Genomic DNA, 57,671 nt, shown 5'->3' with positions numbered 1-57,671 from the left:
GAAAATTTCGAACTATCAAGATCGAGTGCAAAAAAAATCGGTTTCTACTGTCGATTAATTGAGAACCCCTTGCATGATGATATTCAAGTTTCATTTTTAAACGGCAACTTTATTTTATAAATGATAAATATTATTATTCTTGTTTTAGGTCGCGCTCGGTGATGTCAGTAATAAGTGTTATTTTATTCAAAGAAATTAAGAGGTTAATATGTCCTTGTTAGGTGGATTCAGTCGTTCTATCGGTATGTTTTTTGGGCTAATGTATGCGTTACCCGTGTTAGCAGGCGATATCACGGTGGCGACAAAATACGGTAATGTGACTGTGAGTGATAAAGTCGAGCGCATTGTTACGGTTCATGAAGGAGCGCTAGATACTGCATTTGCTTTAGGTTTTGAACCAGTTGGTGCTATCTCAACTCGAGGTGGTGATGGCGTGGCCAATTACATTCAAGAAACCGCGAAAAACGTCAACATAGTCGGAACGGCTCGGGAAACCAATCTTGAGGCTGTGATTGCTCAGCGTCCAGATATTATCTTAGCCTCATACCGTTTACCGGCTGAGCAATACGCTTTATTGTCAAAAATCGCACCGACCATAGTACCGCAAGGTGAGGGTCTTCGCCCTGATGGTTGGGTCAGTGAAATGCGTGTTTACGCAAAAGCATTGAATCGTGAACAGAAAGCAGAACAAATTATCCAAGCGGTTACGGAACGGGCGGTACAGATTAAAACTCAACTGCAGGCTAAATTACCAGCTGATCAACGTGGTGCGGCTTTGATCCGTTGGATGCCACAAGGTGCTTTAGTACTAACGACGCAATTTTTCACAAGTGGACTATTGTCTCAAGTTGGTTTTGAGGTCACGGATTCTGGCTTGATTAAACCTGGTCGTCCACACTCTAGTCCATTAAGTTTGGAAAATTTGTCCAAAATCGATAACGATTGGGTCTTCATGGCAACATTGGATGAGGAAGGTCAAAAAGCGTTAGAGGCTGCCAAACAATCGCCTGCTTTTGCACGTCTTGATGTGGCAAAGCGTGATCATGTGTTTCCGGTAGATGGCCAATTATGGACCAGTGCATCTGGTCCAATTGCGGCAAACGCAATTTTGGATGATATTCAGAGACTATTGAATACCAAGGTTCAATAACCCAAATGCAATTGTGGTTTCAAACGCCGCCTGCTCAGCGGTCTATTTTGAGTGTTTTAATACCAGTTGCTTTGCTGCTGGTATTTTGCTGTGTGGCCAGTCTCTTTTTGGGTGCGGGTGATGTAGGGCCAAGTGAAGTAATCGCTCTATTAATGGGATCTGGATCCGACGACGCTCGTTTTGTTGTGTTCGAGCTTCGTTTACCGCGTACTTTAATTGGTATCTTCGCTGGCTTAAGTTTGGGTTTAGCTGGCGCGCTTATGCAGTCAGTCGCTCGTAACCCACTGGCTGAGCCCGGTTTGCTTGGTGTCAGTTCAGGCAGTGCCTTTGCCGTAGCGATTGCGTTGGCTTTCGGTGCCAGTACCGCGACCTTGTCGGTTGGTCTCGCTCAATTAGGGGCTCTGATTGGTTGTTTTTGTGTGATTGGTGTGGCGCAAATGCAAGGCCAGCGAAATGATCCTATACGTTTGGTGTTAGCGGGTGCGGCACTGTCCAGTTTGTTGATAGCCATGACCTCTTTGTTGTTGCTGTACAATGAGCGCGCGGCCGATGAAATCCGCTTTTGGGTGACTGGCAGCATTGCGGGCCGCAATGGGGACCAACTGCTGTCATTGTTACCCTCATTTGCCATTGCGATTGCTTGCGTTGTTTATGTGGCCAGACCTTTAGCTTCTTTGGCTCTTGGCGAGCGAGTCGCCATAGGGTTAGGTTATAAGCCTGGTCGTATTCGTTTGATTGTGGTGTTAGCCGTGGCACTGCTGGTTGGCGCAGCGACCGCCATTGCTGGCCCTGTGATGTTCGTTGGTCTGGTGGTACCTTTTGCTGCTCGAGCGTTAGTCGGCCCAGACATTCGCCGAACTCTATGGTTGTGTTTGCCGATTGGGCCATTGGTGATTTTAAGCGCGGATGTGTTCTCAAGATTGGTGGCCCAGCCTGCCGAAATGCCACTAGGTGTATTAACGGCTATGGTAGGGGCACCTGTTTTATTGGCCATTGTTAGAGCACATAGATTACCAACATTATGATGAACAGTCTTCCAACTACTTCTGCTGAGTCGACACCGACTCAAGTGCCGCAAGGCTATGTGAGCCTTACGTTAGGGCAATTTTCTTGTTTGCTTGATCGTCGTGCGATTCGTCGTAATTTATTATTATTAGGCTTAGTGATATTTGCCAGTATCGCTTCGTTGGGTATAGGTACGGTCGTTTTGTCACCATGGCAGGTCATTCAAGCCTTGTTTGGTTATGGTGATGCCTTAAGTCAGTTTGTTGTCCAAGATTTACGTTTGCAGCGTTTGCTGGCGGGGATTTATACGGGGGCCGCGTTTAGTCTGGCAGGTTGCTTGATGCAAACTTTAGCTCGTAATCGCTTAGCCACACCAGGCATTATTGGCATTGATAACGCAGCGATGGCATTTGCTGTATCGTCTGTAGTCAGCACGGCCATTTCCATTGCGCCATCGGCTATGGCTTTAGCGGGGGCCGCAACTGCAACCGCGCTCGCTTTTGGTTTGGCGGGCAGCAGTGGTACTCGAGGCTATCGTTTTATCGTGGCGGGCATAGGTATTGGTGCCATTGCAGGTGCAATTACTCAGTTAATGTTGAGTCAAGTAGACATTGATACAGCCAATGCTGCGTATCCTTGGACGGTTGGTAGTTTAAGTGCACGTCCTGAGTTGATGGTGAATATCCTTGGTGGTGGTTTGTTATTTGGCTTAATTGCCTGCTTGTTACTGACTCATCTATTTTCTTTGTTGCCATTTTCAGACGCTGTTATTACCGGGTTGGGCTCCAGTACTAAATGGTTACGCTTTTCGTCTTTAAGTTTGTCTATTATTTTAACAGGTCTGGCGGTCGCAGTGGCGGGCCCTGTGGGTTTAGTCGCCTTGATAGGACCGGAAATGGCGCGTGTGTTTGCACGTTATCGAGGGATTCCACTTATTGGTTCAGCGTTAGCGGGCGCTTTTATTATGGTGGTAGCCGATCTTATCGGGCGTACTATGTTATCACCGATTGAATTGCCAGTTGGCATTGTGACTTCCGTTGTTGGTGGTCCGTATTTGATTTGGATTTTGATGCGTCAGCGTTCTAAGTCGACAATATAAATTATCAGACCTGTTTTTAGGGTCATTTAAGAAGGATAAGTGTTTCGTGAGTCAGTTTGATACCGTTTCTTTAGGTGCTGAAGCGTTAACCTTAAAGCATGGTAAAACCGCTATTATTGAAGGGTTAGACATACGTCTTCCTAGTAGTAAAGTCACTGCGATTGTTGGTCCTAATGGCTGTGGTAAATCGACTTTATTGAATGGTTTATCTCGTATTCATACGCCGAGTGGTGGAGCCGTTTTATTGAATGGCGAAAATATTCATAAGTTGCCTTCGAAAGAAGTCGCGCGGCGTTTGGCGTTACTGCCTCAAGATACCATTGCACCAGATGGTATTACGGTGAGTGAATTAATCCGTTTTGGTCGGCACCCGCACCAGAGTGCCCTTAAACAATGGGCCATGAGTGATCAAGAGGCCATTGATTATGCCCTTAAAGCGGCGGATTTGAGCGATCTTCAAGAACGTTTATTAGATACCCTTTCAGGTGGCCAAAGACAGCGGGCTTGGATTGCCATGTCTATTGCCCAAGAAACCCCTTTACTGCTTTTAGATGAACCCACTTCGGCTTTGGACTTGGGCCATCAAATTGAAGTGTTTGAGCTGATTCGGGAATTGTCTGAAGAGGGCAAAACCATCGCCATGGTGGTTCACGATTTACCCAGTGCCTGCCGTTATGCCGATCATATTGTGGCGATGAAAAACGGCAAGATCATTACTCAGGGTAGCCCGAAAGATGTGATGACGAAAGAGCTCGTCATGGAGCTGTATGGGGTGGAATGTGATTTGATACCAGACCCTATGACTGGCAGTCCAATTTTAATCAACATTAAACGCGTCAAATCCTAAAATAATGCGACCAATTGGTCGCATTATTTAAATGTTTAAAGTGCTGTTCAGATCAGTCTGGCTGCATCTCCGCAATGACTTGCCCCAGTGTCTTAATGGCCGCTTCCCGTTTTTCAACATTCTTTTCACTGTAATTTAAGCGAAAGCAATTACGGTATTTTCCGGTGGCCGAAAATAAGGGGCCAGGGGCAAAACCGACGCCTTTTTGCCGGCATTTTTCTACCAGCTTCATGCTGTCGATGTCTTTTGCTAATTCTACCCATAAGATAAAACTGCCTACAGGAAAACTGACACGAGTGTCTTTGGGAAGATAGGCTTTAATGGCTTTTAGCAACATATCCCTTTGCTTTTCATAATTTAATCGCATGTTTCGGATGTGTTTTGCATAGCCGCCAAGACGAATGAATTTGGCCACGGCTAATTGTGGCGTGACTGGACACATGGAACTAGACACATATTTTATGTGCGTTACCTTGTCGCGGTAGCGGCCAGGGGCAATCCAACCGACGCGCATACCGGGCGCAATGGATTTGGAAAATGAAGAGCACAATAAGACACGTCCATCGGTATCGAAGGATTTGATGGTTTTAGGGCGTGGAAACTGGAAGGAAATATCACCGTAAATGTCGTCTTCTATGATGGTAATGTCATAACTTTGCGCCAGTCGGTAAAGTTGTTCCTTTTTATCCTCCGGCATGGTGTACCCCATAGGATTATTACAGGTTGGTGTAACGAAAATGGCTTTGATTGGCCATTGATCCAGTGCCAATTCTAGCGCTTCTAAACTGATGCCTGTTTCTGGATGAGTGGGGATTTCCATGGCTTTTAGGTTAGCGGCTTTGATCGCTTGCATAGAGCCATAAAAACTGGGTGATTCGATGGCTATAATATCGCCAGGCTCGGTGACGGCTCGCAAACACACAGATAAAGCTTCCTGACAGCCAGAGGTGATGACTAGGTCATCAGGGTGAAGTTGACAGCCAGATGCTACGGCCAAACGAGACAGTTGCGTTCTGAGTTCTTTCGTACCCCGAACGTCAGAATAGCTTAAACCAACCTCAGGATTCTGTTTGCTCAAATCTTTTAGTAGTGGCTTGAGTGTGGTGGCTTTCATGTCAGGCATCGCATGCTGTAATTGGACGCCATCAGTGCGACTGCGAATCATCAGCATGTTGAGAACTTCTTCCCACTGAGATACTTCTAAAGGGCGTTGTGGTGGGCGAGAAATACTGGGTAGATTGTCCTTGTTTTGAACACTAACAAAGTACCCTGATTTTGGTTTCGCTTCTACTAAGAGCTCTTGCTCTAGTTGGCGATAGGCTTCTTGAACAGTGGAAATACTAACGCCATGTTCTTTCGCTAGTTGTCTAACAGAAGGAAGTTTGTCTCCAGGTTTATAGAAACCAAGCTCGATGTGCTCGCGTAGACGAATGGCGAGGTTTTCATACAGAGTCATTTATTTCTCCTAATCTGTTTAACTGTATTGCGTTGTCACTATTGTAAAGTGCATGAATACAGAAAATAACCATACAGATAGGTGAAAAATACACCATACAGAGCATTACCTGTCATCCTGTATGGTTAAATAAAGGTTTTTTTGAATCTGTATTGAGACTTAGCCCTGCATTAAAGTATAGGAACATACACAAAGGGGTATTATTAGGATACACCGTCAGCGCAAGGAGATAGGTCATGTTAGCAATTGGTTTATTCGCTCATTTACAAGTCTGTGTTTTACGTTTTCAAACTCGTAAAGCATTAAAAACAATGACAGTAGAGCAATGTATGGATATTGGCGTGAACCCTGAAGAGCAGCATTTGGAGGCGAAAAAAGCCAGCATTAAAGGCTTTTTGCAGGACGTGTTTCAATATAAAAAGGGTTAGCAGATGGATACATCGTTTTTTGTGGCATTGGCCATGTTTGCTTTTATTTCCTCGGTAACGCCAGGGCCAAATAACATCATGTTATTGGCATCTGGTGCGCAATTTGGTTTTCGTCGTACCATTCCGCATATGCTGGGGATTGTCCTTGGTATGTCCAGTTTGTTATTTGTTACCTTACTAGGGTTAGGGGCGGTGTTTAGTTTGTATCCGCCTTTATATTCTGTTTTGCAGTGGCTGGGCTGTGTCTATCTGCTGTGGTTGGCTTGGAAAATTGCCAGTGCGCCTGTTGGTCATCTTGAAAGTGATGAACTGGCGGCCAAGCCGATGAGTTGGTGGCAAGCGGCTTTATTTCAATATGTGAATCCAAAAGCTTGGATGATGTCCTTAGGTTGTGTTAGTACCTTTGCTATTGCTGGTGATCATTATTTGGCATCTGGCATGTCGATTTTACTGGCGTTTGCTTGTCTTGGTTTTATTGCTATCTCCATATGGGCTTGGGCGGGTATGAAAATACGTATTTGGTTGACGGAGCCGAAGCGCCAGCGTGGCTTTAATTACATGATGGGGCTGGCAACCGCGTTGACATTGTTTATGATTATTGGCTAAGGAGATAAGGTGACGGATTCGAAGCAAATAGCGGTGGCTAATAAGACAGACACAAATTGGAGCCTCTATATTATTAAGACTCGTCTGAATACCTTATATACAGGTATAAGTACCGATGTACACAGACGCTTTAAAGAGCATTCTGGCGACAGCAAAAAAGCAGCACGCTATCTGAGAGGAAAAGGGCCATTAGAGTTAGTTTGGCAGCATCCGGTAGGTTCAAAACGGGAAGCCTTGATGATTGAAAGTCGTATTAAAAAGCTCAACCGTCGTCAAAAACAAGGCTTAATAGACGGTCAAATGGACCTGATTTCCTTGTTGAATTGAGTTTGCTTTTTAAGCTTGTTTTTCTTTCTTATCCCTCGTAGCATGGCGCGATACCAACGGATTTGTACAGGAGATTAAGCGCGGATGATTAGTCATATTGACCACATAGTATTAACCGTTGCAGACATTGAGAATGCCGTCGCTTTTTATGAAAAAGTATTGCAGATGGAAGCCATTACTTTTGGCGAAGGTCGACGTGCGGTGCGTTTTGGTGAACAGAAAATCAACTTCCAAAAATTGGGTCAAGAACTGCGAAATCACGCCATGGAAGGAGCCGGTGATTTATGTCTGATTACGCATTGGCCACTCGAAAAGCTGGTGGCTCATCTCGAAGCTTGTGAGATCAACATCATCGAAGGCCCTGTCGCAAAGAGTGGTGCTATTGGGCCGATTCAATCGGTGTACTTTAATGACCCCGATAATAATCTGATTGAGGTGAGTGTGTTAGAATCTTCCTCAGACCCTCGCATTGAAGAGCAGTGAGTTTAAGTACCCTGTTTCCTATCTCGCGAGCGTCTTACTCTTGAAACTGTTTCCTTACCTGTGCGTAAACGGCCTGATAAGATGCTTGTTCAAAATTACCAAAGCCTGGCAATTGACGGGCTTTTATTTTAGTGAAAATAGGCTGATTCAGGCCAGTTAAAAAGCGTGTGATCAAGGTTGCCGTGACACGTATGTCGGGCGCTTTTTGTTGTACAGCCTGACCAAAGGGCTTTATGTATTCATCCACGCTATCCAAAGATGGTGTCAGCGACGAGTGCAGCGGTGGAAAATGCAACACACTGTGTCGACATACTGAGCAATGTCCACAATGCTCAGGCGCTTGTTGATCGCCAAAGTAACGGGCCAAATTGTGATTCAGGCATCGGTCTAATTCGAAGAATCGAATCATGGTCGCAATACGTTCTATTTCTGATGTCTCTTTCTGCTGAACGTATTCATCCAACTGCTCTAGTAAAAGTGTATCTTGCAGTCTTTCAGGGTATACCTGATAAACCTCAGTCAGACTTTTACTGTCTAGAGTAAGTGCCTGTTGCTGCTCGGCAAATTCCAGCATTTCTAATACTTGTTGACGGTTTAAATTGGCGTTGTTTTGCAGCCATTCAAAGTCAGGAACACCCCAGATTTTTTTGAAATGAATGCCTTCTAGTAGCATGGGGAAGCTGGTTTGCCAATGGGGAGGTAACTGCCGCATAAACTGCTGAGGATCCATTTCCCACTTTACTTTAATGTCTGCGTAGTAGCTGTATTTAGGGGCAATGACTTGCTTGAGTTCAAGCTGAACCAAGAGTGTTTTTAAGGCCAACGAGCGAATGTTCGTGTGATTGGCCAAATGATAAAGCTGCGTTTCCCATTCTTGTCGTTCTGTTTCTTGCACTATGGTGTCAAGCAAGCAGGCAATATTATGACGTTCAGGAGTGTCGCCATAAACAAAGTTTTCTAAGGTATGTAGACCTTCTAGATTCGCCAACAAAATACATTTGCTAGGCTTTTGGTCGCGGCCAGCACGGCCAATTTCTTGACTGTAATTCTCGATGGATTTTGGCAAGTCATAATGCACCACTAGACGTATGTCTGCTTTGTCTATGCCCATACCAAAGGCAATGGTGGCGACAATGATGCGTGTCTGACCAGACATGAAGAACTCTTGTATCTGTGCTCTGTCCTCACTGTTTAGTCCTGCATGGTAGGCTTGAGCTTGATAACCTTGCTGAATCAGAGATTGTGCAACGTCTTCAGCGGTCTTTTGTAAGGTGACATAGACAATGCTTGCCCCTTGCGTGTGCCTTAGAATTTGATCAAGCTGATCGTTTTTTTGTCTGGCCGGAATGGGTTGTAATTCGATGTCCAAATTGGGTCGATAAAAACCGGTTTGGACAATGTGTTGCGGTTGGATTTGGAATTTTTGTGCCATGTCTTTTTGCACTCGACGAGTGGCGGTGGCGGTGAGCAATAATACCAGTGGAATTTTTAGTTCCTGTTGATAAAACGGCAGTTTCAGATAATCCGGTCGAAAGTTATGACCCCATTCCGAAATACAATGTGCTTCGTCCACAACGAGTAGTGAAATGGCAACTTGCTGGATAAAACGGCGGAAATTTTCATTCTTGAAACGTTCCACTGAAATCATCAGAATTTTGATTTGGCCTGTTTTTACCCCTGCCATGACCGCTTGGCTTTCTTCGCGACTTTGTGTGGAATCTAAACTGGCGGCCACAATGCCTTTGGCTTTTAAAAAAGCCAATTGGTCATGCATTAGCGCGATCAGAGGAGAAATCACCAGCGTGAGGTGGGGTAACTGAGTTGCTGTGTATTGATAGCACAACGACTTACCTGAACCTGTTGGGAACACGGCAAGCGAAGAGTGCCCCGTTAACAGTTGTTCAACCACTGGGGCTTGTCCTTGACGAAAGGACTCAAAACCAAACAATGACTTAAGGTTTGCATTAAGAGACGTCATCAGAGAATTTGTCCCCATTCGTTTTGGCATTCTTTTAATTCATTCAAGTGATTCAGCCAATATTCTTCACTGGCAAACCAGGGGAATGCTTTAACAAACGCTGGATCTGTTTGTCGCTGAAGCAGCCAAGCCGCGTAACAAATCACACGAGTGCATTTGAAAACATCAATCAAGGCCAGTTCTCTAGAGTCAAATGCTTGGTAGCTTTCATAGCCTTCTAACAGCTCACTTAGCTGTTGTTTGGCAAGGTTCACTTGAGTCAGATGCAACCATAAGTCTTGAACGGCCAGCCCATTTTGGCAGTCGTCAAAATCCAGTAGGTGGAATTGTTCGTTACTGAGGATGAGGTTGCTGCGATGACTGTCGCCATGAATAGGGCGTAATTGAGCTGGCCAATAGCGTTGGATTTGTGTCTCACACAAGTCATATAAGCTTGCAACCTGTTGTTGGTAAGACGCTTTTAATACTTTGGGCAGCGCGGTACTGTCAAGAATACGAGCAGCGGCAGTGCGAATGTGCTCAAGGGGAGATACCTCGATGCGATGCTTAAAGGGGTCTTTACCAAGACTCTGATGCAATTGGCCAATCAGCTCACCAATTTGAAACAACTGATCTAGATTTTCGGCTTCTGGGTGTTGGCCCACAAGTCTTGGTGACAGACAAAATACCAACCCCTGATGAGTAAACACACTTTGACCTTCAATCACATGAGGGGCGACGACAGGCAGCCCTTTATTGGCCAATTTGATTAATGTATCGTGTTCTTCTTGAATTTGAGACAGCGTCCAACGGTTTGGGCGATAGAACTTTACAATAAGAGGTGACGCTTCTTCAATGCCTACTTGATAGACACGGTTTTCATAGCTGTTCAGAGGGTAAATTCTGGCATCTGTCCAAAAGCCGAGTGACTCCACTGCATCGAGGATGACATCGGGCATAAGATTCGAAAAGTCTTGGTTAGACGACATAAAATGGACACACTCTTATTGGCTAATGGATATCGCCCAGACAGTAAAAGGAAATGGGGTTTATAGCAAGCCAAGACGCTTTTTCAGCGTGTGTTTTTGAGCATCCGTGAGAGGCGAAGCTTGCCCTGACTTAATTAATCGGTTCCATTGCTTCCAAGACTTAATGGCTTCCCCAGTGTGTTCACGGGTGAGATATTGCTGTATTTCAATGCGAAATGAATTGGAGATAGCCGCCGGGTTGGCTTTACCAAAGGAACGTAAACGAATTAAAGAGCGTTTAAACTTATCTGCTAGTTTCGCGTTGTCACCGCCGGCATTCATCATATTGGTGAGACACTTGAGGTACTCATAGTAGTATTCGACTTTCTCATTGATGGTGTCACGAGTGAGACGAATAATCCGAGAATAGGCGTGTTCAGCTGTTTCCCAATCGGCGACTTTGGCGCTTAAATCCGCCAAGCGCAAACAACGGTCGTTCGATCTTGGTGAGACTTCAAGGGCTCGTTTCATGGCAAACTGTGCATCTTCAAGGTTACCTTGATCTTCTTGTGCATCCGCCAGCAAATCATAGGCTGATAGAAAGTGACGGCTTAGTTCAATGGTCTGCTCTAACTTCTTTATCGCTGCTCCCACGGCACCCAGTTGCATTTCGCATTGTGCGATACCGTAATGGGCCCAAGCGAGCGTTTTATGATTCTTAATGATCAACATGTAGTGACTTTTCGCATCTTTATAGCGGCCACGGGCATACAAAGATTCCCCAATGATTTTTAGACATTGGCTGGCGAAATGAGGGTATTCCGCCATGATGCTTTTTGCCTGCGCTTCCATCTTTTCGTATTCATTGAGTTTACGAGCAGTGTTGATGCCTTCGAAGATCTTCTTTTGCTTTTGAACTTTTTCAAGACGACGGAAAAAAGCGGCGGGCGGGAAGGGTTTTACTAGATAGCTGTCGGGTTGGTATTCCAACACACTGACTACACTTTCATAGGCCGTATCTGCGGTTACCATAATAAAAATAGTGGAATGATCTTGCGCGTAGTTTTTGCGCGACGTTTCTAGGATCTGTTGGCCGTCGATGCTGCCACCAAGGTTATAGTCAGAGAGAATAACATCGTAATGTTTTTCTAGGATTCGCTTGATGGCCATTTGGCCAGAGTATTCCACATCAATTTTGCTGTAACCTAATGACGTCATTAATGACTTTAGCATAATGCGCATTTCACCAATGTCTTCTATAATCAGAACACGTTTTTGCGAAATGTCCACGATTTCTTGGTGTATGCTGTTGCTACTGTCAACGTTGAATGCGGTTACATCTGTCAAACTACTACCTAATACCTAAAATCCATTAGAGTCTTGTTATATCACGTTCATGATAAAAATCCTAAGACTGCAATGTAATAGATCGTATGCTAAGGATGTTATTGAATGAAGGTTATGGACTTAGACTTTAGTCGTATCTGATCCGATTTACATTGACCCAGATTAATCCGAGCCTAGGATAAAAAAATAATTATAATAAAGGATGATACTATGTTGTACTTTCAAATGAGCTGCGTACTAGGGCTCTTTATCCTATTTGCCATGGGTTATTTCTCTGGTGATATTGCCTTACCTTATAGCCTCATCGGTGCTTTGTTAGCCGGGTTGACCTTGTGGCGTACTTATCTTGAGAAACGACTTAATCTACCGGATAAAGTAGGGGATGCGTCAGCCATTTATTCCTCATCCTCTTATTCTGAAATCGGTCAAAATGTTACCCAAGCCACTTCTCGTATGGCCATCGGTGCTGCTGAAGTGTCTCACTTTGTCGATTCATTAAGTAAAGATATCCACCATACACATCAAGACAGTGAGCAAATTACTCAAGCGGTAGAGACCTTATCTAGTACAGGTTTGAGCTTGTCTAATAACTTGGGGCAGCTTGCCAAAACCATGTCGGATACCGCGCAATCAAGCAGCACAGCGCAGACCGCTTTGTCACAAAGTGCTGATCAGATTAATGAACTGACAGAAAAGGTACAAAGTGCTAATGATCAACTGGCCAAATTGACCAAAAGTGCTGACGACATTGACCGTATCACTGAGGTGATTAAAGGGGTATCAGAGCAAACGAACTTGTTGGCATTGAATGCTGCAATTGAAGCCGCAAGGGCTGGTGAACAAGGACGTGGTTTTGCGGTGGTGGCGGATGAAGTACGAGCGTTGGCGGGAAAAAGTGCGGACGCGTCAGAGCAAATATCTGCCTTGCTGATTGAAGTTAGGCACAACAGTTCGGGTACAAATCAAGAAATGCATGCGTTAAAGAGTCTATCTGAGTCTTTGTCGGCAACCTTATTGGGAGAAACCGATCGCTTTATTGCGTTAACGGAGGAAGTGCAAAATGCCTCTCTCGTGTTATCCGAAGTGGAAAGCAGTGGCGAAGAATTGGGAACCGTCAGTTCACAAATAAGTGGCTCAATTGCTCGTATTGGTCAATCTTTGCAAGATATCTCTCAGCGCAGTGATCGCTTATCTGAAGAAGCGGCCAGCTTGAGTAATGGCGCTGAAATCGTTTTCCGCGAGTTAGACAAAGTGGATTCAGACTTGTTCTTTTCGAAACTATTGCAAACAGCACAACAGGCAGCCCAGCAAATTGGTCTGGCCTTGGAAGCCGCTATTGATCAAAACCAACTCACAATAAAACAGGTTTTCTCGCAAGACTATCAAGTCATTCAAGGCACGAATCCGACAAAATACAGTACCGCTTACGATCATTACAGCGACCAAACTTTTCCGGCTATTCAGGAGGAAGTTTTAGAGCGACATGAAGAAGTCATGTTTGCGGGGGCCGTCGATCTCAATGGTTATTTTCCAACTCACAATAGAAAATTCAGTCAACCGTTAACCGGGGATTATGATAAGGATTTAGTGAGTAACCGTACCAAACGCATTTTTGATGACCCAACCGGGCGTCGCTGTGGTGCTCACACGGAGAGCTTCTTATTACAAACCTATAAACGTGATACAGGGGAAATACTTCACGATTTATCCGTGCCTATTTATGTGAAAGGACAGCACTGGGGTGGCTTTCGTATGGGCTTTAAATCCTCAAGGGCATAGATTTTTAGAGCCTAACTAAAGCCACACTGGCACCTGAGCAAGTAACATGTTTGTCTGTCAATTGAACATTTGGTGATTGAAAGAGCACTTCGGCCTTCACCTCCTGATCTTGGTCTGACAGGGAAGGAAAAGGCAGGTTAATTGGCGTTGCTTGGTTGTAAAAGATCAGCCATAAGCGACTGCTGAGGTTGGCCGTGGTTAACAGTAAGGCGATAAAATGTCGATCCGGGGTGTGCCAATCTTCGTGGCTCATAGTGTCACTGTTTTCATTTAGCCAAGTCACTTGGTCGGCTGGTAAATGCTGGAATAAAGCATCATCTTCAAGGTGTACCTCGGCCAAAATAGGGTAGGCTTTGCGTAATGCCATGAGTTGGCTGATGGTGTCTTTTAATATTTGGCTCTGTGATGCTTTAGACCAATTGAGCCAAGTGATGTCATTGTCTTGGCAGTAGGCATTGTTATTACCTTGTTGACTGTGAGACAGCTCATCGCCGCCTAGTAGGTGAGGGGTGCCTTGGCTTAATAATAAGGTGGCAAGAAAGCAAATTTTCTGGTTGAGTCGCAAGGCCAGTATTTCGGGGTCTTGGGTGTCGCCTTCAATACCGAAATTTTGACTGATGTTATCGCCATGACCATCTCGATTGTCTTCCATATTGGCAAGGTTGTGGCGTGCCTCGTAAGACACCAAATCCTCTAACGTAAAACCGTCATGATAGGTAATATAATTGACGGAATTCAACGCGCTCTTATGGCCTTTATGGAAACAATCTCTTGACCCTAAAAGCCGTGTGGCGAATTCGGCTATCATGCCTGAATCACCATGCCAAAACCGCTTCACTGAGTCGCGGTATTTATCATTGCATTCTAAAAATCCCTTCGGGAATTGCCCGACTTGGTAACCGTTTGGGCCGATGTCCCAAGGCTCCATGACAAGACAGGTTTGGCTTAAGATTGGATCTTGTAAGATGGCTTGCAGTAAAGGCGCATTGGCGCTGAAGTCATGGTCAGTTCGACCTAGATCCACGCCTAAGTCAAAGCGAAAACCATCTACGCCCATGACATCCACCCAATAACGCATGCTGTCACAAATGAGGCGGATACTGGCTGGGTTAAAGGTATCGAAGCAGTTTCCGCAGCCTGTGTAGTTTAAGTATTGTCCCGCGTGATGACGGTAATAGCGTCCGTTGTCTAACCCTCTAAAACTGACACAAGATTGATCCAATTCGCTTTCAGCCGTGTGGTTATAGACCACGTCCAAAATAACTTCGAATCCCGCCTCCCTGAGTCCATCAATCATGGCTTGAAATTCGACTACCGCATCGTTTTGAGCATAGGACGGTTCTGGGGTAAAAAAGTTGATTGGGTTGTATCCCCAATAATTATTTAGCCCCAGCTGGTGCAGATGCCTTTCGGTCATAAAGGTAAAGCAAGGCATCAACTGAATGGTGGTGATATTGAGAGACTGTAAATGGGCAATCGCGGGGCGAGAAATGACGCCTAAGTATTTTCCCTTGTGTTGTTCGTCAATGTCCAGCTGTTGGGTAAAGCCTTTTACGTGCAGTTCATATAGGCTGCGCTCATGGCTCGCCACATTGACTCTAGCAGGTCGTGTGGTTTGAACCTTGGGTTCTATGGCCAGACATTTAGGCACGCAATGAGCAGAGTCTTGTGCTTGGATCACACCTTGTTCAGTAATAGCAACTTGATCTGGGTGCCAAACTAATTTATCGGTTAGGGCTTTTGCGTAAGGGTCAATGAGCAGCTTGGCTGGGTTAAACACGAGTTGTTTTTCCGGCTCAAATGGACCTTCGGCTCGAATGCCGTATCTTTGTCCCGCCTTTAACCCCAACACGAGCATTTGCCAAATGCCTCTGTGCTTGGCAATGAAGGGAATGCATTCCAATTCTTGGTCATGTTCATCAAATAGGCATAGGTACAATTGACTTGCGTCTTCTGATACCACGGCGAAATTGATCCCATCGGGATGGATAGAAGGGCCCAACGGAAAGGTTTGGCCTTGGGTCACCTGATATGCGCTCACCTTGAATTCTCCTTGTTAAATCGCCGAATCAATCCTGCTGCCAAGTTAAAATTAGTCCACACAAAGGGGGAACCTGTAGCTCGACGCTATTCGCCCGGCCGTGATGCGATATAGGCTCGGTTGAATAGGTTGATTGCTGGGTAAACTGGCTGCCTTGGTAAACGGCATCATCCGTATTCATTATCACTCGATATTTTCCTGCTTCGGGCACACCAATTCGATAGTAATAATGAGGCGTAGGTGTGAAATTAATAATCACCAAAAGGTGCTCAGAGGTGTCTTTAGCGCGTCGTACAAAGGCCAGAATACTGTTCTGGTTGTCATCATGACTGATCCATTCAAAGCCCTCTGCAGAATGATCGCAATGCAAACTGACTTGTTGCTGATAAAGTTGGTTTAGGTCTTTAGTCAGATCCTGTTGAGCCTTGTGATAGGCAATGTCGAGTAAATGCCAGTCGAGTGATCGTTCGTGACTCCATTCTTGTCCCTGCGCGAATTCATTTCCCATGAAGTTTAGTTTTTTACCTGGATGACAATACATGTAAGCCGAAAAGGCGCGCAAGTTTGCAAATTTCTGCCACGCATCGCCAGGCATCTTGTCGATCATCGAGTACTTACCGTGTACGACTTCATCATGGGAAATGGGCAAAACGAATTGCTCATCAAACGCGTACACCATGCTGAAGCTCAATGCGCCTTGATGATATTGTCGATAAATCGGGTCACGTTGCATGTAATCTAGCGTGTCATTCATCCACCCCATGTTCCACTTAAAACCAAAGCCTAAGCCATTCATAAAGGTTGGTTTAGAAACGCCAGGAAAAGCGGTCGATTCCTCAGCCACGGTAAAACATCTGGGGTGATTAAGGTAAATGGTTTCATTAAGTTTTCGCAGAAATGCGATGGCTTCATAGTTGTGATTGCCGCCGTCTTGGTTTGCAATCCATTCGCCTTCTTCGCGAGCGTAATCAAGGTATAACATAGAGGCGACAGCATCGACGCGTAAACCATCAATATGAAACTCTTCTAACCAATAAACCGCGTTACTGATTAAATAATTGACCACATGATCTTTGCCGAAATCATAGATTAAAGAGTTCCATTCTGGATGCCAGCCCTTTTTTGGGTCTGGGTACTCGTATTGTTTGCTGCCATCAAAATTCGCCAAACCATGACTGTCAGCCGGAAAATGCGCAGGCACCCAATCCATAATTACACCAATGCCTGCGTGGTGAAAGGCATCAACCAAAGCCTTAAAGTCTTCAGGGTGACCAAAGCGTGATGTCACGGCATATAGCCCAACGGGTTGATACCCCCAAGAGCCATCAAAAGGGTATTCGGTGATGGGCAATAACTCTACGTGGGTGTAGCCCATGCTTTTAACATAAGGCACCAGCTGATCTTTGAGTTCTAAATAGCTGAGCGGCTGATTGTCTGGTTTGCGACGCCATGAACCGATATGTACCTCATAAATGCTCATGGGCCGCTCGTAGAGATCCTCAACGGAGCGTTGACGCCAGTCTGAGTCGGTCCAAACATGGTGACGGTCAAAGCATGTGATGCTGGCAAATGATGGGAATTGTTCAATCTGTTGTGCGTAAGGGTCCGTACGATGAGGTAATAATTCACCGTCATGGGCGCGAATTTCAAATTTATAACGTGCGCCATGGTTGACGTCTGGTATAAACAAGCGCCATATGCCATCGCCGTTACTCGACATTGGGTGAACTCGTCCATCCCAACTATTAAAATCTCCCACCACAGACACAGAGCGAGCGGCCGGAGCGTAGACAGCAAAACGAGCCCCTTGGATGCTTAGTTCATCATGAATGTACGCACTACGCTGAATGGCTCCTTGGCTCTTAAAAAGATTCGCTGTGTGGTGTTCAGGGTCTTTGAAACTGCTGTCAGCAAACTGATATGGATCGACGATAGTATGGTGATTACCATCTTGGTATTGGATTTTTAGTCGATAATGTGTGTGACCAATGTCCTCAGGCCAAGGGGCGGTAAAGAGCCCACTGAGTTCAGAGGGCGTCATTTGCATCAGAGTTTTATCTTGATCAATGGCTAAAACTAGAACGGACTCCGCTTCAGGTTGCCACACATACAAGGTTTGCTGTTGAGTCACTGGATCTTGGTGACGTCCTAAACACCCAAAAGGGTCGGCACATTGCGTTTTCGCTAAATCTTGAAACAAGTCGTGCTTGACTAAATCCATTCAATTCTCCAGCCAGAGTCAATTTATTCACTCGATGAATGTTGGTACTGATGACTATGAAGCTTGCTGACCGCCCAGCGCAAGAACTGATTGGCTTTGCTTGGTGTGATCTGGGCAAAGTCATCCACGGCCGCTGCAATTTGATCTTCTTCAGGATGTTCTGCCTGATACTGTTTAGCATAGTCCATAGCGGCTTGAGACACTAATACAGGAAGGTTGACCTCCTGCTCAAATTGACATTTTTTGTGTTGCTGACAGAACTGAATGAAGGCGTATAAGCCCTCAAAAATTAAACTCTTATACCAACTAGGGTGAATGTCAGAGGTGAGATCTTCGACGAGTAGGGCAAAGGTGTCTTCCCCAGGTGTCATGGAGTTTAAAGCGCGTTTGCAGTCGAGTCGTGTATTGCTTTGTAAGTCACCAAAGACAATAGTATTGACGTGACTTAGACTTTCCCAAAATTGCAGCAAAAGACTATCCGGTAGTTTGGTAATCATGCCTTGCTCTGAGCGCCACTCGAACCAGTCAATGTCTTTTAGGGCCCCTTGGGCATCTGTGGTGTGGTGGTATCGCAAGCTGGTGGCAACGTGGGCGAATTCGTCGTGTTTTTGTTTTAACACATGCTCAAGGGCAAAGTAGAGTGCGCTTGGAGATACTTTAGCCAAAGTATCATAGATAGGAGCGGAGTCTTCTGGGTCAAAGTAGCGAGCACACAGCATTACAAGGTTATGAATGCGAATGGTGCGGATCCCCGAAAAGAAGTCTGGCTGAGTGCGGATTAAGGTACCGGCGATGGCAATTAATTCATGACACAGAACTAGACTGATGGCACTGCTGGACGTCTTTCTCATCGCTTCAAGAATGGCGTCTTGATGTAAGGGGGAGCTGATTTCAATCTCGCTGTCTGGGGTTTCGCCAACAACTAAGAAACGTTGTCTTACTGTAATATCTGCGATGTAGGTCGCTAGATCCGTGGTTGGTGTAATCAACAGAGCATAGAGTTGCCGAGCGGCACGCCAGTTCTCAGAGATAAGGGTTTGCAAATAGACTTTATGCAGTACTTTGTATGCAGTCGTGGCTGGCGTTGAATTGGGTAAGGTATTCATCAAGGCTTTACGTTCCCCGAGCAAGGTCAGGCAATGTACGGCTTGATTAAGAGAAGGGGGTTCAGACAACTGCGCTAATAGGTTGTCGGTCGTGGCATGCTCTTGGTCAAGGGAGAAGTATTGATCATCGTCCGCCAGTGGCCAGCTGCGTTCATGATGGCTTAATTGAATGCCCAACTGCAGTGAGTCACTCGGCTTCATGGTAATGACGCGACGATTGCCTGATTTGAATGCGTTTTTAGCGGATTGTGGGATGACGCGATAAGCATCATTTTCACGCTTTTGTAAAAGACGAATGAATTCAAACAGTTCATGACTGTTGCTCATTTCACTGATGGCTTCGTCAATTAAAATAGTAAACACCGCGTTGGCTTGGTAATACCAATGATTTGCTAAGCTGGTAAGCTCATTTCGAATGTGCGCTTGGAACAAATCAGGGTCAATCTTACGGTAATCTTTGTCTTCGTTTTGTATCCAAGAGAGACACAAATAATGCTCGTTATTGATGCTAAACGCCTGTGACGTTGCCAAACTATTGAGGGCGCGATTTGGACGACCGGTTAAGCCGAGGGAAGTGGATTCACCCAAGTGTTGATAGGTTGTCACCAGCTGTTCCGCGGTAATGGCTTTGAGAGGGGCAATTTCTTCAAGGGTTTGGCACAAGCAGCCCGCGTCCATCAGCTTTTGTTTGACTTTATCGTTTTGCGCCAAAATCACCATAGACGTGGTGATTTTATGTTTTCTATGTTGGATTTTGTGCAATCCTAGCGGGTCTAGGTCGTCAGTTTTAATCAGCTCTTCATCAAGCATTTTACCGACAAGGTATAAGCTCTGCGCCCACACCAGCGGTAAATTGTCATTCGGCAAACGACGTTGCGAACCGGGCTTTTCTTTTTCCGCTAAGATGTTCTCTTGCGGGACATAGTAGAGCTCAGGTAAGAGTTTTTGGCCGTCTTTTTCAACCATTAGGGTTTCGAGTTTGTGGCGATAATAATTGGCACTTTCCCAATCACGTGCAAACAGACGATCGATGTATAAGTAAGTAAAAAACAGCGGCCACTCTGACTCAATGTGTTCAAAGTTAATGAGCTCATCGTATTCATAATGAATCCGGTTTTTGTCTTCCAAAACGGACTGGTGGCCGTCCAGAAGAAAGCGTTTACAACCGTATTCCCCGCCTAATTTATTGAGGATTTCTTGCCGAGTTCGTCGGGTAAGTTTTTCATCGTTTACGGCAAAAGCAGGAAAGCCAATGATGCTTAAAATAGCGCTATCCACTTCTTTCGAGCGAGACTCTTTCGGTAATAATGATTGCAAAACCGAACCCGCCCGTGCGACCGCATCGGCAAAGGAGTGAACCACGGCCCATTCAGGACCGTCATCACCAAACAGATTTAAACCATCCATGGCTTCCATGGCGGCTTTGGCCATGCCAACGGAACTGGCATTGATTTCAGCCTTGCCATTATTCACCTTATTACCACGTTCCCAGATGCCGTAATCTGGCGTGCGATAGGTGCGTGAAATGTAATAGATTAGGTTTTGAATAAAATTGAATTCATCACGAGAAAAAATGATTTTACTGCCGGCTTTGGTCATTTGCGCCATCATCAGCAAATAAAAGCTGGTGGCATCGATTTGCAAATGCCCCCAAGCATCATCTGCGACAGCTTCTAAACCGGTTTTCGTGTCGTATTTGGCGTGTAAGGCGTCTTTGGGGGCAAGACTGTGTTTGAAGGCTTCCACTTTGTGGGATTGTCGCATCATAGCAAACAGCAAGCCTCGCATCATCTTGATGCAAGCAAACTCTAGCTCATGAGCCCGCTTATCGGTATCAGAGGCACGTTTATAAGCCAAATATAAGGCCCAAACGGCTTGGATACTATAGACATTATCACGAACCCAAGCATCGGTATAATTCCCGTGGTTATTAATGCTGGTGCTGGCAGGAAAGAGCCCAGTGACAGGGTGCTGGCGCGATAAAATCACCGCTTGAATGTGTTGATAAAGAGAGTCGAGCGTATTTTGCGTATCGGACGGCATTTCTATTTCTACCCTTTAATAGCGTAATGAAAATAGGAACTCTTCGTACAACCTTTGGATCACTATACCCAAATAAAATGAAACTCACCAATAAGTTAAAGTCGTAAACCGGCCTGTTTGCAAATTATTTGTTTATTAAAGAGGAGGATTGGGCGTTTGCTCAGGCTGAAACGCCCAATCATGCTGTTAGATACTGAATTGATGGACCAGCTGGCGCAGCTGTGTCGCACAGTCTTGTAATTGATCAACCGAAGTTCGAATGTCGGTTGAGTTGTTGTTGTTTTCCTGACAAATCACCGCAATGTCGCCCAAGGCTTGGTGAACCGTTTGAGAGGATTCGTGTTGGCGGTCCGCTGCCTGACTGATGTGGCTGTTTAATTGCGAAATGGAAATCACCCCATCAGCAATTTCTGAAAAGGCTTGCCCAGCTTCCGCGGTTTGGTTCGCACCTTGGTTGGCCGTACTTTGTGCCGACTCCATCACGCCCACCGCCGTATCGGTTTGTTGTGTTAAACGATTAATCAAACCACCGATTTCGGTGGCGGCCAATTGGGATCTTTGGGCTAGATGTCGAACCTCGTCTGCGACTACCGCAAACCCACGTCCTTGTTCACCCGCACGTGCTGCTTCAATGGCTGCATTTAACGCCAATAAATTGGTTTGTTCGGCCACTTCGGAAATGATGCCCAGCCGCTCGTGAATGTGTGTGACTTCTTCTCGTAAGGTTTGTATTTGTTGAGCAGCCTGACCAACTTCATGGGAGAGACGTTGAATGTCTTGATTGGCTTTATCCATCACACCCAAGCCTTGTTTTGAGTGTTGACCAAGCTCTTGTGTTTTATTTTTTGCCTGTTCAGCAATGCCTAATGCTTCTTCTACTGACGTCATGACACTTTGCATTAATTCGGTGGCTTGATCTGTGTTCGAAAGTTGGCGCGCCACCCCTTCAACGGTTTTTTGTGTGGACTTATTGGTTTGCCCAACAATGCCGTCTAGGGTTTCGCTGGAGTGCGTGACATTGCGTACGATGCTTTGAAAATCATTCATCATGCTGTTGAATGCTTTTGCCATCGCGCCCATTTCATCTTTGCCGCTAAATTCCACTCGCTGGGTAAGATCGCCTGAGTGCTGAACGGTTGTCATGGTATGGCACAAACTGGTAACACGGGTGGTGACCATATGAATAATAAACAAGGCTGTCCCGCCAACGACTAAGGTTAAAATCCCCACTAGAATGGCGTAGTCCACTAGAGCCACCAAAAAAAAGTTCGTGACAGCATCCATGGACGTCGTAGTGATAATCGTTAGTTGCCATGGTTTAAAATCCAAGGCGCTGGCAATCATACTGTGTTCATTCCCCGTTGAATCTTGATAATGAAATTCAATGTTTTGATGCGCCGTGTTTGATTTTGGTGACGCTTTTAATGCTGCAGTTAAAGACGCTGGGGGCTGCTGATGAGCATAAGATGCTGGAGCGTTGATTAATTCGCGCCCATTGTTTTCCAATACCCAAACACTTTGCTCTTCACCATAACGAAACTCGGATAAAAGGGTTAAGGCGTCTTGCTTTGCCTGTTGAGGGGATATTTGATTGTTTTCTTGTTGTTGATAAAGAGATAATAAAGACGTGTTTACAATGTCGAGAATGTCAGCTGTGCGTTCTTTACGTGCATCCACGTGGCTATAAAAAAGCGACGAAAGCGACACCAAAATTAACGCCGTTGTCCCCAGTGACATTAAACCGATGATGGCCCAGAGTTTATAGCGAATTTTGATATCATTTATGCGATTGAGCATGGTTTGCCTCCGTGCTTCGGCTCTCTTGATTTTGTTATATAGAATTCATTCAGCTAGTAGGATTAATTATTTTTATGATTATTGCTAGCCGATTTTCATGAGCTAGATCATGGTTTTGGTGAATGACCCCGAAAGTCTGTTAGAAGGTAAGAAGTAACTTGGAATATGTCACCATTTTGGTCGTATCATTTTTGTCGGCCACTGTATTACCTTTGGGTTCTGAGGCCTTGTTGCTGTTTTACGCGGCGCAAGAAACCATTAGCCTTATTCTGCTTTGGACCTGGGCAACCATGGGGAATAGTTTAGGGGCCGTAACCACTTGGATACTTGGTGCTTACCTTACTCGTTTTGAAGGGCGCCGATGGTTCCCCGTTGACTCAAAAAAGCACATAAAAGCAGAATATTACTTTAATCGCTATGGTGTATGGAGTTTGCTCTTTACTTGGCTACCCATTATAGGCGATGGTATAGCTTTGGCCGCAGGTGTTTTTAGAACCTCGCTTTGGTATTTTATCCCCTTAGTGGTGCTTGGTAAGGCTAGCCGCTATGCTTTGATTTTGTGGGGACAACACCTAATATATGCTGGCTAAAGGTATTTTTTGTCTTGCAGATTGTTGGCGGCGATAATGCTCAATTGTAAGCCTTATAATTCGTCTAGATGGAGAGAATGGCAATGGGAATAACGAAAAAGCTAATCGTAGTCCAAATGGGATTAGTATTGGCGGCTTGTTCATCAACTGGTGAAAAGAACACCTTCATGACCTATGAAGATTTACAAACGAAAGTCCGAACGCATGAAGCGCAGTGGCAAACCGCTCAAGTTAAGCTAGATAAGATTGATGCTCTGGAGGCCGAAGTGGCGGCCTTGAAGCAAGAAAAGTTAGCCCTAGAAGCCGCCAACGAAATGCCAGATGTTTCGGAATCCACTATGATCGATGTGGATGATAGTATGGCGGCAACCAACGTTGCTCCTTTAGTCGAAACTTCTCCAGAGACAATGGCATCCATGGAGGCTGATTCAACGTCAATGTCGTCAAAAACCATGCCAGCAGCGCCAATGGCTGCGACGATACAAGATGACACGAACATGGCTCAAGCCGCCCCTTTGGCGTCAACAGAGATGTCTCAGCCGTCAACACAAGCGACTAATACCACCATGTTGAATGATGGTTACGGTGTGCAGTTAGCGGCTTATTCAAATCGCAATGAAGCGGTACGTGGTTGGCAGGTGTTAATGAAAAACGATCCGACCGTTTATGATGGGTTAGTGCCTAAGATTAATCAAAAAGACGTCAAAGGTCGCACTATGTATCAGCTAAAAGTAGGGCCGTTTCTACAAAAATCCTTCAGTGTTGATTTTTGTATGATGCTGAAAGAGAAAGGTAAGGACTGCATGGTTACGCAATACAATGGCGAGGCGTTTTAATCGCTTCAGTCTCCCGATATTTGGGACAAAGGAAACTAAAAAGGCCGCTTCTTGAACAAGCGGCCTTTTTATGCGTTTTTTATCGTACTAAAGTAAATAATGGGGCTTTAGCGTGCTAATGGGAAAGGGAAGTCATAGATTTTTCCCTGACCATTGGCAATCTTGATTTCCGTCATTAACTGATCATTTTCACGCTTGATAAAACCTTGCTGAACGAAGTTATTTAGCAGCATCTGCACTTGCTGTTTGACCTGAGGTGAATCGACAGTTGTGCGCATCTGTTGTGCTAAGTAGCGTTCGCCTAAATGGGTGACCAAAGCATCATCGGCTTGTATATTACTATTTACAATCAGATTCCATAACCAGAAGTTTTGATCCAATAGTTGATCGAGACTAACCGATCCATTTATGTCTTTTAGGCGGCTGTTCAATGTCGCATGGAATGAACCTTCTGCTAAGCGACCACTGAATTCAGTCATGTTCAACTCAGGTTGGTGCGACAGCAATTCGTCTATGTTGTCCGTTATGAAAGTGAACAAAGCGATGGTAAGTTCGTCTGGGGAAACGTTGCCATCGGCTAATACCGCATCAGAAAAGGTTTTGTAATCCAAGAAAAACTGGTTACTTAAATTGGTCATTTCAACCACCAATGCCAATTCATCTGCGCTGAATTCATCTGAGCGAACGTTATCTACGGCATAACGAGAGACGATTTCACCTAATTGGGAGTCTGTGTCCAGTAGAGACGTTACTAGGAGTGAGGCACCGTTTACTTCAAGTTCTGTTGGGGTGTTTTGTGAGCCTAAAGAAAACTGATCAAAGCCAATACTAATGTCGCCATTGTAGAAACCACCTGAGGCTAAGACATCAGCACCATTTTGAATGTTTAATGCCAGTTGGGTATTAGCGAGCTGCATTTTGTCATCGTATTTGTCTAAATTAAGTTGTTCAATTTGACCTTGGTACGCAATACTATTTGACGTGAATGTGCCTTCGCCCTTGTAACCACTGAAGGTGAATTCTCCCTCGTTAATGTCGAAGGCTGGAATTTGGTCGACAGATTCAATGTTCCCCATCAAATCCATGATCACAGAAGCATCGAAAAAGGCTTGACCCTCTGGCCAGTTGAGCCTATCACGCAATGAATCACCTGCATAATATGCGTGGACATCAAACAAACCAACAACACCAGTATCCGACAAGAGGAGTGGGCCGAAGTGGGCATCCAGAACCAGATCGGCTTCTAGCTTTTGACCATATAAATTCGGGTCGATCATGCTTAAATCATAGCTTAGGTGTAACACGCTTTTAGATATGAACCAGCCTTCTTCCAGTGTGTCTAGACGGGCTCCATAGCCGGGCGCTGAGTTTAGGTTGGTCACCAGTTGTGACAGTTGTTCTTGGTATTTTGGTGCAATAAATTTGGGTGCGATGAGACAAGCTGCAAGCAAAACAAATACGAGCACAGCGAGGATTTTTTTCACTGAAAATTCCTTTTTATGGGGTTAAATGATGAGCGCAAATCATACCGTTTTGTCGATTTAAAAGAAAACTTAAATCATGTTAAGAAGTTGCCACCAGAGTAAGTTTAAAGGCAATAACAAAACGCAGGTAAACAAAAAACTCAATAGGCACACTTTGGAAACCGCTTTAATGGACAATTTGCCAAGGGCGATGGCGGTAATGAGTGGCGGTGCTTGATAGGGTAATAATACATTAGAGAAAGCCAACACTTGGCTCATTAGGACGGCTTGAGTAGACAGCCCGGTGATGTTGGCCAAATGCTCTGCCATTGGGGTCATGATAGCAGGTACACCTGTTAAGTTAGTGACCACGGCTACACAGGTGGAGATCAAGGTGAGTAAACTAAGATTAATGAAAGATGAATCCGCCGAGAAGGGCACCGCGCTGGTCAAAGTGCTGACCAAAATATCCCCTAAACCAGAGTAAGCTGTGATGGCACTTAACCCTATGACACCACCTGCGAAAAACAGTGTACCGTATTGGATGTCTTTATCGATGCATTGTTTACTGGTCAAGCCGGATTTGGGCCAGAGGCAAATAATGGCGGCGATTAAACCAATCCAACCTGGTGAAATATGGTGTAAAGTATCAGTGAACCAAAATGCAAAACAAACGCATAGCACCCAAAGTAGGCGCTTTTCGATTTTGCTCATGACGGTTTCTTCTATCTTACTGGTCAAGTTCTTCTCTGGATCCTGATCAGGGAATAACCAAAGAATGATGCCGACAATCATCACCAGTTTTCCCAAACCTAGCACGGGAAAGTGGAGGGTTAAATATTGCCAATAAGATACAGGGGCATCATAAAGCGCTTCTAACATACCGGCCAACAGCATGTTGGGCGCATTGGCTGGGAGAATGGCAAAGGCAGGAGAAAAGGTGCCAAAGGCTGCCGCTAACAGCATACCGGTGCGGCCATTTGAATTTTCTTGATAGCCAAAATGATCGGCTAAGGTGGCTACAATAGGAATGATTAATACCACTCGACCTACGCCGGAAGGAATCAGGAATGCCAGTGCCATAGCGAACAAAGCAATCTTGATAATGGTGCCTTGATAGCTGTTACCCAGAATACGGGTAAGTAAGAAAGTGGCGCGCTGGTTTAGGCCTGAGTGTTTAATGGCGGCACCAAAGACCATGCCACTGAATAATAACCAAAAAGTGGACGAATGGAAGCCCGCAAATACCACCTGGTTAGGGGCTAATTCCGTGGCGGTGGCGAAGGCAAATAACCCTAGTGCAGGTAAATAGGCAGGCACAATCGAAGTAGCCCAAAGCGCAATACAAGCAAATAGCAATCCTGCGGTGAGGCTTTGTGCTGACGTTAAATACAACTGACTAACGAAGGTTAAACAAACCGCACTAATAATGATCAAATATAAAGGCCAAGATTGACTGGCTGGCGACGCTTTGTTTGATCCTGAAACACTAGAAGTCATCTTATCCGACATAAATAAAGCCTTTTATTATCCGTTGTCTAATTATTCGCAGCGCGCAATGTTATTTTGCTCTTTCAGCTTGAGATAGGTTGCCAGTGGCGAAGTCATCTCGGCATTTAAGTCTCTAATACGGCTCTCATTGGAGGGGTGAGTTGATAAAAATTCTGGATTTTTACTGTCACCCAGTTTGCTCATGTTCTGCCAGAGCTTGACACTTTCTCTTGGATCAAACCCTGCCTTGGCCATTAAGTCCAAGCCAATTTCGTCGGCTTCCGTTTCATGAGTACGACTGAAGGGCAAAATAATACCAATTTGTGCGCCGATGCCTAGGCCTTGAAAAATGGCCTGCTTGGTTTTGCTGTCTTCACCACTTAACTCATAGGTCACTTTTAGCGCTTGGCTTGTCGCGAGTTGCGTTGAACCCCTTTCATTACCATGGCGTGCTAATACATGACCCACTTCGTGGCCCATTACCGCGGCGAGTTGAGAGGCGTTGTCGGCGATCTTTAATAAACCGGTATAGACGCCAATTTTGTAACCGGGAAGGGCAAAAGCATTGACTTGATCGTCTTCAAAGACTCTAACTTCCCAAGCTTGATTACGATACTTGTCTGGTAGCACATTGATAATGCGATCCGCGACACATTCAACTTGCTTAATATTGGCCTCATTTTCGGTCTGCGGTAGTTCAGCCTTCATTTCCTGAAAAGAGGCCACACCCATTTCATCCAGTTGTGAATCGGGTAATAAAATAAGTTGCTTTCTGCCTGTAGGCGATGTGCTGCAAGCCATTAAGCTGATCGAAATGAGGGCGATTAGACACAAATAGAAGCGTCTTAGCATTCTAAATACTCCCAAATACACTGTGATTTAAAGCTGACAAACGGCGTGGGCAAACTCATCGACTTTTTGCCAATCGGTAAATTCTTGATTGGTGGTTGGGTCGGTTGGCCCTTTGGTTACCCACATAATGAAGCGAATCATATTGCGATCAAGGAAACCATATTGCTGATAATGTAACTTACCGGCAAAAACCCCTTGTAAGCTAGGCTGCCAAGCCAATTGATCAAGTAGCTTAATGATGTATGGATTGGTATGAGGTTCACATTTTTCAGCCTTGCGAGCGACCAAGTTAACGGTAAAAAAAGCACTGGGTTTGCTTTCAATAACGGCTTTGTTATCAGCGATGAATTGCACCAAACTCGCTTGATGCTTACCGTAGCGGATGCTCGCGCCAATCACCAGTTTGTCACATTGAGACAGTTGTTCTGCATTGACCTGATCAAGAGGCAGTAGTTGAACCTGTTGTCCTGCTTGTTCCATAACTGTTTGCATGGTTTGGCTGATTTTCAGAGTGTGGCCGTCTGTTGTGGAGTAAAAAAATAAAATATTCGCCATAAATAGTCAGAAATCTGCCTCATCGAAAGGTAATTGTGCATTTGGGGTCTTGTTATAAACATTCCCACCAGTGCTGTCAAAGAGAGTCTTGCTTGTCTTCCGTCTTGATTTTTTCCATGGCGGCTTGTAACTGCGGGTTTTTTTCTTCCAGATATGCTCGCAAGCGTTTAATAAAAGCCTGGTTTTCATGGAAGGGCACACCAATTTTATGGGCATCCGCCACTTCCACCATGGACACTCTATCGTGTTGCACGAATACATCAATCATTTGCTCCGCGCTATCACGACGCATGCCAAGAGCTTCAAACGCTGAACGTCCCATACGTAAGCTACTGTCATAGGTTTCGCGAATAATATCACGACAACCATAGGACCAGAGATCGTATACATGGTTATTATCAAAAGCACGGGCAATGATGTGAATGTGCGGATAATGATGGTTGACGTGTTTCACAAGCTGAGTCACTTGTTCAGGATTATCAATGGCAATAATAAACACACTGGCCTCTTCAATCCCCGCGGCTTCCAATAAATCTGGACGAGTGGCATCACCAAAATAGTTTTTTACCCCAAATTTCTCCAATGCTTCCAAGCGTTTGGTACTGAAGTCAATCACCGTAGAATGGAAGCCCGCCAAGCGGAGGAGGTTGTCTAGGGTTGTACCGACACGCCCTGAACCGGCGATCAAAATGTTATTGTCGTCTGGCATCTCATCAAATGGTTTATCACTTTGGTCCGCTGCATAGTGTGGTGCAATGATTTTATCGTAGAGAATAAACAACAATGGTGTCAGCAGCATGGAAATGGCCACCACCAATAACAGTATATCGGCAATAGCGTCCGTAATCACACCGTTACTGACGGTGAAAGACAAGAGCACAAAGCCAAATTCACCTGCTTGGGCCAAGCCCAGTGCAAACAACCAACGATTAGAACCGCGAATATTAAATGCCCAACCGAGTAACCAAAGTACGCTCGCTTTAAGCAAAATTAAGCTGAACGTTAGACTAAGAATCAGTAACCATTTATCCGATAACAAGCCGAAATTGATACCAGCACCAACAGTCATAAAGAACAAGCCCAATAACAAGCCTTTAAAAGGGGCTATGTCACTTTCCAATTCATGGCGATAAGGTGAATTGGCCAGTACAACACCGGCTAGAAAGGTGCCCAATGCGGGAGACAAGCCGACTAAAGACATCAACAGTGTGGTACCCACGACAAACATCAAAGCCGTTGCTGTAAACAGCTCACGTAGCTGCGCGACAGCGATAAAACGAAAAATAGGGGTAACCAAGTAACTGCCCCCAATGATGATGGTAGCAATGGCAGCGATGATCACTAGCGGTATTTGCCATGAGGTTAAGCCTTCTAATAGGGCAGCGCCATGGCTTGCTGTTTCTGCTTCGCCTGCATTGGTCAGCTGTTGCAGTTCTGGCAAGGCTAGCAAGGGAATGAGCGCCAACATAGGGATGACCAGAATGTCTTGCGCCAACAGCACCACAAAAGAGGATTGACCACCATCGGACTTCATCAAGCCTTTTTCGGTCAGTGATTGAATGACAATGGCAGTAGACGATAAGGCCAATACCAACCCAATGGCTAAACTGGTTTGCCAAGGCTGATCCAACAGCATAGCCACCACCATGATAAAAACAGCACAGAACGCAACTTGCCCCCCACCTAAGCCAAACAGGCGAGCCTTCATCGACCACAACTTTTTTGGATGCAATTCCAAGCCGACCAAAAACAGCATCAGCACCACACCCAATTCAGCAAAGTGTTGCAGCGACACTATGTCCACATGAAACCAGGATAATAGCGGGCTGATCAAAATGCCTGCCAGCAAATAGCCCAGTACAGAGCCAAGACCTAAGCGTGCTGCAATGGGAACGGAAACCACACCGGCAACAAGAAAAATAAAAGTCAGTAACAAAGCGTCAGTCATGAGGGATCCTAATTTTTGAGCATCAAAGTCTGTTCGCCATCGTAACGGCCAGTAACACAGGACTTTGCCATATTTTTTGCGTCTTTACATTTATTCGACGGAAATTGTTACCGAGCCAATCAGTAAAAATAACCGATGGAAAGCAGTAAAAAAGACACTGAAAATCACATATAAAATAAAATTATCTATTAAAAACAATATCTTATAAGTTTTGTTGAAAGTTGGCACAGGCTTCGCAATATACAGATAACAGCGAATCGGTAAGACATCGATTGCGATGACAAGAGTTCGAATACATACAGCCGATTTGGCCTGAACGATCATTCTTGGACTAGAAACTAAAATGGAGAAGATTATGAGTATCAAACGTACACTTTTAAACACAGTATTGGTTTTGGTAACAGCGGGTACATTGGCCGCATGTGGTCAGGATGAAGAAAAGAACGCAGTAGAAGACTCTCTATCACAAGCAGGTGATGCAGTAGAGCAAACTATTGACGATGCAGGTGATGCGCTAAACAGTGCGGGTGAAAGCGTACAAGGTACTATGGACGAAGCCGGTGACAGTCTAGATAGCACTATGACGGATGCGGGCAACGCCGTGGAAGATACGTGTGAACAAGTTAAAGAGAAAATGGACAGCAAAGACACGGATTGCTAAGAGCATATGGAAAAAGGGCTCGTTTGAGCCCTTTTTTGTTTTGACTTGATCTCGTCAACCGCTTTGTTAAAGACTGCTTTGTTCAATAAGAGCGAAAACAGACACGATTAAGCGTTAGGTTTGAGGTAGCGAATCCGTACCGTATTTGTCTAGCTTGTTGTAGAGGGTTTTGACACTGATGCCAAGTTGCTGTGCCGTGTCGTTACGATTGCCCTGATTTTCGGCTAGGGTGTTTAAAATGGCCATTTTCTCAATGTCTTCCAGCGGTATACCCGCAGGAATCTGTTGTTGAGCGTCGTTAGTGTCAGTCAAGCCATCGGTCACTATGTGCTCGGCTAATATGGTTTGCTCCGCCAAGATAAAGGCTCGTTCAATGGTGTGTTTTAACTCACGTACGTTACCGGGCCAGTTGTATTCAGCGATTTTATTGATCGCTTGATCTGACAGGGTTTTATTTGTCTGATCTTGAGTGTTGCGATAGGCCAAAAAGTGTTGGGCAAGACCAACGGCATCACCTTGACGATTGCGTAGGGGAGGAACCTGAATGGGAAAGTGGGCAAGACGGAAGTATAAATCTTCGCGGAACTTTTCTTCCTCAATCGCGTCTTTGGGTGTTCGGTTCGTCGCAGCGACCACGCGAACATTGGCTTGTTTAAAGCTTTGCGAACCAACAGGACGATATTCGCCAGATTCCAAGACTCGCAATAGTTTGGCTTGATGCTCGTAGGGCATTTCGGTGACTTCGTCAAGAAAGAGCGTGCCGCCTTCAGCTTGTTCAAATACACCAATATGGTCTTTGTGCGCGCCAGTAAAAGCGCCTTTGACATGACCAAAGAGCTCACTGTCGATCAATTCGGGACTTAAAGCAGCGCAGTTTACAGCGATAAAAGGTGCGTCTGATCGTTGGCTAAATAAATGTAAGGTGTTGGCCACCAGCTCTTTACCCGTGCCGCTCTCACCAATCAAAAAGGTATTGGCATCACTGGCGGCGACTTTACGTAAAGTGCGATACAGCTGATGCATACAGGGTGATGAGCCAACCAGTAAACCGAATTGATCGAGATAACTGCTCTGTGGCGAAGGTGTTTGTGGTGCTGGATCTAATGACCAAAACAACTCGCTCAGATTGGCTTCGAGTTGCGAGAAGTTAAACGGAGCTCGGTAGTGAACACCAGCGCCTTGCCGCATTAACTGATCCATGATCATAGACGGTTCTCCTTGGCTAAGGAAAATACATTGCACCTTATCCAAGACAGGGTGTTGGCTCAATGCTTTAAGTTGCTCCTGCTGATCCGCATTGGCTTCAATGATCGCAAGATCACATTGGCTTTCGATCAGTTGAGCTAACCAGCTGTGTCCTTGTTGACTGATATTCAGTTCAAATTGCTGCAGGCTAGACAAAGCAAGTAACTCACTGGCCAGCTCTGGTTGTTGAATTTGTAAGAATAACTTCGGCGCTGTTTTCATGATTTCCTTTCGTGAGTTTTATGAACTTAGCCAAATGAGATCACAAGGCAAGGGTCTAAGCCTAGGTCATAGGTCATTACTTTGCGCTAACTCTCAGTTTATTCAAACTTGTTTGCACAAAGTTCACCCTTTATTGAAAACGATTTAACCAAAAAATCAAAATCCTGGCATCGGCATTGCGCTCAACAAAGAAAGACAGATTAAAGTCATTTAAATAACACGGGAGGAAAACATGTTGAGATTCTACCGACGTGGCAAACTCGCCATAGACATTCGCATTTTACAGGATATGGTGTCCATTTGTTATGACGGCATGGTGGCCAATTTGGACTTTGGCCGTAAGGCAACCAATACCCTAGATAAACAAGTCTTCCGTTGCTTAGGAAACGTTTTCCAGCAGTTTTGTGAAACCATCTGGGACATGCTTGAAAAGCATAAATCGCCGAATACCGCACACCACCAAGCGGCCAGTGCACTAAGTGGCTCTGTGGGGGATGCCTATTGGCAAAGCCAAAAAATGGCGCTTTCACAACAACCACAAAGGTTAATGCAAGTGAATCAATATGTGGTTCATCAATTGCAAACCTTGTTACAACAATTCAACACTAAGTCACTGATGAAAGTCTTGTCTAAGCAACTGTCACAGTTAAAAATGCAGTTAGACAATGCAGAACGACAGCGGCAGGCTGCTCAGCGAGAAAATATGTCGACAGCGGTGTCGTGATCTAACTGATCATGGCTTTATTGTTGATCATAGGAATCGCTTAGTTGTTGACCAGGCGATAATCCAATTTACCAATCAATGAGCCGCTTTGATCCTGAGTAGGGACTTGAAACTTAGCGCTGTTCTTGGCTCTTTGAGGCGACACCGTCATCACGACTTGGCCATTGATCAAAATTTGATATCGTTCAGAAAAAGTAATGGTTACGTCTTCTGAATTCGGGCTCTCAAACAAAAAATTGTCTTTTAAACGAATGACTCGGGATTCGCCGCGGACCCATTGACCAATGAGAGGTTGCGCCTTAAAACTGCCTACCGCTTCATTGACCGTGGTTTCAGATAAGAACAAACGTGCCAGATCGCCGCTGATCGGCATTTGTTGACGCTCACCTACGCGGGCATCCAATGCGGCCAATTCGGTATTGGTTTGGCTTATGTATGTGCGCAATTGTTGAATACTGGCTTGCAAGGCTTCACGAGATAATAGATCGGCCTCAATGATTCTCGGTGGCTTACTGGCGCTGCCAAGGCGATCGTTTAATGCGTGATAATGCTTTTCAGCACTTTGCTGATACTTGTTTAAATCTGCCAAGTCTTCCGCATAGCCAGTCGCTTTTGCTGGCTCTTCGATAACTACTTGTTGATTGGGGATCATCAAATCTGTTGCGGCGTCTTTAACTTGGTCAGTAGCGTCTGGTTGAGGAGAAAAAATGGGCATCGAGCAAGCGCTCAAAAAGAGCGTCACAAGTAACAGGCCACTACGAAATATTGACATCTAACCGTCCTGAGAATTAGGAAAAAATACAGACACCAAGTATGCGGTATGCGGCACTTGATGTCGAGATAAGCCAAGTCGACATCCCAGTCGAATTTGACTAAATAAAGTGTAAAGCTTGTCTGTGGTAAGGCTTGAGCAAGGTATTATGCTTGGGATTGATTCCACAGAATGCATTCGTCCAAGGTTACCCCTTTACCACCAAAAATATCCAAAGCACTGCCAATGGTTAAGTCCACTTGTCCTGCAGACAATTCATGAACACGTTTTAAATCCTGCAAAGCGCGCGCACCACCAGCATAGGTGACGGCCACAGGGCTGGCCTTTCCTAGTAGGCTGACTAAGTCTTCATCAATGCCTGCTTGCAAACCTTCTACATCGGCCGCGTGAATCAAAAATTCGTCACAATGATTGGCTAATTCCACCAAGTTATCATGATTAACTTGCGTTGAGGTAATGGTTTGCCAACGATCCGTGGCAATGAACCAACCGTCTGCAGTACGTCGGCAACTTAAATCTAATACTAAACGGTCTGTACCGGTTTCACGTTTGATTTTATCAAGGCGATCCCAAGAGAATTCGCCATTTTCAAATAAGTAAGACGTTACAATAACGTGAGAAGCGCCAGCGTTTAGATAACTAGCGGCATTGGTATCTTTCACGCCACCGCCATATTGCAAGCCGTTAGGGTAGGCACGTAAGGCGCTCATGGCCTCATCTTTATTGCCTTTGCCTAACGCAATCACATGACCCCCCGTTAAACCATGTTCACGGTACAAGCGAGCATAATGCTCCGCATCGTACTCACTGATGAAGTTCTCTGTAGCGCCTTCATCATTGAGGCTGCCGCCAACGATTTGTTTAACCTTACCTTGATGCAAGTCGATACAAGGGCGGAATTGAGTCACATGACACTCCTAAATTTAGCCAAAATAAAACACCCAGTATAGCGGATAAAAACGCGCGAAACGATGCCGTAAAGTCACAAATTACAAATACTGATATACTCTTTGCTATCAATTAAATAGACAAAGAATGAACCGACTATGTTGCAAATATCCCTCGCGGTTGCCATACCCGATGACGAAATCGAATTGACCGCCATTCGAGCACAAGGCGCTGGCGGACAAAACGTCAACAAGGTCTCTTCCGCCATTCATCTGCGCTTCAATGTCGCCAGCTCCTCTTTGCCGGAATTTCATAAAGAGCGCTTACTCGCATTGAAAGACTCACGTCTTACGAAAGACGGCGATATTGTGATCAAAGCTCAGCAGCATCGTACCCAAGAGCTGAATCGAGAAGACGCTTTAGCACGTCTCAAAGAACTCATTCTAGATGCCATCAAGGTACAAAAAGCCCGCCGTCCAACCAAACCGACTCGTTCTTCACAGAAGAAGCGTGTTGATAGCAAGAAGAAAAAAGGGCAGATCAAGAGTTTGCGAAAAAGTAATTGGGATTAGATTTTTTCTCTGTCGGCGAGTGTTTTTATTTCTTCTGGTTGGCTTGTTAGGCAGCATTTTTTTGCTATTTAATTCTGTATAAAGCTGAGCGGGTTACGTCTTCTTTTTTAACAAGGCGTAGCGCCACAAAGCTTTTTCATTTCAAGTAATGTCAGCAAGGGACTTATTTTCTTTCGTGCAATCTGGATCGCATCGAGGATTTTCAGTAGAGACTGATGAACTCTGTTTTACGCGGATAAAGAGCCCTCAAATTACCCTGATACTGTTAAGGCCAGTCTGAAAAATTGTATTCATAATTGGAGCCTTTTAAAGAACCTGTCGCGGTGTTGTTTTTACGAAATTGATTCGGGGATAGCCCCGTTTCTTTTTTAAAGAAATGGCTAAATTGGCTGGCATCGTTATAGCCTAATTGATTGGCAATCGTTTGTATGGAATCAGACGGTTTTTTTAAACGGGTCGTGGCGTCTATCAGCACACGATTATTGATCAGCTGCAATGGTGGTTTTTGTAAGTTACGTTGGCAAATGGCGTGCAGTCGATCATAGGTGACATTAAGCTCCTGACAATAATAACGGACGGGCTTACGGTTTTTAAATTCGATTTCAACAAGCTGTCTAAAACGCTGTAACACCAGTTCATCTGGCGAGTCATTTAGCTTGATGGATTGGATATTCGTCAGACGGTAAGTATTGATGAGTAAAATGCGAATGATGGCACAAATGATGGTTTGAGAGCGGTTCTTGGTGAAGCTTATTTCTAAATTAAGCAGTTTTAATAGGGGTAAGAAAACGTCATTAACATCGCTTTTTTGACATTGGGTAAGAGTAAGTTGTTGCATTAATATTTCTAGTTTGGTGCTGTCTAATTCTGTTCCCATGACCAAATTTGTCAATTCATTACTGTAGCCAATGAGCCAAATTTGACTGCCAGCGGGCACTAAGATTTTCGCGCTGGCTTTGTGTGGGAGGCAAAAAATAGAGGGGCCCAAGACATTGTGTTGTTCGTCTTCATAGACGATAGAAATGTCGCCTCGCTGTACCACACCAATCAAATTAAAGTCGGTAAAATTACCGCTGCCAGCACTAAAAGTACGAGCTTGCAGTCCCGGTTGGATCTCTTCGAAGCGCACCATAGAGCCAATTATGTTCGTCAGCATTTTCTAACCTTTTATGAAAAACACCCATTAACAAACCATTATTTAACAATAATAACCCATAAATTGACATTTTTATCGGAAGGATAGCTGTTAATCTTTTGTTACTAGCTCATCTACCTACAAAAAAATCTAATAACAGGGAGCATGACATTTTGAATATTGCCAGTGACAGTTTGGGAACTCGCCCTGTTCCTGAAGTGAATTTGTTTGTCGATGGTCAACACCAGCCAGCGATGAATGGAGGCTATTTTGATCGTCTAGATCCGAGCAATGATTTAGTGGCTTCTCACGTGGCTTGTGGTCGACGTGAAGACGCGGAGCATATGGTCGCGGTTGCGACGGCGAGTTTTCCTGCTTGGTCTGCTACTCAGGTTGAGGAGCGAGCCGCTATTTTACAACGTGCTAAATCTCTGATGCCGAAATATCGTGATCGTTTTGCTGACTGTATGTTGAGAGAGATTGGCGCGACACAGGAATGGGTCGATTTTAATATTAAAGTGGCGATAGAGGCTATTGATGCCGCGGTGGATCTCGCAGTGTTCCACCAATCCAAAAAATGCTCAGCAGAAACCGCTTCAGTACCCTCACAACAAAGTGCATTTCATCAAACTAAAGACTCTTACATTGTTCGCAAACCTGCTGGTGTTTGTCTTGCTATTGCGCCATGGAATGCTCCAATTGTATTGGGCATGAGGGCCGTCGTCTTTCCACTTGCCTTTGGTAATACTGTGATCTTGAAGGCCTCTGAGTTGTCTCCCGGCACCCATGTGTTGTTAGCTGAGTTGCTTCATGAAGCCGGTATTCCTGATGGGGTGATCGGGGCGATGACGAATGCCTCAGAACATTCAGAAGAAGTGATTACCAGTTTGATTTCAAACCCATCGGTACGCCGAGTGAATTTTACCGGTTCAACGCGAGTAGGAAGAATTATCGCAGGTATTGCTGCCAAACACCTCAAGCGCTGTCTCTTAGAACTAGGTGGTAAGTCACCATTAATTGTACTGAAAGACGCCAATTTAGCATTGGCTGCCAAGGAAGCCGCTTACGGAGCGTTTTTAAATCAAGGCCAAATTTGTATGGCAACGGACAGGATCATCGTTGAGCAAAGCATTGCCGATGAATTCATTGCTCTAGTGACGGATATCGCCGCTCAATTGGTGGCGGGAGACCCACGCCGTAAAGGTGTAAAACTGGGGCCTGTTGCCAGCCCTTCGGTTGCTTCGCGGTTATCTGCTCTGATTGATGATGCCGTAGATAAAGGCGCCACACTGCTAACAGGAGCGTCACGACGAGGTCAATTTATAGACGCGACACTGCTTGATCATATCACCCCCATGATGCGCATTTATTCAGAAGAATGCTTTGGTCCTATTGCGGGCATCTATCGCGTTGACTCCCCAGAAGAAGCCATTACGGTAGCGAATAATTGTGAGTATGGCTTAGCGGCGGCACTTTTCACGAAGGATTTGCCATTCGCAGAAACGTTAGCGAACCAGCTTGAATCTGGCATCTGTCACATTAATGGTGCCACGGTAAAAGATGATCCCTACATGCCTTTTGGTGGACTGAAGTCAAGCGGCTATGGTCGTTTTGGCAGTGACGCCTGTGTCGATGAGTTTACCGAGGTGCGCTGGATTACAGTAAACCGACAGACTTAAGAGCGGTGTTTTCAGGAACATGCCATTAAGTGAATAACAATACCTTAACCAAAAAAATAACAAGAGGTTTTCATGAAAAGTAATAAACGAAATTGCCTTAATACTGGATTGACCAAGTTACTGGCCCCTGCATTAGTGGCGACTGGCTTGATCGTATCTGGCCATGTCGTCGCAGCAGACGAGGATACCATTAATATTGGCTTTATTAGTCCAAGGACCGGACCACTTGCTAGCTTTGGTAAAACCGATGGCTTTATTTTAGAGCAAGCGCGCAAAGCCTTAGTGGATGGTATGACCATTCAGGGAAAGCATTATAAGGTCAACATTCTTGATCGTGATAGCCAATCTGACCCTGCTCGAGCGGGACAACTGGCGAAAGAGCTAATCAACCAAGGGGTGGATTTAATGCTGGCGGTTTCAACCCCAGAAGTCATTAATCCAGTTGCCGATGCCGGCGAAGCCGCAGGCGTTCCTACCTTATCGACTGTGATGCCGTGGGAAGCTTGGTATTACGGTCGTGGTGCCAAACCGGGTAAGCCAAGTCCGTTCAAGTGGACTTATCATTTTGGCTTTGGGACAGGAGAGTTTTACCAGACCTACATGTCTCAATGGGCATTGCTCGATACCAATAAAAAAGTGGGTGTGATGTACCCAAATGATGCGGATGGCAGTGCCATTCGTGGGGCGTTAGTGCCACGCTTTAAGGAAGCTGGTTATACCGTAATAGACCCTGGTGCATACGAAACGGGGACAACGGACTTTTCCAGTCAGATCGCAAAGTTCAAAGCTGAAAACGTTGAAATTATTAATACTTTCCCAATTCCACCTGATTTTGCCGCTTTCTGGCGTCAAGCAGCACAACAGGGGCTGAATCGTCAGGTAAAAATCATCCAAGTGGCTAAGACGGGATTGTTTCCAGCGGACATTGAAGTGCTAGGGTCATTGGGGCCAAAAATTGCTTCGGCCGCTTATTGGCATAAAAGCTTTCCATATACCTCTACATTAACAGGGCAAAATGGCACGCAGCTGGCGAATTTATGGGAAAAGGAAACAGGTGAGCAATGGACTCAGCAGTTAGGAGCGACTTTATCTCTGTTGGATGCTGCTACGGAGTCCTTAAAGCAAGCTAAAAATCCGAAGTCACACGCGGATATTCGAGATGCGATTGCCTCATTGAACGTGACGACCATCGGCGGAAAAATCGATTTTACCTCTGGTCCCGTTCCGAATGTCTCACCTGGTCCGATTATTGGCGCTCAGTGGGTGAAGGGCACAGGAAAACACAAATTGGATTATGTGATTACGGAAAATGTTACAGATACAAATGTACCTGTAAGTCACAAGCTTCTTCCGTACAACCGCTAGGAGCGATTCCGTGGAAAATATCACTTATTCACAATTACAGGCGACAGGAATTCATAAGTCTTTCGGTCGAGTGCAAGTGTTGAATGGAATTGATTTCGCCATGGACACCAACGATGCCATTGGCATCGTTGGACCCAATGGGGCAGGAAAGTCTACCTTATTGAGTGTTTTGTCGGGAGCTCAGGCTCCAACCAAGGGCGAGATTATTCTAAATAATCAAACGATTACCCATTCTCCTGCGCGGCAACGTGCCAAGCAGGGGTTAGTGAGAACCCATCAAATCCCCAAGCCCTTTTCAGGCATTACTGTGTTTGAAAATGTTTTTGTCGCTGCGATTCATGCGGCAACCAATAATCGTGAAGAGGCTTACGACATCGCGTTAGAGTCCATTAAGTTATGCGGTATGTTACCGCTTGCTAATCGAGATGCAGAGAGCATCGGTCTGTTAGACCGTAAGCGTTTGGAATTAGCTCGTGCCTTGGCGACGCAACCTAAGCTTTTGTTTCTGGATGAAATCGGTGGTGGCCTTACAGAGGCGGAAGCTCTCGCGTTAGTGGATACCATTTTGACCTTAAAAGAGCGTGGTATTGGCATCGTTTGGATCGAACATATTGTCCATATTTTGTTGCGTGTCGTAAAACGTCTCATTTGTATGGACAGCGGCCAGATCATTGCTCAGGGTGACCCACAAGCAGTGATGTCCGATCAAGCCGTAATACGAGCTTACATGGGGGGAAGCATTGATGTTGTCGGTTAAAGATTTAGATGTACGTTACGGACAATTTAGAGCAGTACGCGATGTCTCCTTAGAAGTAAAACAAGGCGAAACGATCGCGTTAATCGGTGCCAATGGTGCTGGTAAATCCACTATGCTAAGAGCCATTGCAGGCGCATTACCAATTCATTCTGGCACCTTGTCTTTTAAACATCGCAGCATGACGCATTTGCCTTCTTGTGATCGAGTCAAACAAGGTTTGTCATTGGTGCCTGAAGGACGTCGTTTGTTCGCAGAGATGACCATTGAAGAGAATTTATTATTAGGACAGTCCGTTAATAGGTCAGGAGACTGGGATCTTGATCGGATATTTGAAACCTTTCCTAATTTGGTCAAACGCCGTCATGCCAAAGCGGGCAGTTTATCGGGTGGCGAGCAACAAGCGACCGCCATCGGACGCTCCTTGATGTCCAATCCAGAGCTGCTTATTTTGGATGAGGTGAGTTTAGGCTTATCTCCTCTCGTTGTGGATCAAGTGTATGCCTCTATAGAAACACTGCGTGATACGGGCACCACCATTATCTTAGTGGAGCAGGCATTAGATAGGGCAATCAGCTTTGCTAAACGAGCGGTTTGTATGCTGGAAGGTCGAATCGTGTTGGATAAGCTTACAGAAGATACCAACCGTAATGAAATTACTCAGGCCTATTTTGGTTTGCAAGAAAATGCGACGCAGGAGGTCTCATGATCAATAGTCTCGTACAAGCAATTTTGTTGGGTGGCTATTATGCGCTCATTGCCTGTGGCCTTGCCTTTATGTTTCAAGTCATGCGCATCATTAATTTAGCTCACGGCTCACTGGCCATTTTAAGTGCTTATATGGTGTGGATGATGACCGACGCTTTAGCTTTATCCCCTTTTACGTCTCTGTTAATGGTATTGCCCATCATGGCGATGATTGGTTGGCTGCTGCAACGCGTTATTTTAGAACGTGCGACTAAAGGGGGAGAGTTATTGCCTGTGTTAAGTACCTTTGGTCTCTCGATTGTGATTGATAACCTATTGTTTCAACACTTTGGCGCTAACACTCGTACTTTAGCGTCCTATGTCGGCGATTTAAGTTGGGAGTCCTATCAATTGTTTGACCTGTGGATTGGTAAGTTACCCGTCCTCATTTTTGCTACCGCGATCATCGTCATTGGTGGATTGGATTTGGTATTACGCTTTACCTCTCTTGGGCGACAAATTCGAGCGACGGCTTTTGATCCAGACACCGCGGGACTGGTCGGCATTGATGCGCGTAAAACGGCGGCGATTGCCGCAGCGATTGCCATGATGACGGTGGCCATTTCGGGCAGTGCATTAGGGCTACGAGGTACTTTCGATGCTTATGCAGGCGCACCACAACTCTTGTTTGCGTTTGAAGCAACCATTATTGGCGGTGTAGGGTCTTTATGGGGTGTATTGCTTGGCGGCATTATATTGGCGATAGCACAAAGTGTTGGTGCTTTGATTCATCCACAGGGTTTTCTGTTAGGCGGTCACTTCGTTTTCTTATTATTTTTATTCGCCAGAATTTACCTCAATCGTGACTTTTTAACTTTAAGACATTGGCTCGGAAACAAGAGTAAAGGTGAACCGCTATGAGTATTAAACGGTCAAATGCCTATTCCAAGATGACCATTATGGCTGTCATGCTGTTATTGATGGTCCTAATCATTACACCATTTACCGCATCCGACAATGTGTTAGAACGACTTACGGTGCTGTTTATTTACATCATAATGGCCGCCATGTGGAATACCTTAGCGGGTTTTGGTGGTTTGGTGTCCATTGGGCAACAGTTGTTTTTTGGTTTGGGGGCCTACGCCACCATCCGTTTGGCCCATCTAGGTATGCCCCCATTTGCCGCTGTATTCATCTCAGCTGTTCTGGTCGGCTTGCTGAGTTGGCCGATTTCTAAGTTCATGTTGCGCCTAAAAGCCGCTGAATTTGGTATTGGCATGTGGGTACTCGCTTCGGTTGGGCATTTATTGGTGAACCTTGATCCCTTAATACAAGGGGAAACAGGGACCTCATTGATTTCTCTTAATGCTTATCAAATAGAAACACGTCGTGTGTTGATTTATCTTGCGGCGTTAATCTGCATGTCAGGGTTGTTGATTGGGCTTTTTTACCTGCTGCGTTCAAAAGCTGGCATTGCCATGCAAGCCATTCGTGACAATGAAGAAGCGGCAGACTCGATCGGTGTCGATGCTCAAACCGTGAAAAAGTGGTTCTTTATTTTTGCCGCTTTTGGCACCGCAGTGGCTGGCGCCTTGTGGTTAGCGCAGGCGTCATCTTTCCAACCTAAAACGTATTTTTCCGTGCAATGGACCGCTTACATGATTTTCATGGTGCTGGTCGGTGGAATCGGACGTTTTGAAGGTGCAATTCTCGGAGCCTTACTGTTTTTTGCTGTAGAAACATGGTTTGCCGATACCGGGGTTTGGTATCTGGTGGGCTTGGGGGCCGTTGCTGTGTTGTGTTCTTTATTTTTACCTAAGGGACTATGGGGCGCGATTGAGTCGCGTTTGGGGCTGCGTCTGATTCCAGTGGGGTATCAAGTAACAGAAGAAACGTTAAAACCAATTAAGTCCTAATGATTAAAATAAAAAGTAGGAGTTAGCGATGATGTTATTCGGAAAAACGATCGTAGTGACTGGCGTGGCCAGTGGTATTGGACGGCGTACTGCAGAGCTTGCCGCGCAAATGGGTGCCGAAGTGATTGGCATTGACCTGGTGAAACCTGAACAAGTGATTGGGCGTTTTATCGAGGCTGATATTTCCTCTCAAGCAGGGGTGGAGCAACTCATTATTCAGCTGCCAGATGATATTGATGCACTGTGTAATGTGGCTGGAGTGTCAGGTCAATCTGGTGCTGCGACGACACTGGCGATTAATTTCTTTGGTCTGAGAGCGTTGACGGAAGGTCTGATTTCGAAGCTTCGTACCGGTGGTAGCGTCGTCAATGTCGCGTCTATTGCAGGTTTTGGCTGGAGAGAAAACAGTCAGCGTGCCACGGCTATTGCTAAGTTAGCAGGGTTTCCTGATGCCAATCAGGTAGTGAAAGATTTCGATATCCCAAATGAAGCGGGTTACCCCATTTCAAAAGAGATCCTTTTGGTATGGACCATGCTGGCTTGTCATCAAGAATCGTTTAGATCTCGTCGTATTCGTGTCAACGCGGTCTCTCCTGGCCCTGTAGAAACACCTATCTTGACTCAATTTCGGCAGGTGCTAGGTGACGAGCGTGTGAATTCCGATGTCGAACGTGTGGGGCGTGCTGGTCATGCTGGGGACATCGCTCCGGCCATTCTCTTTTTATGTTCTGACGCGGCGCGCTGGGTTAATGGCAATAATCTTGCCACTGACGGCGGCTTAGAAGCCTCGTTAACCATTGAACAGTTTAACTTATAACCTTTAATTCCTAGAAAGGAGTCGTGTGATGACAACCGTTTTATTCAGCATTGGTGGTAAAGACCGTGCGGCAAGCAATGCAAAAACCTATTCCCGTTTAGACCCAGTGACCAGAGAGGTGGCTTCTGTCTGCGCTGCGGCTTCGGTGGACGATGTGACAAGCGTGACCAAAGCGGCCGATGACGCATTTGTTAACTGGTCGACAGTGGGGCCCTCTGAGCGTCGAGCTCTGTTAAATAAAGCTGCCGATATTATGGAATCAAAAGCGGATGATTTTATTAGTGCCATGATCACGGAAACCGGAGCAACCGGTCCTTGGGCCGGCTTTAATGTCATGTTAGCGGCAGGCCATATTCGCGAAGCAGCGGCATTAACCACACAAGTGGGTGGGGAAGTGATTCCTGCGAATAAACCGGGCACCTTGGCGATGGCTGTCAATAAACCAAAAGGCGTTTGTTTGGCGATAGCGCCTTGGAATGCTCCGGTTATTCTTGGTGCCCGTGCGATTGCTACGCCACTGGCCTGTGGTAATACTGTCATTCTTAAAAGCTCAGAGTTTTGTCCACAGACTCATCGATTAATCATTGATTGCTTTCTTGAAGCCGGTTTCCCTGCTGGGGTGGTTAATTTGTTATCGAATGACCCAAGTGATGCAGCAGAGATAGTGAAGGCCTTGATTGAAGCGCCAGAAGTCCGTCATGTGAACTTTACAGGGTCCAGCTCAGTAGGGCGCATAATTGGTCGTTTAGCGGGTGAAAACTTAACGCCAGCTTTGCTTGAATTGGGGGGCAAAGCGCCATTGGTTGTGTTGTCGGATGCTGACATTGAGGGCGCGGTGAACGCGGCTATCTTTGGTGCTTTTATGAACCAAGGACAAATCTGTATGTCGACAGAGCGCTTGATTGTGGATGACAGTATTGCTGACGAGTTTGTTGCTCAACTTGCACAAAAAGCATCGAAATTACCTTGGGGGAACCCTCGTGATCAGGTCGTTCTTGGCTCTTTGGTAAACCCTGAGTCGGCGGATAAAATGCGCCAATTAATTGACGATGCGGTATCGAAAGGGGCTAAGTTAGTGTGTGGTGGTGAAAGCGACGGTGCGATTTTCTCCGCGACTTTATTGGATGGTGTCAATGATAAAATGCGCATTTACAGTGAAGAAAGTTTTGGCCCAGTTAAGTCGATCATACGAGTCAATGGCGATGCCGAAGCCATCAAGGTAGCGAATGATAGTGAGTATGGCTTATCGGCGGCTCTGTTCTCGCAAAACATGAATCGAGCGCTCGCTTGTGCGAATGCGATTAAAAGCGGTATTTGTCATATCAATGGGCCAACTCTGGCGGACGAACCACAAATGCCGTTCGGCGGCGTAGGGGATTCCGGCTATGGTCGGTTTGGTGGTAAAGCAGGGATTGCTGAGTTTACCGATCTTCGTTGGATTACCATTGAAGACCCAAAACAGCATTACCCTTTTTAATCAGTCGCGACTAACCTTGATATTAGGTTGCTATTGTAAGTAATGATCAAAACGCCCGATGTGCTTCGTTGGGCGTTTTGTCTTTTATGAGGGAATAGAATGAGTGAAAAAGTCAAACAGGCCTTGTGTTGGTTGAAAAACCTACTTGAGAATGAGCAAGTGACGTATCAAATTGTGGGTGGCTTAGCGGCAAGGCTCCACGGTGGTCAGCGTGAAATCGCCGACATCGATCTTTATATCCACAATCACGACGCCAATAAAATATTACCTCATGTGAAACCCTTTATATCCAAGTCTTTAGCGCATCATATGGAATATGGCTGGGATCTCGAGTATTTTCAGGTGATATACCATGGTCAAAAAATTGAAATTGGCCTTTCTCAAAACACTAAAATACAGTCCCGTAAAGATGGCTCGTGGCATCCGCTTGAGATCCATTTTTCAGAATCAATCTATAAAACGTATCAAGGTATTGAACTGCCTGTTATGCCAGTTCAACAATTAATCGAATACAAGGGAATATTAGCTAGGGAAGTGGATCAAATTGACATAAAAGAGTTAATTTTGATTACATCTGGTGACCATTTACACGATTAAAGCCTTCATAATCATCACGATTAAAAGGATGGGTCTTATCATCAATCTTTAAACGCCATGTTATTTCAATGAACAAAACGACGATGAGGTGAATAGAATGCAAACTGAAAAGTACGATCAAGCTCAAATTCAAGCGCTTCTGGTTGAGCTCAATCAAGCGCATCCGGGTTGGCATTTAGAAGAAGGCAAAATCACCAAGCAGTTTGTGTTTGTGGATTTTGTCACCGCTTTTGGTTTTATGTCTATGGTGGCCCTATACGCGGAGAAAATGAACCATCACCCAGAATGGTTTAATGTTTACAGTAAGGTGAACGTCCAATTGACCACGCACGATGTGTCTGGTATTTCAGAGAAAGACGCTCGGTTAGCAAAGCACATGGATGCTTGTGCCGCTTCTTTAACAGAGGTTTGATTGATTAAGTAACCCTCTGAGCATTATTTTTCTTTCGGGTCGGGCCTGCTTGCACTCTGGTTAAGGCAGGATTAAATTATTATGGTAAAAAAATAATCAACGTGAATGACTTAATACAGCTTAAGGGGGGTTATGAGTCTAGTTTGTTTGCTTTATGCAAGTACCATTAGTGAGAACTTTTCACCTGAGGATATCAAGCAAATTCTGTCTTCTGCGGAGCGAAATAATGCTAAACAGCATGTCACTGGCATGTTGTCTTTTAATCGTCAGTATTTTTTACAGTGCCTCGAGGGTTCCCGTCAGCAGGTTAACGAAATATACCACCGTATTGCTCGTGATCCGCGACATCAGCGGCTTGAAATCCTTGACTATCAAGCCATCCCTAAGCGATCGTTTTCGGAGTGGCACATGGGCTATTTGCAAGACACCCAGACCTTGTCCGAGCTGTATTATCAGTACAGTCCAAATGATCAATTTGACCCCTACACTATGTCACCAGAGGGAGCTTTCTTATTATTGTTAGATATTAAGGCGGAAATACAGAAAGCTCTGCAAACGTCATAATTCATTAGGCAAAATATGAGGCGGTTAGGGAATGAGTTCAGGGCAAAGCGTGACAGCGTTAAGCGAATTCTTTGTCTCGAACGACCAATATAAAAGGAAGCATTCAGGTCGATATTATGAAGATAACAGAAAGAACAGACGAAGACATTTTTAGCATTGCCAAGCCAATGATTGATGACGTGATCAGGGGAGCAAATGCGAAAGATTGGACGCTATTTTCTAAATATCAAACGCACGAAGAATTATACGATCCAGATAACAGAAAGAATGTTGAGGCTCACTGGCAGAAGAGCGAGTTTCTGACCAGTTTGGATCTAGAATGGCAGCCACTTACGATTTTACGACGTGGTGACATCGCCACTTTGGTTTGGAAGCAAACCAGCACCAAGGTTGAAGGCGAAGTATTGGCTTGTTATTCGATCCAGCAAATAGACCAAGATGTGAAAGAGGTTGGCTTTCGCATTTTTTAGAACACAGGCATTGAATTAGGGAACCTAACGCTTTCCAGCTTGTCCTTTATAAGAAGATATTATCATTCATTTTAACAGGGGGCATGTATGGATTTCTTTTCACGTCGCCGCTTTTTAAGGCGCGGCTTAGTGATTACCGGGCTCGCAGCATTAGCACGCAATGGGGTAGCCGCCGTCGTGACTCCGAGGGCCACTGAAGGGCCATTCTACCCAACGCCAGTCATGAGGTTTAATGATACCGATAATGATTTGGTGAAAGTGCGCGGTAAGGTGGAAGAAGCGGGTGGAGACGTGATTCATTTGCATGGAAACATTCGTTCTAAATCGGGCCAACCTTTGGTGGGCTATCGCATTGAAATCTGGCAATGTGATGTGAATGGTAAATACTTGCACCCTGGGGATGACTCTAATATAGAGTACGATACTGGTTTTCAGGGCTTTGGTTATGACATCACGGATGCCGATGGGGCGTATCGTTTTAGGACCATCAAACCGACACCTTACCCAGGTAGAACGCCTCATATCCATGTCAAGGTATTGGATGGACACCGAGAGAAATTGACGACACAATTTTACATTGCCGATGAACCCAGCAATCGATCCGATGGTGTTTTTCGCCGTATGTCCGTTGCCGAAGCTGACAGTGTTTCTATGGTGTTTGTTATGAATGAAGGCCTTCTGACCACCAATATTGATTTGGTTATCTAATCTGAGTCTGCTCGAATTATTTAATAACCTTCTTCCTGAGCGACGATTGCTTTTGGGGTGGGATTAATGACTTTAAAGCCCTGCCAATATGACGGATTTAAAGCGGCACAAATTTACTGTGTCACGACAGTCCCATCCAATGTACTTTAAAGTCGTTATGAAAATATAACCGTTAACTTAATTCATCGGAGCCATGCTTGAAGGTATAGCGTAAAGAGATTTGTTTGATACACAATTTGCGTTTTGTAACAGGCATTTTGGCAATACAAAGCAAAGCGCTTGTTTGTTCTACAAGCGGCTATGAATGTTGATGGCTTGTACCGATCTCATGACTTGCTCTGGATATTGTTGTTGGCCTTTATTGTCGGCTTTTTCGATTAGGGTGAGATGGATATCAGCCTGTTGAAATAAGTCTTTGGCCAAGCGCATACACGTGCCCGGATGAGCCGATTCCGCCTCAACCGTCTGCAACCAACCGATAGGTTGAGTTAAACCCGCAAATTGGACTTTTGCTTGGTGTAAACTCGACGCCAAATCAACCTGCTCCAATTGAGCATGTTGCCAAGACTGAGAAAAGAAAAAACTCGGCAGCCATTTTAAGGCTGAGGCATACCATGCGGCTTGAGTTTGTTGCTCGGAGAGTGTGGCATTGATCAAGACAACCCCGCGCACAAAATTTGGGTGCTCGGCGGCCAGTAAAGAAGCCAACGCGCCACCATAACCTTGTCCGGCCAGCAAAATTTTCTCTTTGCCATTACGTTCCCAGATATTCTGGATAACAGGCGCTAGCATTTCAGATTGCATTTCCAAGCGACTCGGAAAATCACCAGCGTAGGTGGACTTGCCCCAACCAGGACGATCCAAAGCGATTAAACGGTATTTTTGTTTTACATTGTCCGCTTGGAAGTAGCGTCGAAAGCTGGATGAATCCTCCCCTGTGTCGTGAATAAAGACCAGGGTGTCTCTTGGGGTTAGCGTGCGATCACTGCTGGCATAGTGGAGTTTAAAGTCGCCACTTGGGCCTTCCATATAAAGTAGGTGATTTTGGACACCTTCTGGATTGTTGGTGACCTGTTGCGTCAGGTTGGCATTTTTTTCGACATCCGTACTCTGTTCACAAGCCAGCAATAAGCCAGCCAACGACACGAATGTCATCAGACGTAAAAAAGCAAACATGTTAAAAAAGGCCTTCATGAATTAATGTCCATATAGCAATAGTTAGGGTCATCCGCGACCACTTGATCGATAAAATTAGAGATTGTACATCATCATTAGCAATAATCATTGCTCTTTACTTTCAAAGTAAAGTTTTTTCCTGCTTATTTCTTTCAATCTCTTTATCTTGATCTACAGCAATGTTTCGAAATTCAACAGCACTCATAATCCATTCTTATAGTAAGCCTTGAACCTATGTTTGGGGTTTCGGTGGGCGTTAGATAAAAAGAACACTGTGCCAGAATGTGTCGACAAACGCCTTTTTCTCAATCAAATGAATGGGTTGAAGTCATATGATTAACGAAGCTGTAGTGGAATTATCGCGGTTTCAGTTTGCTCTTACTGCTCTGTACCACTTTTTGTTTGTCCCTTTGACACTAGGGATGTCCTTTTTGCTTGCGATCATGGAGTCAGTTTATGTGATCACGGGCAAGCAGATTTACAAAGACATGGTGAAGTTCTGGGGTAAATTGTTTGGGATTAACTTTGCCTTGGGGGTAACAACCGGTTTGACCATGGAATTCCAATTCGGAACCAACTGGTCTTATTACTCTCATTATGTGGGTGATATTTTTGGGGCACCGCTTGCCATTGAAGGCTTAATGGCCTTTTTCTTAGAGTCGACTTTAGTGGGTCTGTTCTTCTTCGGTTGGGACCGCTTAAGCAAGGTCAAGCACTTGATGGTGACTTGGTTGGTGGCGTTAGGTTCTAACTTATCGGCGTTATGGATTTTGATCGCTAACGGCTGGATGCAAAACCCGGTCGGCTCTGACTTCAACTACGAAACCATGCGAATGGAATTGGTGGATTTCGGCGCTTTGTTATTGAACCCTGTGGCGCAAGTGAAGTTTGTGCACACTGTCTCCGCAGGTTACACAACAGGTGCGGTATTTGTTTTGGCCATCTCCAGCTACTACCTACTAAAAGGTCGTGACCTAGCTTTTGCACGTCGTTCTTTTGCCATTGCTTCGGCGTTCGGTTTAGCGTCAGTACTAAGTGTGATCATTCTAGGTGATGAGTCTGGCTATGAGTTGGGAGAAGTACAAAAAGTGAAATTGGCGGCGGTTGAGGCAGAGTGGGAAACTCATGAAGCACCAGCACCTTTTACTGTGATTGGCTTCCCCAACCAAGAGCTTGAAGAAACCGAATTTGCCTTGCGCATACCGGGTTTGATGGGCTTGATAGCTACGCGTTCTTTGGACGAAGAAGTGATGGGCATCAAAGACCTGAAAGAGCACAATCGTCAGCGCATTATTAACGGTATCTATGCCAATCAACTGTTGGAAGAGTTACGTTCTGGTAACAAAGATCCTTTGCTCATCGAAAACTTTGAGAAGGTCAAAGACGACCTAGGTTATGGGTTGCTGGTGACGGCTTTCAATGAAGACATTAACCGAGTATCACCCGCCGATGTCGATATGGCAGTAGAGTATTCCATTCCACGAGTGGCACCTTTGTTCTTCTCATTCCGCATCATGGTGGCTTGTGGCTTCTTAATGTTGCTGATGTTTGGCGTGGCCTTCTATCAAAATGCTCGTCGTCGTATCGGTCAAAACCGCACCTTATTGAAGCTGTTCGTATTGAGCTTACCGCTGCCTTGGATTGCATGTGAAACAGGTTGGTTTGTTGCCGAATACGGTCGTCAGCCTTGGGCCATTGGTGAGGTCTTGCCGATTCATGTTGCTGTTTCTAATCTCACGGCTGGCGAAATTTGGCTAACCATCATTGGTTTCACCGTTCTGTACACTGCCTTCTTAGTAGCAGAAATGTACTTGATGATTCGTTTTGCGAAGCAGGGGCCTTCTAGTTTACACACTGGACGCTATGCGCTTGAACAAGAAGCTGATCAGTTAAAGCAAGGGGTATAAGATGGATTACGAATTATTAAAAATCATTTGGTGGGTGTTGGTCGGCGTTTTGCTGATTGGCTTCTCCGTAACCGACGGTTTTGACATGGGCGTAGGGAGCTTGTTGAAAGTGATCGGCGGAAACGATGCTGAGCGTCGTATCATGATCAACTCCATTGCACCGCATTGGGACGGCAACCAAGTTTGGTTCATTACCGCTGGTGGTGCTTTGTTTGCGGCTTGGCCAGTTGTGTATGCCACATCTTTCTCTGGCTTCTACTTTGCCATGATGTTGGTGTTGGCAGCCTTATTCTTCCGTCCGATTGGCTTTGATTACCGCTCTAAGTTGGAAAATGCAAAATGGCGTAACACTTGGGATTGGGGCATTGTATTTGGTTCCGCTGTGCCCCCCATCATTTTCGGTGTGGCGTTCGGTAACCTTTTGCAAGGTGTGCCCTTCCAGTTTGACGAATACCTGCGTGTGACGTACACAGGTTCCTTCTTTGCTTTGCTGAACCCATTTGCCATTTTGTGTGGCTTGGTCAGCTTGATGATGTTGGTAACTCAAGGTGGCGCTTGGTTGCTAATGAAAACTGAAGGGAGCTTGCTGCGTAAAGCCGGTATGGCGACGTCCATCACAGGTTTCTTAGCGGCGGTGTTCTTTATCCTTGCGGGTGTGTGGTTGGCGCTTGGTATTGATGGTTATGTGATCACCAGTGTGGTGAATGGCAATGAAGCCATGACACCGCTAATGAAAACAGCGGAAACTCAGCCAGGTGCTTGGTTAGCGAACTATGAAAAAGTACCGGCTCTGATGTTGGCACCGGCGATTGGTATTTTGGGCATGTTGATGGCCGCGATTGCAGGCATCAAGCGTAAAGGTGGCATGGCCTTCTTGAGTTCTTCACTGGGCATTGCTGGCATCATTGTGACTGCCGGTGGTTCTATGTTCCCATTCTTGATGCCTTCATCAAGTTTCCCAAGCATGAGTTTGACTATGTGGGACGCGACTTCCAGCGAAAACACCATGATGATCATGTTTGTGGTTGCTTGCATCTTTGTCCCTATCGTATTGGGTTACACTCTGTGGAGCTATATCGTTATGTACGGTCGCTTGAATAAAGAACATATCGAAGCGAACAAACATTCATTGTACTGAGTCTAAATTAGGAAGACTTAGGTCATTATAAATTGACGAAAGATCGGCTGAGAATTGACTCTCAGTCGATCAATAAATAGGAGAATGAATCATGTGGTATTTTGCTTGGATTCTGGGCATTTTATTGGCTTGCTCTTTCGGCATCATCAATGCGGTGTGGTTAGAGTTTAGCGGTTACGAAGGTGAAGAGGAGCAACACTAAGCATTATGACGGGAAGAAAAGCAGTCTCCAAGGCGTCAAAAAGTAAACGTATCAAAACCCCCGAAGCCGGTTTTTTAGCAGAGCTGGCGTTACAACAATCGGCTCAGTATCGATTAGCGCAGGGGTTTGGTGTGTTGTTCGCGGTGGCTTTGGTGCTGCAAGCGTGGGCGTTTGCTAACGTGTTTTCGGACATGGTATTGCAACAGGCGTTTTCGCTTTCCTTCCTGTTTCTGGCTTTATTTGCTTTGTTACTGCGCGCCCTCGCCAACTATGGACGAGAGCGCGTTTGTGCGTCTGCCAGTCAGCACATTCGATATGGCTTGCGGCACAAATTGATCGCCCATCTCACGCAATTGGGACCAGCGCGTTTGCGTATTGAGGAAGACGCGGCCTTATCGACACGAGTGTATGAACAAGTGGATGCACTGGACGATTATTTTAGTCGCTACAAACCACAAGTGTTTATGGTCACGCTGATTCCCAGCGTCATCTTGTTATCGGTCGCCCCTGTGTCATGGGTGGCCTTCTTAGTTTTCATACTCACCGCGCCTTTGGTGATCGTGTTTATGATTTTTGTCGGTTACAAAGCAGCGCAGGCGAATCGTCGTCAATTCAATGTGTTGGCCATGTTGTCCAACCAATTTATGGATCTCAGCCAAGGGTTGGCGGAACTTAAACGTCTTGGGCGCACATCAGCCGCACGAAATCGTCTGTCTAACAGCGCCAAGGCGTATCAAAAAACCACCATGAGCGTGCTGTTATTGGCGTTTTTATCCACCGCCACATTAGAACTGTTTGCTTCCATTTCCATAGCCATGATTGCTTTGTATCTTGGCCTAGGCTTGTTAGAAATTTTACCTTGGCAAGTGGGCAGTTCGCCTGTGACGTTAACGCAAGCCATGTTTTTATTGTTGCTTGCCCCTGAGTTTTATTTGCCCCTGCGTCAGTTGGGTAACGATTATCACGCCAAGCAAAAAGCCGAAGCCGCGGCCACCGATCTTATGAGTATTTTAGACTCGCCATTGTCGATGCAGAAAGCGTCGGAGATCACAGCAGACTACGTACCAAGCTCAGCGCAATTGGCGTATTTATCGTTTCATGAACTTGCTTGGCAAGACACAGGACGACAACGTCTGTCGCCAATTACGGGTAATATTCTCCAGGGAGAGCGAGTCTGGCTAAGTGGTGAATCTGGTGCTGGTAAGTCTAGCTTATTGCACTTATTACTGGGCTTTGAGGAAAACTACCAAGGGCAGCTTTATATTAAAGGCAAAGCCTTCTCGACACTGAACTTGCGAGACTGGCGCAATAAATTGGCTTGGTTGCCGCAAACTCCAGAATGGGTAAACGGCAGCATTCGTCGCAATCTCTTATTAGGCATTGCTGAACCGAGCGAAAACCGCATACAAAAAGCACTGCAAGATAGCCAATGTGCCGACTTTATTGCCGCGCTTCCTAATGGCTTAGACACCGCCTTAACCGAGTTGGGTAGTGGTTTGTCGGGCGGTCAAATGCAGCGTTTATCCATCGCCAGAGCCTTATTATCGAAAGCCAATGTTTGGTTACTGGATGAGCCTTGTTCCGGCTTGGACGCTGACACCGCCGATGCCGTATTAAACACCTTAGAAACCGTCTCCCGAGGAAAAACCTTACTCATTGTTAGCCATGATACACACCCGATTCACTGGGCCGACAAACACTGGAGTCTAAACAAAGAAGGGCTGGATGAGAATAAAGGAGGATTGGATGAAAAAGCCAAATGCACTATCCCTCGCTAAACTATTATTGGCCAATCCTTGGGGTTTTATCATTCCCGTCATCACAGGTGTTGCGTCCAGCATAGCAGGCGTAGCACTGTTGGGCGTATCTGGATGGTTTATTTCGGCGGCCGGATTGGCGACTGCGATGGGCACCGCCTTAGTGTTTAATTACCTAACGCCGGGTGCCATAGTGCGCGGCTTAGCCATTCTCAGAACAGCAGGCCGATACGGTGAACAAGTTACCGCACACAACCATTTATTAGGCTTATTGCGCACACTGCGACTTTGGGTGTGGGATCAGCGGGTCGCTAAGCCGATTGCTGATCTGCACAAACAAAGCCGTGGTGACTTATTGCAACGCTTGGTGAGCGATCTGGACCAAATCATCCGTTGGCCGCTGGTGGTGTTTTTGCCTTGGCTCTATGCCTTGCTTGGTTATATTGGCGTGAGCATTTTTGCCTACTTCATCGACCCTGTTTTACTCTGGCCGCTAGCGATCGCGGCGCTGTGTCACTTGGTTATCTTACCTTATGTGTGTGGCCGTTTTGCCTCTCATGCTGTGCACGTTGGACAGATTCTTGGCGTGCACAGACGTGGCCGTTTCGTGAGTTTATTTTCTGCGTTAATTACACTCACCATTCGTGGCCATTGGCAAGACTACGCAGCTCGTTTAGAGCAACTCGACAATCGTCAAAAGCGCATGGAGGTTATGATTCAACAAGCCATTAGCCTAGGGCGATTATTGGCATACATGGTCTCCATCGGCTTACTCGCCAGCGTGTTTTTGCTGTTAGGTGACTTAATGATCAACAGCTCAGGCATGAGCGAGATGAACTGGCAACTCAAAGACGGAGTATCAGGTACTTGGTTAGTGGGCCTAGTATTGGCCTTATTGGCGGTGAATGAACTGGTGTTACCACTGGTACAATCCTTCGTGGCACAAGGTCAGTCACAAGTGGGCTTACGTCGCTTAAACCAAATCCAACAAGACGCACCACCGGTATCCGCTTCTGCTTTGGAAAAACTCACTCATTTATCACTGCGAGATTGGCGTGGTTACCACCTAGCAAGTGGCTTGGGCAACCAAGCTATCAACCTTGAAGTCAACACAGGGGACAGCCTTTGGTTGCGCGGTGCCAGCGGTACTGGCAAATCCACCTTGTTAGCGTCAATTGCCGGGGATTGCCTAGCTACAGGCAAGGCGTATGTTAACCAAAATGAATGCGAGATTTACGACAACTCGCACTTCCAAAAGCAACTTAGCTACTTACCCCAGTCGCCTTATGTGTTCCAACAAAGCATCGCTGCCAACCTAATGCTAGGCAAAGCCGATGCCAGCGATGCCGAAATGTGGGCCGTACTCGAAGCCGTGGCATTAGCCGACTGGGTGAGGGGATTAGAAAACGGACTGAGCACCTTACTTAGCTCACAAGGTCGAGACCTTTCTGGTGGACAACGCAAACGCCTAGTGCTAGCAAGACTGCTACTGCGCCGCGCGCCCTTATTACTGCTAGACGAACCTTTTGATGGCCTCGACAAAGCCACCATCGAACGCATTTGTTATGCCCTGCAGCATGATTACCAACCTGACATGCTGATCTTAGTGAGTCACATCGATAGCCCATTGTCGGAGCAAGCAAGAGTCATTGAGTTATAATTTCCCTCCCCTTATTAAGGGGAGGGGGTGGGGTTTTACTGTGCCCGATAGATTGTTTGTTTCTTCTGTTTGACTTTGGTTGGGGAGCATTGTTTTGCACTGCCCGAGGCGTTTATTTTTACTTCTGTTTGACTTTGGTTGGGATGCATTATTCCGCTCTGCTGAGCGGGTAACTTTTGCCAAACGATGCAAAAGTAACCAAAAAATCTTTTCGTCCTTTCGCACATTCAGGAACGTGTCGAGCGATACCTCAAGAAGCTGATTATCTCTTTTTACGTTTAAAAGCGCACATCTAAATAAATCTCATGTTCCCTCCCCTTATGTCTTTCAAGGGGAGGGCAAGGGTGGGGTTAGACCAGCAACCTCAGACAAATTCAGAGTAAACCGCGAAAAAAGCTTGTAGGTTTGATAAGCGAAGCACCATCAAACAAAACCATCTACAGCCAAACCAAATCTCATGTTCCCTCCCCTTATGTCTTTCAAGGGGAGGGCAAGGGTGGGGTTAGACCAGCAACCTCAATCAAATTCAGAGTAAATCGCGATAAAAGTAGGTCTTGTAAGCGCAGTGCCATCAAACAGGCTAAATCAAACAAAATTAATTCCATCAAACCAAATGCCATTTCTTGCAGGATGAGTAAAAAAAGCATATTTTTTACTCATGCATGCATTTGAATTTGACCAACTAAAAAGTGATGCGAATTTAGCTAAACATGGAATCGACTTCAATGAAGCTCAGAGACTGTGGGATGATTCAATGTTGCTCGAAATTCCCGCCAAAACAGAAGATGAAGAAAGGTATGTTGTCATTGGCAGTATGGATGATAAGCATTGGACCGCTGTTATCACATACAGGAACAACAACATAAGGATCATATCAGTGCGGCGCGCAAGAAAATCAGAGGTAATCTTATATGAAAGCTAAAGAATTTGATGACAAATTTGATGCAGGAGAAGACCTGCTAGAGCAGCTTGATGTGTTAAAAGCCCAGCGTCCTTTACAGAAACAAAAAAGAATCAACGTAGACATTCCAGAATGGATGATAGACTCGCTTGATAAAGAAGCTCGTCGAATCGGAGTGACTCGTCAGTCCATCATAAAAGTCTGGTTGGCCGAAAGGCTAGAACAGTCAGAATCCTTGGATCGCATCGACCGTTAAACAGGGTAGCGTAAATTACGATCTGTAGGTTTGATAAGCGCAGCGCCTTCAAACAAAACCATCTACGGCCAAACCAAATCTCATGTTCCCTCTCCTTATGTCTTTCAAGGGGAGGTCAAGGGTGGGGTTAGTCCAGCAGCCTCAAATTAGCTCATCATGAACAACAGTTTGTAGGTTTGATTACAGCTGCAATATCAAAACTAGCGAATGTCTAATTACCCAATTCTTACTCGCTAAAAACTCAATTTCTTATTGGAAAAACTCAAAACGCTGTTCTATGATGAATCTAAGGTAAAGGATGTACGAATGAATTGAGAAGGAGCTTTCCTGCCTGATTGAATCTCACATCCTATTTTTATAGAACGCATTTCGATTTTTGCTGCTTCAAAGTGTGACAACAAGATAAAAATATCCGCAGCAGAATAACAGGTCGTGGAAAATGAAATAACGCGCATATTCGTTTTTCCATATTTAGATTTTGTTAATAGATATATAAAAGTACTATTTTTCAATTGCTTATAAAGGTATTGGTGAAACTTTGGAATTGTCTAAACGCGCATGCGCACTATTAAAATAATGAAATGGACACCCCCTTCTATACTGAGTAGGTCAGT

54 protein-coding genes (1 of these 54 running past the window's edge) are annotated in these 57,671 nt (G+C 45.4%); 35 read left to right on the top strand and 19 right to left on the bottom strand.

The window, feature by feature from the left end; genetic code table 11:
* The 5 genes from ACHUFM_RS11450 to ACHUFM_RS11430 form a co-directional block, all read left to right on the top strand.
* Positions 1 to 58, top strand: the 3' end of a protein-coding gene (locus tag ACHUFM_RS11450) for an MBL fold metallo-hydrolase (protein ID WP_394182382.1). The gene continues 1,022 nt to the left of window position 1, outside the view; only the last 58 of its 1,080 coding nucleotides appear in the window; its start codon lies off the left edge, out of view; the stop codon is at positions 56 to 58.
* 150 nt (positions 59 to 208) lie between these two features.
* A complete protein-coding gene (locus ACHUFM_RS11445; protein WP_394182381.1) occupies positions 209 to 1,150 on the top strand; it encodes an ABC transporter substrate-binding protein in 942 nt (313 codons plus the stop codon).
* 5 nt (positions 1,151 to 1,155) lie between these two features.
* The gene (locus tag ACHUFM_RS11440) at positions 1,156 to 2,175 is read left to right on the top strand and encodes a FecCD family ABC transporter permease (protein WP_394182380.1); all 1,020 of its coding nucleotides are present in this window, start codon (positions 1,156 to 1,158) and stop codon (positions 2,173 to 2,175) included.
* Positions 2,172 to 3,254, top strand: coding sequence for a FecCD family ABC transporter permease (locus ACHUFM_RS11435; RefSeq protein WP_394182379.1), 1,083 nt, complete (start codon positions 2,172 to 2,174; stop codon positions 3,252 to 3,254). Before ACHUFM_RS11440 ends, ACHUFM_RS11435 begins: the two co-directional genes overlap by 4 nt.
* 46 nt (positions 3,255 to 3,300) lie before the next feature.
* On the top strand, positions 3,301 to 4,101 hold the full coding sequence (locus ACHUFM_RS11430) for an ABC transporter ATP-binding protein (RefSeq protein WP_394182378.1): 801 nt from the start codon (positions 3,301 to 3,303) through the stop codon (positions 4,099 to 4,101).
* 52 nt (positions 4,102 to 4,153) lie between these two features.
* Here ACHUFM_RS11430 and ACHUFM_RS11425 read toward each other — a convergent pair whose 3' ends face one another.
* Positions 4,154 to 5,557, bottom strand: coding sequence for an aminotransferase-like domain-containing protein (locus tag ACHUFM_RS11425; protein ID WP_394182377.1), 1,404 nt, complete (start codon positions 5,555 to 5,557; stop codon positions 4,154 to 4,156).
* A 236-nt stretch (positions 5,558 to 5,793) separates the two neighbouring features.
* On the opposite strand from ACHUFM_RS11425, the gene ACHUFM_RS11420 reads away from it, so the two are divergent.
* The 4 genes from ACHUFM_RS11420 to ACHUFM_RS11405 all read left to right on the top strand — a co-directional run bounded on the left by ACHUFM_RS11420 (position 5,794) and on the right by ACHUFM_RS11405 (position 7,401).
* The gene (locus ACHUFM_RS11420; protein ID WP_394182376.1) at positions 5,794 to 5,985 is read left to right on the top strand and encodes a hypothetical protein; all 192 of its coding nucleotides are present in this window, start codon (positions 5,794 to 5,796) and stop codon (positions 5,983 to 5,985) included.
* Positions 5,986 to 5,988: 3 nt separating this feature from the next.
* A complete protein-coding gene (locus ACHUFM_RS11415; RefSeq protein WP_394182375.1) occupies positions 5,989 to 6,591 on the top strand; it encodes a LysE family translocator in 603 nt (200 codons plus the stop codon).
* 9 nt (positions 6,592 to 6,600) lie between these two features.
* Positions 6,601 to 6,918 (top strand): GIY-YIG nuclease family protein, encoded by a 318-nt coding sequence (locus tag ACHUFM_RS11410; protein ID WP_394182374.1) that lies wholly within the window; start codon positions 6,601 to 6,603, stop codon positions 6,916 to 6,918.
* A gap of 84 nt (positions 6,919 to 7,002) precedes the next feature.
* Positions 7,003 to 7,401 (top strand): VOC family protein, encoded by a 399-nt coding sequence (locus tag ACHUFM_RS11405; protein ID WP_394182373.1) that lies wholly within the window; start codon positions 7,003 to 7,005, stop codon positions 7,399 to 7,401.
* Positions 7,402 to 7,435: 34 nt separating this feature from the next.
* Here the strand turns inward: ACHUFM_RS11405 and ACHUFM_RS11400 are convergent, their stop codons facing one another.
* Genes ACHUFM_RS11400 through ACHUFM_RS11390 form a run of 3 tightly spaced genes read right to left on the bottom strand, consistent with a single transcriptional unit; the run spans position 7,436 to position 11,673 of the window.
* Positions 7,436 to 9,397 (bottom strand): RecQ family ATP-dependent DNA helicase, encoded by a 1,962-nt coding sequence (locus ACHUFM_RS11400; RefSeq protein ID WP_394182372.1) that lies wholly within the window; start codon positions 9,395 to 9,397, stop codon positions 7,436 to 7,438.
* Positions 9,379 to 10,347: a serine/threonine protein kinase gene (locus ACHUFM_RS11395; RefSeq protein ID WP_394182371.1), complete on the bottom strand. Its 969-nt coding sequence runs from the start codon at positions 10,345 to 10,347 to the stop codon at positions 9,379 to 9,381. Before ACHUFM_RS11395 ends, ACHUFM_RS11400 begins: the two co-directional genes overlap by 19 nt.
* A 60-nt stretch (positions 10,348 to 10,407) precedes the next feature.
* On the bottom strand, positions 10,408 to 11,673 hold the full coding sequence (locus ACHUFM_RS11390) for a response regulator (protein WP_394182370.1): 1,266 nt from the start codon (positions 11,671 to 11,673) through the stop codon (positions 10,408 to 10,410).
* A gap of 210 nt (positions 11,674 to 11,883) precedes the next feature.
* On the opposite strand from ACHUFM_RS11390, the gene ACHUFM_RS11385 reads away from it, so the two are divergent.
* Complete coding sequence (locus ACHUFM_RS11385; protein WP_394182369.1) at positions 11,884 to 13,452, top strand: methyl-accepting chemotaxis protein; 1,569 nt, start codon at positions 11,884 to 11,886, stop codon at positions 13,450 to 13,452.
* 4 nt (positions 13,453 to 13,456) lie between these two features.
* On the opposite strand, the gene glgX is transcribed toward ACHUFM_RS11385, so the two are convergent.
* From glgX to ACHUFM_RS11365, 4 genes are all read right to left on the bottom strand, one after another.
* Positions 13,457 to 15,493 (bottom strand): glycogen debranching protein GlgX, encoded by a 2,037-nt coding sequence (glgX, locus tag ACHUFM_RS11380; protein ID WP_394182368.1) that lies wholly within the window; start codon positions 15,491 to 15,493, stop codon positions 13,457 to 13,459.
* A 28-nt stretch (positions 15,494 to 15,521) separates the two neighbouring features.
* A complete protein-coding gene (gene glgB / locus ACHUFM_RS11375; RefSeq protein WP_394182367.1) occupies positions 15,522 to 17,714 on the bottom strand; it encodes a 1,4-alpha-glucan branching protein GlgB in 2,193 nt (730 codons plus the stop codon).
* Between the two features lie 23 nt (positions 17,715 to 17,737).
* Complete coding sequence (locus tag ACHUFM_RS11370; protein ID WP_394182366.1) at positions 17,738 to 20,863, bottom strand: phosphorylase b kinase regulatory subunit alpha/beta; 3,126 nt, start codon at positions 20,861 to 20,863, stop codon at positions 17,738 to 17,740.
* Between the two features lie 186 nt (positions 20,864 to 21,049).
* A complete protein-coding gene (locus tag ACHUFM_RS11365; protein ID WP_394182365.1) occupies positions 21,050 to 22,660 on the bottom strand; it encodes a methyl-accepting chemotaxis protein in 1,611 nt (536 codons plus the stop codon).
* Between the two features lie 158 nt (positions 22,661 to 22,818).
* Between ACHUFM_RS11365 and ACHUFM_RS11360 the strand changes: the two genes are divergently transcribed.
* Together ACHUFM_RS11360 and ACHUFM_RS11355 are read left to right on the top strand one after the other, a co-directional pair.
* On the top strand, positions 22,819 to 23,250 hold the full coding sequence (locus ACHUFM_RS11360; protein WP_394182364.1) for a YqaA family protein: 432 nt from the start codon (positions 22,819 to 22,821) through the stop codon (positions 23,248 to 23,250).
* An 83-nt stretch (positions 23,251 to 23,333) separates the two neighbouring features.
* Positions 23,334 to 24,086 (top strand): SPOR domain-containing protein, encoded by a 753-nt coding sequence (locus ACHUFM_RS11355; RefSeq protein ID WP_394182363.1) that lies wholly within the window; start codon positions 23,334 to 23,336, stop codon positions 24,084 to 24,086.
* Between the two features lie 107 nt (positions 24,087 to 24,193).
* On the opposite strand, the gene ACHUFM_RS11350 is transcribed toward ACHUFM_RS11355, so the two are convergent.
* The 5 genes from ACHUFM_RS11350 to ACHUFM_RS11330 form a co-directional block, all read right to left on the bottom strand.
* Positions 24,194 to 25,570, bottom strand: coding sequence for a YdgA family protein (locus ACHUFM_RS11350; RefSeq protein WP_394182362.1), 1,377 nt, complete (start codon positions 25,568 to 25,570; stop codon positions 24,194 to 24,196).
* Between the two features lie 69 nt (positions 25,571 to 25,639).
* The gene (locus tag ACHUFM_RS11345) at positions 25,640 to 27,061 is read right to left on the bottom strand and encodes an SLC13 family permease (protein WP_394182361.1); all 1,422 of its coding nucleotides are present in this window, start codon (positions 27,059 to 27,061) and stop codon (positions 25,640 to 25,642) included.
* Between the two features lie 30 nt (positions 27,062 to 27,091).
* Positions 27,092 to 27,892, bottom strand: a complete 801-nt coding sequence (locus tag ACHUFM_RS11340) for a M48 family metallopeptidase (protein WP_394182360.1) — start codon at positions 27,890 to 27,892, stop codon at positions 27,092 to 27,094.
* Positions 27,893 to 27,919: 27 nt separating this feature from the next.
* Positions 27,920 to 28,447 (bottom strand): menaquinone-dependent protoporphyrinogen IX dehydrogenase, encoded by a 528-nt coding sequence (gene hemG, locus ACHUFM_RS11335; RefSeq protein ID WP_394182359.1) that lies wholly within the window; start codon positions 28,445 to 28,447, stop codon positions 27,920 to 27,922.
* A gap of 76 nt (positions 28,448 to 28,523) precedes the next feature.
* Entirely contained in the window at positions 28,524 to 30,395 is a 1,872-nt protein-coding gene (locus ACHUFM_RS11330) for a cation:proton antiporter domain-containing protein (protein WP_394182358.1), read from the bottom strand.
* A 355-nt stretch (positions 30,396 to 30,750) separates the two neighbouring features.
* Here ACHUFM_RS11330 and ACHUFM_RS11325 point away from each other — a divergent pair, with 355 nt between their 5' ends.
* The gene (locus ACHUFM_RS11325; protein ID WP_394182357.1) at positions 30,751 to 31,056 is read left to right on the top strand and encodes a hypothetical protein; all 306 of its coding nucleotides are present in this window, start codon (positions 30,751 to 30,753) and stop codon (positions 31,054 to 31,056) included.
* Between the two features lie 114 nt (positions 31,057 to 31,170).
* Here the strand turns inward: ACHUFM_RS11325 and ACHUFM_RS11320 are convergent, their stop codons facing one another.
* Positions 31,171 to 32,523, bottom strand: a complete 1,353-nt coding sequence (locus tag ACHUFM_RS11320; protein WP_394182356.1) for a sigma-54 interaction domain-containing protein — start codon at positions 32,521 to 32,523, stop codon at positions 31,171 to 31,173.
* Positions 32,524 to 32,755: 232 nt separating this feature from the next.
* On the opposite strand from ACHUFM_RS11320, the gene ACHUFM_RS11315 reads away from it, so the two are divergent.
* Entirely contained in the window at positions 32,756 to 33,247 is a 492-nt protein-coding gene (locus ACHUFM_RS11315) for a hypothetical protein (protein ID WP_394182355.1), read from the top strand.
* 40 nt (positions 33,248 to 33,287) lie between these two features.
* On the opposite strand, the gene ACHUFM_RS11310 is transcribed toward ACHUFM_RS11315, so the two are convergent.
* Together ACHUFM_RS11310 and hisA are read right to left on the bottom strand one after the other, a co-directional pair.
* A complete protein-coding gene (locus tag ACHUFM_RS11310) occupies positions 33,288 to 34,019 on the bottom strand; it encodes a hypothetical protein (protein ID WP_394182354.1) in 732 nt (243 codons plus the stop codon).
* Between the two features lie 146 nt (positions 34,020 to 34,165).
* The gene (gene hisA, locus ACHUFM_RS11305; protein ID WP_394182353.1) at positions 34,166 to 34,927 is read right to left on the bottom strand and encodes a phosphoribosylformimino-5-aminoimidazole carboxamide ribotide isomerase; all 762 of its coding nucleotides are present in this window, start codon (positions 34,925 to 34,927) and stop codon (positions 34,166 to 34,168) included.
* A 138-nt stretch (positions 34,928 to 35,065) separates the two neighbouring features.
* Between hisA and arfB the strand changes: the two genes are divergently transcribed.
* Positions 35,066 to 35,479, top strand: a complete 414-nt coding sequence (arfB, locus tag ACHUFM_RS11300) for an alternative ribosome rescue aminoacyl-tRNA hydrolase ArfB (protein WP_394182352.1) — start codon at positions 35,066 to 35,068, stop codon at positions 35,477 to 35,479.
* Positions 35,480 to 35,744: 265 nt separating this feature from the next.
* Here the strand turns inward: arfB and ACHUFM_RS11295 are convergent, their stop codons facing one another.
* The gene (locus tag ACHUFM_RS11295; protein WP_394182351.1) at positions 35,745 to 36,635 is read right to left on the bottom strand and encodes a helix-turn-helix domain-containing protein; all 891 of its coding nucleotides are present in this window, start codon (positions 36,633 to 36,635) and stop codon (positions 35,745 to 35,747) included.
* A gap of 152 nt (positions 36,636 to 36,787) precedes the next feature.
* Between ACHUFM_RS11295 and ACHUFM_RS11290 the strand changes: the two genes are divergently transcribed.
* The 13 genes from ACHUFM_RS11290 to ACHUFM_RS11230 all read left to right on the top strand — a co-directional run bounded on the left by ACHUFM_RS11290 (position 36,788) and on the right by ACHUFM_RS11230 (position 48,060).
* The gene (locus ACHUFM_RS11290) at positions 36,788 to 38,293 is read left to right on the top strand and encodes an aldehyde dehydrogenase (protein ID WP_394182350.1); all 1,506 of its coding nucleotides are present in this window, start codon (positions 36,788 to 36,790) and stop codon (positions 38,291 to 38,293) included.
* A 72-nt stretch (positions 38,294 to 38,365) separates the two neighbouring features.
* The gene (locus ACHUFM_RS11285) at positions 38,366 to 39,658 is read left to right on the top strand and encodes an ABC transporter substrate-binding protein (RefSeq protein ID WP_394182349.1); all 1,293 of its coding nucleotides are present in this window, start codon (positions 38,366 to 38,368) and stop codon (positions 39,656 to 39,658) included.
* A gap of 10 nt (positions 39,659 to 39,668) precedes the next feature.
* On the top strand, positions 39,669 to 40,415 hold the full coding sequence (locus tag ACHUFM_RS11280; RefSeq protein ID WP_394182348.1) for an ABC transporter ATP-binding protein: 747 nt from the start codon (positions 39,669 to 39,671) through the stop codon (positions 40,413 to 40,415).
* Positions 40,402 to 41,121: an ABC transporter ATP-binding protein gene (locus ACHUFM_RS11275; protein ID WP_394182347.1), complete on the top strand. Its 720-nt coding sequence runs from the start codon at positions 40,402 to 40,404 to the stop codon at positions 41,119 to 41,121. The genes ACHUFM_RS11280 and ACHUFM_RS11275 overlap by 14 nt, the downstream gene beginning before the upstream one ends.
* Complete coding sequence (locus tag ACHUFM_RS11270; RefSeq protein WP_394182346.1) at positions 41,118 to 42,020, top strand: branched-chain amino acid ABC transporter permease; 903 nt, start codon at positions 41,118 to 41,120, stop codon at positions 42,018 to 42,020. The genes ACHUFM_RS11275 and ACHUFM_RS11270 overlap by 4 nt, the downstream gene beginning before the upstream one ends.
* The gene (locus ACHUFM_RS11265) at positions 42,017 to 43,015 is read left to right on the top strand and encodes a branched-chain amino acid ABC transporter permease (RefSeq protein ID WP_394182345.1); all 999 of its coding nucleotides are present in this window, start codon (positions 42,017 to 42,019) and stop codon (positions 43,013 to 43,015) included. The genes ACHUFM_RS11270 and ACHUFM_RS11265 overlap by 4 nt, the downstream gene beginning before the upstream one ends.
* 28 nt (positions 43,016 to 43,043) lie before the next feature.
* A complete protein-coding gene (locus tag ACHUFM_RS11260; RefSeq protein WP_394182344.1) occupies positions 43,044 to 43,832 on the top strand; it encodes a coniferyl-alcohol dehydrogenase in 789 nt (262 codons plus the stop codon).
* Positions 43,833 to 43,860: 28 nt separating this feature from the next.
* Entirely contained in the window at positions 43,861 to 45,309 is a 1,449-nt protein-coding gene (locus ACHUFM_RS11255; protein WP_394182343.1) for an aldehyde dehydrogenase, read from the top strand.
* Positions 45,310 to 45,408: 99 nt separating this feature from the next.
* Positions 45,409 to 45,906, top strand: a complete 498-nt coding sequence (locus tag ACHUFM_RS11250) for a nucleotidyltransferase domain-containing protein (RefSeq protein WP_394182342.1) — start codon at positions 45,409 to 45,411, stop codon at positions 45,904 to 45,906.
* 97 nt (positions 45,907 to 46,003) lie between these two features.
* Positions 46,004 to 46,318, top strand: coding sequence for a 4a-hydroxytetrahydrobiopterin dehydratase (locus tag ACHUFM_RS11245; protein ID WP_394182341.1), 315 nt, complete (start codon positions 46,004 to 46,006; stop codon positions 46,316 to 46,318).
* A gap of 132 nt (positions 46,319 to 46,450) precedes the next feature.
* Positions 46,451 to 46,882 (top strand): BLUF domain-containing protein, encoded by a 432-nt coding sequence (locus ACHUFM_RS11240; RefSeq protein ID WP_394182340.1) that lies wholly within the window; start codon positions 46,451 to 46,453, stop codon positions 46,880 to 46,882.
* Positions 46,883 to 46,998: 116 nt separating this feature from the next.
* Positions 46,999 to 47,352: a hypothetical protein gene (locus tag ACHUFM_RS11235; protein WP_394182339.1), complete on the top strand. Its 354-nt coding sequence runs from the start codon at positions 46,999 to 47,001 to the stop codon at positions 47,350 to 47,352.
* An 87-nt stretch (positions 47,353 to 47,439) separates the two neighbouring features.
* A complete protein-coding gene (locus ACHUFM_RS11230) occupies positions 47,440 to 48,060 on the top strand; it encodes a dioxygenase family protein (RefSeq protein WP_394182338.1) in 621 nt (206 codons plus the stop codon).
* Positions 48,061 to 48,348: 288 nt separating this feature from the next.
* Here the strand turns inward: ACHUFM_RS11230 and ACHUFM_RS11225 are convergent, their stop codons facing one another.
* Positions 48,349 to 49,254 (bottom strand): alpha/beta fold hydrolase, encoded by a 906-nt coding sequence (locus ACHUFM_RS11225; RefSeq protein ID WP_394182337.1) that lies wholly within the window; start codon positions 49,252 to 49,254, stop codon positions 48,349 to 48,351.
* Between the two features lie 314 nt (positions 49,255 to 49,568).
* On the opposite strand from ACHUFM_RS11225, the gene ACHUFM_RS11220 reads away from it, so the two are divergent.
* The 5 genes from ACHUFM_RS11220 to ACHUFM_RS11200 all read left to right on the top strand — a co-directional run bounded on the left by ACHUFM_RS11220 (position 49,569) and on the right by ACHUFM_RS11200 (position 55,900).
* Positions 49,569 to 51,143, top strand: coding sequence for a cytochrome ubiquinol oxidase subunit I (locus ACHUFM_RS11220; RefSeq protein ID WP_394182336.1), 1,575 nt, complete (start codon positions 49,569 to 49,571; stop codon positions 51,141 to 51,143).
* A gap of 1 nt (position 51,144) precedes the next feature.
* Entirely contained in the window at positions 51,145 to 52,281 is a 1,137-nt protein-coding gene (cydB, locus tag ACHUFM_RS11215) for a cytochrome d ubiquinol oxidase subunit II (protein WP_394182335.1), read from the top strand.
* 91 nt (positions 52,282 to 52,372) lie between these two features.
* The gene (gene cydX, locus ACHUFM_RS11210) at positions 52,373 to 52,483 is read left to right on the top strand and encodes a cytochrome bd-I oxidase subunit CydX (protein WP_113873953.1); all 111 of its coding nucleotides are present in this window, start codon (positions 52,373 to 52,375) and stop codon (positions 52,481 to 52,483) included.
* A gap of 5 nt (positions 52,484 to 52,488) precedes the next feature.
* Complete coding sequence (cydD, locus tag ACHUFM_RS11205; RefSeq protein ID WP_394182334.1) at positions 52,489 to 54,261, top strand: thiol reductant ABC exporter subunit CydD; 1,773 nt, start codon at positions 52,489 to 52,491, stop codon at positions 54,259 to 54,261.
* Positions 54,230 to 55,900, top strand: coding sequence for an amino acid ABC transporter ATP-binding/permease protein (locus tag ACHUFM_RS11200; protein ID WP_394182333.1), 1,671 nt, complete (start codon positions 54,230 to 54,232; stop codon positions 55,898 to 55,900). The genes cydD and ACHUFM_RS11200 overlap by 32 nt, the downstream gene beginning before the upstream one ends.
* Positions 55,901 to 56,379: 479 nt before the next feature.
* Here ACHUFM_RS11200 and ACHUFM_RS11195 read toward each other — a convergent pair whose 3' ends face one another.
* On the bottom strand, positions 56,380 to 56,547 hold the full coding sequence (locus ACHUFM_RS11195) for a hypothetical protein (RefSeq protein WP_394182332.1): 168 nt from the start codon (positions 56,545 to 56,547) through the stop codon (positions 56,380 to 56,382).
* A gap of 11 nt (positions 56,548 to 56,558) precedes the next feature.
* Here ACHUFM_RS11195 and ACHUFM_RS11190 point away from each other — a divergent pair, with 11 nt between their 5' ends.
* Together ACHUFM_RS11190 and brnA are read left to right on the top strand one after the other, a co-directional pair.
* Positions 56,559 to 56,822, top strand: a complete 264-nt coding sequence (locus ACHUFM_RS11190) for a BrnT family toxin (RefSeq protein ID WP_394182331.1) — start codon at positions 56,559 to 56,561, stop codon at positions 56,820 to 56,822.
* A complete protein-coding gene (gene brnA, locus ACHUFM_RS11185) occupies positions 56,812 to 57,057 on the top strand; it encodes a type II toxin-antitoxin system BrnA family antitoxin (protein WP_394182330.1) in 246 nt (81 codons plus the stop codon). The genes ACHUFM_RS11190 and brnA overlap by 11 nt, the downstream gene beginning before the upstream one ends.
* Positions 57,058 to 57,671 lie beyond the last annotated feature (614 nt).

This window comes from Marinomonas posidonica (genome assembly GCF_043643765.1).
GTDB lineage: Bacteria > Pseudomonadota > Gammaproteobacteria > Pseudomonadales > Marinomonadaceae > Marinomonas > Marinomonas posidonica_A.
The sequence above is the reverse complement of the archived record's forward strand: the minus strand, read 5'-3'. Positions and strand labels throughout refer to the sequence as shown.

Bases quoted from the DNA above. Each gene is read 5' to 3' on its own strand.
- ACHUFM_RS11435 (WP_394182379.1), top strand. From the start codon at position 2,172: ATGATGAACAGTCTTCCAACTACTTCTGCTGAGTCGACACCGACTCAA.
- ACHUFM_RS11240 (WP_394182340.1), top strand. From the start codon at position 46,451: ATGAGTCTAGTTTGTTTGCTTTATGCAAGTACCATTAGTGAGAACTTT.
- ACHUFM_RS11345 (WP_394182361.1), bottom strand. From the start codon at position 27,061: ATGTCGGATAAGATGACTTCTAGTGTTTCAGGATCAAACAAAGCGTCG.
- ACHUFM_RS11225 (WP_394182337.1), bottom strand. From the start codon at position 49,254: ATGAAGGCCTTTTTTAACATGTTTGCTTTTTTACGTCTGATGACATTC.
- ACHUFM_RS11400 (WP_394182372.1), bottom strand. From the start codon at position 9,397: ATGGGGACAAATTCTCTGATGACGTCTCTTAATGCAAACCTTAAGTCA.
- ACHUFM_RS11395 (WP_394182371.1), bottom strand. From the start codon at position 10,347: ATGTCGTCTAACCAAGACTTTTCGAATCTTATGCCCGATGTCATCCTC.
- glgB (WP_394182367.1), bottom strand. From the start codon at position 17,714: ATGGATTTAGTCAAGCACGACTTGTTTCAAGATTTAGCGAAAACGCAA.
- ACHUFM_RS11325 (WP_394182357.1), top strand. From the start codon at position 30,751: ATGAGTATCAAACGTACACTTTTAAACACAGTATTGGTTTTGGTAACA.
- ACHUFM_RS11230 (WP_394182338.1), top strand. From the start codon at position 47,440: ATGGATTTCTTTTCACGTCGCCGCTTTTTAAGGCGCGGCTTAGTGATT.
- ACHUFM_RS11295 (WP_394182351.1), bottom strand. From the start codon at position 36,635: ATGCTGACGAACATAATTGGCTCTATGGTGCGCTTCGAAGAGATCCAA.
- ACHUFM_RS11385 (WP_394182369.1), top strand. From the start codon at position 11,884: ATGTTGTACTTTCAAATGAGCTGCGTACTAGGGCTCTTTATCCTATTT.
- ACHUFM_RS11260 (WP_394182344.1), top strand. From the start codon at position 43,044: ATGATGTTATTCGGAAAAACGATCGTAGTGACTGGCGTGGCCAGTGGT.
- ACHUFM_RS11415 (WP_394182375.1), top strand. From the start codon at position 5,989: ATGGATACATCGTTTTTTGTGGCATTGGCCATGTTTGCTTTTATTTCC.
- ACHUFM_RS11340 (WP_394182360.1), bottom strand. From the start codon at position 27,892: ATGCTAAGACGCTTCTATTTGTGTCTAATCGCCCTCATTTCGATCAGC.
- ACHUFM_RS11265 (WP_394182345.1), top strand. From the start codon at position 42,017: ATGAGTATTAAACGGTCAAATGCCTATTCCAAGATGACCATTATGGCT.
- ACHUFM_RS11315 (WP_394182355.1), top strand. From the start codon at position 32,756: ATGTTGAGATTCTACCGACGTGGCAAACTCGCCATAGACATTCGCATT.
- ACHUFM_RS11275 (WP_394182347.1), top strand. From the start codon at position 40,402: ATGTTGTCGGTTAAAGATTTAGATGTACGTTACGGACAATTTAGAGCA.
- ACHUFM_RS11235 (WP_394182339.1), top strand. From the start codon at position 46,999: ATGAAGATAACAGAAAGAACAGACGAAGACATTTTTAGCATTGCCAAG.
- ACHUFM_RS11425 (WP_394182377.1), bottom strand. From the start codon at position 5,557: ATGACTCTGTATGAAAACCTCGCCATTCGTCTACGCGAGCACATCGAG.
- ACHUFM_RS11445 (WP_394182381.1), top strand. From the start codon at position 209: ATGTCCTTGTTAGGTGGATTCAGTCGTTCTATCGGTATGTTTTTTGGG.
- ACHUFM_RS11270 (WP_394182346.1), top strand. From the start codon at position 41,118: ATGATCAATAGTCTCGTACAAGCAATTTTGTTGGGTGGCTATTATGCG.
- ACHUFM_RS11405 (WP_394182373.1), top strand. From the start codon at position 7,003: ATGATTAGTCATATTGACCACATAGTATTAACCGTTGCAGACATTGAG.
- ACHUFM_RS11200 (WP_394182333.1), top strand. From the start codon at position 54,230: ATGAAAAAGCCAAATGCACTATCCCTCGCTAAACTATTATTGGCCAAT.
- cydB (WP_394182335.1), top strand. From the start codon at position 51,145: ATGGATTACGAATTATTAAAAATCATTTGGTGGGTGTTGGTCGGCGTT.
- ACHUFM_RS11420 (WP_394182376.1), top strand. From the start codon at position 5,794: ATGTTAGCAATTGGTTTATTCGCTCATTTACAAGTCTGTGTTTTACGT.
- ACHUFM_RS11190 (WP_394182331.1), top strand. From the start codon at position 56,559: ATGCATGCATTTGAATTTGACCAACTAAAAAGTGATGCGAATTTAGCT.
- arfB (WP_394182352.1), top strand. From the start codon at position 35,066: ATGTTGCAAATATCCCTCGCGGTTGCCATACCCGATGACGAAATCGAA.
- brnA (WP_394182330.1), top strand. From the start codon at position 56,812: ATGAAAGCTAAAGAATTTGATGACAAATTTGATGCAGGAGAAGACCTG.
- ACHUFM_RS11365 (WP_394182365.1), bottom strand. From the start codon at position 22,660: ATGCTCAATCGCATAAATGATATCAAAATTCGCTATAAACTCTGGGCC.
- ACHUFM_RS11220 (WP_394182336.1), top strand. From the start codon at position 49,569: ATGATTAACGAAGCTGTAGTGGAATTATCGCGGTTTCAGTTTGCTCTT.
- ACHUFM_RS11245 (WP_394182341.1), top strand. From the start codon at position 46,004: ATGCAAACTGAAAAGTACGATCAAGCTCAAATTCAAGCGCTTCTGGTT.
- ACHUFM_RS11320 (WP_394182356.1), bottom strand. From the start codon at position 32,523: ATGAAAACAGCGCCGAAGTTATTCTTACAAATTCAACAACCAGAGCTG.
- ACHUFM_RS11330 (WP_394182358.1), bottom strand. From the start codon at position 30,395: ATGACTGACGCTTTGTTACTGACTTTTATTTTTCTTGTTGCCGGTGTG.
- ACHUFM_RS11310 (WP_394182354.1), bottom strand. From the start codon at position 34,019: ATGTCAATATTTCGTAGTGGCCTGTTACTTGTGACGCTCTTTTTGAGC.
- hemG (WP_394182359.1), bottom strand. From the start codon at position 28,447: ATGGCGAATATTTTATTTTTTTACTCCACAACAGACGGCCACACTCTG.
- ACHUFM_RS11195 (WP_394182332.1), bottom strand. From the start codon at position 56,547: ATGCTTTTTTTACTCATCCTGCAAGAAATGGCATTTGGTTTGATGGAA.
- cydD (WP_394182334.1), top strand. From the start codon at position 52,489: ATGACGGGAAGAAAAGCAGTCTCCAAGGCGTCAAAAAGTAAACGTATC.
- ACHUFM_RS11285 (WP_394182349.1), top strand. From the start codon at position 38,366: ATGAAAAGTAATAAACGAAATTGCCTTAATACTGGATTGACCAAGTTA.
- ACHUFM_RS11370 (WP_394182366.1), bottom strand. From the start codon at position 20,863: ATGCCGTCCGATACGCAAAATACGCTCGACTCTCTTTATCAACACATT.
- ACHUFM_RS11355 (WP_394182363.1), top strand. From the start codon at position 23,334: ATGGGAATAACGAAAAAGCTAATCGTAGTCCAAATGGGATTAGTATTG.
- ACHUFM_RS11440 (WP_394182380.1), top strand. From the start codon at position 1,156: ATGCAATTGTGGTTTCAAACGCCGCCTGCTCAGCGGTCTATTTTGAGT.
- ACHUFM_RS11255 (WP_394182343.1), top strand. From the start codon at position 43,861: ATGACAACCGTTTTATTCAGCATTGGTGGTAAAGACCGTGCGGCAAGC.
- ACHUFM_RS11250 (WP_394182342.1), top strand. From the start codon at position 45,409: ATGAGTGAAAAAGTCAAACAGGCCTTGTGTTGGTTGAAAAACCTACTT.
- cydX (WP_113873953.1), top strand. From the start codon at position 52,373: ATGTGGTATTTTGCTTGGATTCTGGGCATTTTATTGGCTTGCTCTTTC.